This is a genomic window from Streptomyces sp. NPDC048182 (assembly GCF_043202555.1).
Lineage (GTDB): Bacteria > Actinomycetota > Actinomycetes > Streptomycetales > Streptomycetaceae > Streptomyces.
Map to the genome: position 1 here is coordinate 1 of NZ_JBIDAQ010000022.1, position 53,680 is coordinate 53,680.

Here is a 53,680-nt window from a genome sequence, read left to right on the forward strand (position 1 = left end):
ACGCCCGGCACGCTCCCCCAAGCTCTTCGAGCAGGGGGGACCCCCACTCGCCGCACCGGCCGAACACCCGCGTACAACCAGTACGCGGGCGTCCGTCCGGCACGCCGAGAGCACGCACCGGACGCCGCCAGGCCCGCCCTACGGGCGGACGACGCGACTTTGCGGACACGCCCTAGACCCCGAGGAGCGCTTCGACGTCCTGCTCTCCCGCCACCTGGTGTGGACCCTGCCCGACCCGCAGGCCGCCCTCGCCGACTGGGTGGGCCGGTTGCGCCCGGGCGGCCGGCTGATCCTCGTGGAGGGCCGCTGGCGCGAGGCCGGCGCGGCGCCGTACGTGACCGGCGCCGACGCCCTGCCCTGGCACGGCGGCGTCACGGCGACCGACCTGGCCGACGCGGTACGCCCGCTCGTCACCGACCTGCGCGTCGAACCCCTCGCCGCCGACCCGGCGTTGTGGGGCGGCCCGGTGACCGACGAGCGCTACGCCCTGCTCGCCCACCGCTGACCCGCCACCCTCGCGGGCTCCCCCGGGGCCTGGCATGCTGCGGCCCATGCGCGGACGGACGGGACACGAGCCGGGTGCGGACAGATCGGCGCGGTCGGACTGGTGGGGCGTCGTGCTCGACGCGGCCGACGGACCCGCTCTCGCGCGCTTCTACGCGGCCCTGCTGGGCTGGGAGACGGGCGGGGAGGACGCCGGATGGGCGACCCTGGTGCCGCCCGACGGGGTGGCCTACCTGGGCTTCCAGACCGCGGAGGACTACGCCCCGCCCGTCTGGCCAGCCCGGGAGGGCGCCCGGCGCATGACCCTGCACCTCGATTTCGAGGTGACCGACCTGTCGGCGGCGGTCGCCCACGCCCGGGAGTTGGGAGCGCGCGAGGCGGAGCACCAGCCGCAGGAGCACGTCCGGGTGCTAGTCGACCCCGCCGGACACCCCTTCTGCCTCTACACGGACGCCGACAACGACACGGCGTCGTAAAGTGGTTGCCCCGGTCCACCCCGTCGCGCAGCATGCCCCCGTGACCGAAGCGAAGAGCATCGCCGGCGACGGCACCCGCCCCCTGGCCCTGGTGACCGGCGTCGGCCGTGCCGTCGGGATCGGGGCCGGCGTGGCCCGCGCGCTCGCGGCGTCCGGCTGGGACGTCGCCTTCACCCACTGGGCGCCGTACGACCGGCGCATGGCCTGGGGCGAGGAGCCCGGTGCCGCCGACGCGATCGCCGGGGAGCTGGCCGCGCGCGGTGCGCGGAGCGCCGCCGTGGAGGCCGACCTCGCGGACCCCGAGGCGCCCGCCCGCGTCTTCGAGGAGGCCGGGCGGCGTCTGGGCAAGGACGTCACCGCACTGGTGATGTGCCACTGCGAGTCGGTCGACTCGGGCCTCCTCGACACCACCGTGGAGAGCTTCGACCGGCACTTCGCGGTCAACGCGCGCGCCACCTGGCTGCTGATCCGCGAGTACGGCCGCCGCTTCACCGGCGCCCACGGCACGGGCCGCGTCATCGCCCTGACCAGCGACCACACCGTGGGCAACCTCCCCTACGGCGCGAGCAAGGGCGCCCTGGACCGCATCACGCTGGCCGCCGCGCACGAGCTGGCCCACCTCGGGGTGACGGCCAATGTCGTCAACCCCGGTCCGGTGGACACCGGTTGGATGTCCGAGGAGCTGCGCGAGACCGTGCGGGAGCGGACCCCGCTCGGCCGGCTCGGCACCCCGCGGGACGCCGCGCGTCTGGTGGACTTCCTGTGCTCACCCCAAGGGCAGTGGGTCAACGGGCAGTTGCTGACCAGCAACGGCGGTCTCACGTGAGCGGAGACCGCAGCGGGCGGTAACGGGCGTCGGCGCCGTCCGCGTTCGTCCAGCGCAGGAGCAGGTTGGTCTTGGCGGGGAGGTGGGGGGCGCCGAGCAGGGCCGGGATCTCGGGGAGGTCGTGGCGGGCCAGGGCGGCGCGGACGGCGGGCCAGGGGTCGAAGCCGGGGTGCCGTTCGGCGAGGGTCGCGGCGATCTCCCGCAGGTGGTTGACGACCAGGCAGTACACCAGCCGCTCCCACCCGGCCGCCCGCGAGGTCTCCGGCAGCAGCTTGACGCCCTCGGCGTCCCGGAACAGCGCCTGCACCGGCATGCCCGCTCCGTCGACGGCGACCAGGGTGTTCTGGAGATGGGCCTCCAGGACCACGCCGGCGTCGGCGAAGGCGGTGAGGACGGGCGGGACGACCACGCGGAGGTACGCCGCCCACCAGGCCGCCGGGTCCGCCGCGCCGGCCGGGAGGCGGCCGTCCGGGCCCTCCACCAGGGCGGCGGCCAGCAGCGGGGTCGCGCCGGGCAGCAGGGCGCCGCGCAGGCCGTCGCGGACGACGACGGCGAGTTCCTCGTAGGCGAAGTCGGCGGTGCGGTGGCCGCGGTCCGCGAGCCAGGCCGCCGCCGGGTCGGCCATCGCGGCGAAGGCCGCCGTGACGGCCGTGTCGGTGCGGCGCAGCCGCAGCAGGTCGTGGCGCCAGAGCCGGCGGACGTCGTTGGTGATCCGCACGTCCAGGCTGAACTTGAGGAACAGGTCGCGCTCGGGGGCGTACACCGTGCGGACGGCGGCCGTCGGCAGGACGGGGAAGCCGGTGGTGCCGAGCCGCAGCAGCCGGCCGTCGGCGAAGGCGGGGGCGAGGGCGTCGGCCGCCAGCTCCAGCTGCCAGGGGTGGGCGGGCAGCAGCCGGTAGCCGGGCGGGGCGGCGCCGAGGGCGTCGAGGGCGGCGGTGTCGCCCTCGTCCACGACCGCGTCCGCGCGCACGGCGAGCAGCGCCAGCGGGAAGCGGGCGTACGCCTCGGGCGCGTAGGGCAGCCAGGCGGCGTGCGGGCCGCCGCCGCGCGCCTTGGGGGCGGGGTGGTGGAGGTGGCCGGTGAGCAGGCTCTGCTCGGAGCGCAGGTACGGGTCCTCGGGCGGGACGGCCCGGGCGCGGGCGGCGAGCAGGGCGGCGACCACCTCGCGGCTGTCGGTCATCTCGGCGGGCAGCTCGGCGTTGGGCAGGCCGGTGTGCCGGTGCAGCTCCTCGTCGACCAGGCGCACCAGGTCGGCGTGGCCGAGGCGCCGCCAGCCGTCCGGGGTGCGCAGCTCGGGTTCGGCCGGGCGCCGGCCCCCGCGGACGCGCAGCAGGCGTCCGCCGGGCAGCCGGTACACCGGGCGCCCGGCGGACCCGGCCGGCGGCAGCGGCTCGGCGACCTCGCGCAGCAGGCAGTTCAGCAGCGGGGCCGCCGCGCAGGCGTCGGCGTACGCGGCGAGGTCGTCCGGGCGGCCGGCATCGGCCTCGGCGCCGGCGCCGTCGGGCGGGGGCAGGAGATCCACGCGGTCCACTCGTCCAGTATGTGGGTGTCCGCCGCCGTCCCCGCACCGTGCCGTCCGACACGTACCGTCCATGTGTCGTCACGCACCCGAGGAGACCTTCCGTGCACCGTCCCCCCACCGCCGAGACCGAGGTGGCCGGCGAACTGGCCGCCCTGCGCCCGGGGCTGGTCGCCCGGTACGAGGCCGAACTGCCCGGCGCCCGGGCGGCCGTACTGACCCGGTTGTGGCGGGCGTTCGCCTTCGAACCCCTGCCGTGGGTGACGGGGCGGGAGGACGCCGGGGACGCGCTGGTGGTCCGCCTCGCCGACGGCCGCCGCCTGTCGGGCCCGGCCGCCGACCCGTACCGCACGGACGCGTACGTCGACGTCGTACGGCTCGACGGGAGCCCGTACCGCGATCCGGCGCGGCTGACCGCCGACCTCGCGGTGCCGCACGGCGCGGGCTTCGCGGGCGAGTTGGGGCACAGCGTGGCGTCGATGGCGCTGTCGCGGGCGGGGCAGCCGGAGAGTGGCGGGCAGGAGTGGCCGGAGACCGACTGGGGGTGGGAGCGGCGGGTGGTCGACGGGCACCCCTTCCATCCCAACTGCCGTTCGCGGCCCGGCTTCTCGGTGGCCGAGCAGTTCGCCTACGGCCCGGAGCACGGGCCGCGGGTGGAGCTGGTCCTGGTGCCGGTGCCGGCGGCCGGGTGCCTGGTCTCCGGGAGCTGGCCGGAGGGCCTGCGGGCGGCGGACCGGCTCCTCGTGCCGGTGCATCCGTGGCAGGCGGCGCACGTGCTGAAGCGGCGGGCGGAGGACGGCGAGCGGCTGGCGGCACACCCGCTGATGTCGCTGCGCACGCTCGCCGTGCCCGGCGGCCCGCACGTCAAGACGGCGCTGAGCGCCCGGCTGACGTCCTCGGTGCGGGACATCTCGGTGGGCTCGGTCGCCGCGTCGGACGCGCTGTCGGCGTTCGGGGAGGCGTTGGCGGCCCGCTGCGACGGGCTGCTGCACGTCACCCGGGCACTGGGCGCGGTCACCGCCCACTCCCCCGACCTGGCTGCCGTACTGCGGGAGTCGCCGGGCGCGTACGCGGGCCCCGGCGAGCGGGTCGTCCCGGTGGCGGCGCTGGCGACGACGCGGCCAGCGCGGTCTCCGGAGTGGCTGGCCGCGTTCGCCCGGCTGGCGCTCGCCGTGGGGCTGCGGGCGCTCGAGCTGGGGGTGGCGCTGGAGGCGCACGGCCAGAACCTGCTGGTGGTGCTGGCGCCGGACGGCGAGCCGCGGCGGCTGGTCTACCGCGACCTGGCCGACATCCGGGTGAGCCCCGCCCGGCTGGCGGGGCACGGGATCCCGGTCCCCGAACTGCCGCCCCGGGTGCTCACGGACGACGTGGGGGCCCTGCGCCGCAAGCTGTTCGGATCGCTGGTGGCGGGCGCGCTGGCGGGGACGGCGGGCTCGACGGCCCGACTGCGTACGGCACTTGTGGATGCCGTACGCGAACTCCCGCACAGCGAGGATGCGATGGCCCTGCGGGAGGAGCCGGTGCCGGTGAAGGCCCTGACGCTGATGCGGATGTCGCCCGGGAGCGGCGGCGATCTGTGGGCGGAGCTGCCCAACCCCCTGCGGTGAGCGGGGAGTACACCACGGCCCGGTTTGGAACGCGCCGCCGTGATCAATAGGATCCGGCGATGATCATAAGAACACGGCTGGCGGCGGGTGTCTGCGCCCTGCTCGCCGCGCTGGGCGCCGGGGTCGCCTTCCCGGCCGGCGCGACCGCCGGCGAACCCACCGGCGAGGACGCGCCGCAGGTCGACCTGGCCCTCGACGTCAGCGGTTCGATGCGGACGCGCGACATCGACGGCGGGACCCGGATGGCCGCGGCGAAGCAGGCGTTCAACGAGGTCCTGGACGCGACGCCCCAGGAGGTCCGGCTCGGCATCCGCACCCTCGGGGCCGACTACCCGGGCGACGACCGGAAGACCGGCTGCAAGGACACCGCGCAGCTCTACCCGGTCGGCCCGCTGGACCGGACCGAGGCGAAGACGGCGGTGGCGACGCTGGCGCCCACCGGCTGGACGCCGATCGGCCCGGCGCTGCTGAAGGCGGCGGACGACTTCACGGCGTCCGGCGCGGGCTCCAAGCGCATCGTGCTGATCAGCGACGGCGAGGACACCTGCGCCCCGCTGGACCCGTGCGAGGTGGCGCGCGAGATCGCCGCCAAGGGCATCGGGCTGACCATCGACACGCTGGGCCTGGTGCCCAACACCAAGATGCGGCAGCAGCTCAGCTGCATCGCCGAGGCCACCGGCGGCACGTACACCTCCGTCGAGCACGCCGACGAACTCACCGACCGGGTCAACCAGTTGGTGGACCGGGCGGCCGACCCGGTGGCGACGCCGGTGGCCGCCAGGGGCGCGGACGCCTGCGCGAAGGCGCCGGTGCTCGAGTCCGGTCTGTACACCGACCGCGAGGAGTTCGGGCGGCAGCGCTGGTACCGGGTGGACGTGGCGCCGGGCAAGGAGCTGCGCGCGTCCGTGAGCGTGGCCGCCGACCGGGCCGTGGGCCCGTCCTACGGGGTGCTGCTGCGGGCGGTCACGACGCACGGGCGGGAGATCGTGCGCGGTGAGGCCGCCGGCAACGGCCGCACCGACGTGCTCTCGACCGGGCTGCGCTACCCGAAGCCCGAGCTGGACGACGAGGACGCGCCGGCCGAGGCGGTCTGCCTCCAGGTCACCAACTCCTTCTCCGTCACGCCCGGGACGAAGACCAGCCCCGGTCTGCCGCTCGAGCTGACGGTCGACGTGGTGGACGGTCCCGGCGGCTCGCACGACGTGGCCGCCTTCGGCCTCGGGCGCGGCTGGTGGCTGCTCGGCGTGCTGGTCCTGGCCGGCTTCGTCGCCGGTCTGCTCTGGGGCTGGCTGTCCCGCTGGCGGTTCGCGGTCTGGAGGACCAACTGATGCGTCTGACACCCCCGTTCATACGCCCCCTGAGCGCCGCCCTGCTGCTGCTCGGCCTGGCCGCCGCCCCCGCGGTCCCCGCCGTCGCCGCCGAGCCGCCGACCCGGGCGGGCACGTCCTTCCGCACCGCCACCGAGCTCGACCAGGGCGGGAAGGCCACGGCGGACGCCTCCGCCGGCGACTACCTGTACTGGTCCTTCCCGGCCGACGCCGAGCAGCGGCCCACCGTCCGCGCCACGGTGAAGCTGCCCGGCACGCACGCCGCCGAGACCTGGCGGATCGACGTGTACGACGGCCTGCGCCGCCGCCAGTCCTGCCAGTGGGGCGCGCAGACCCGCACCGCCGGGGCGGGCGCCTCCTCGATCGAGCTGGCGTGCGTGCTGCGCACGGTCCGGGCCTGGTCGGAGCCGTGGGCGAACGACCCGCTGCCCGGCACGTACTACGTCCGGCTGACGGCCGTGGACCTGCCGACCGCCGACCTCGGCGCGAAGGTGGCCGCGGAGGTGCGCGTCGAGTCGAAGGACATGGGCGGCGCGGCGGCGGTGGACGGCTCGCTGGGCGAGCCGCTGGTGCCGGGCGTGGCGACGCGTGCCACGAAGGAGTCCGACGACGACACGGCGCTGTCGGCGGTCCGGCCGGGCGACGGCTGGTCCTCCGGCTGGTGGTCCGACCGCTGGGTCTGGACCGGCGTCGGCGCCGTCCTCGCCGCCCTGGCGGGCATCGCCGGCTACGTCCTGACCCGCAGCTCGGGCCGCCCGTCCCGGGTGCCGCCGGGCGCGTGACCGGCGGCGGGGCGGCTCCGAACGGGCCTCCCCGCCGCACCGGTTCGGCTCACGGCTCGCGCAGCGCCTTCGCCGCCGTCCCGTCCCCGGTCACCGTGACCCGCCCCGCGCGCACCGCGTCCCGCAGCGTCGACTCGCCGCGGCTGACGGCCGCGCAGGTGCCGGCGTCCAGCACGAGCCGGGCGTCGGGCTCGGCGGGCGCGGGGCCGTCCCCGTAGAGCGGGCCCTCCTGCGCACCGGGCAGGACATGGAACTCGCCCTCGTCGAGCCGGACTTCGACGACGCCCTCCCCGGCCCCCGCCTCCCGCAGCGCCCGCGCCAGGGGCAGCGCGAACCAGTGGGCGCGCACGGCGTCGGTCGGCCGCCGCTCCCCCAGCGCGTCCCCGCCCCAGGCGGCCAGGGCGTCGAGGACGGGGGTCAACCGGCGTCCTCGCGGGGTGAGTTCGTAGACGTACACCGTGCCGGGCGGCGGCAGCCGGCGGCGCACGGCCAGCTCCTCGCGCTCCATGTCCTTCAGCCGGGTGGCGAGCATGTCGGTGCTGACGCCCGGCAGATCGGCGTGCAGGTCGGTGTAGCGGCGCGGCCCGGCGAGCAGCTCGCGGACGATCAGCAGGGTCCAGCGATCGCCGACGGCGTCGAGCGCGCGGGCGGCGGGGCAGTACTGGTCGTAGCTTCGGCGAGGTGGCATGCGCCGCAGTCTAGCCAAGTCGTTGGACTTTCCAAGCCCTCACTTGGTAGAACCAAGCAACACCAGCCAGCGGAGGGGAAGCGGCACATGGAGTTCCGGCAGTCGAACAAGCTCAGCGAGGTCTGCTACGAGATCCGCGGCCCGGTGATCGAGCACGCGAACGCGCTGGAGGAGGCCGGCCACAGCGTGCTGCGCCTGAACACCGGCAACCCCGCGGCCTTCGGCTTCGAGGCGCCTCAGGAGATCCTCCAGGACATGATCCGCATGCTGCCGCAGGCGCACGGCTACACCGACTCCCGGGGCGTCCTCTCCGCCCGCCGCGCGGTCGCCCAGCGCTACCAGGCCCTCGGCCTCGCGGTCGACGTGGACGACGTCTTCCTCGGCAACGGCGTCTCCGAGCTGGTCTCGATGGCCGTGCAGGCGCTGGTGGAGGACGGCGACGAGGTCCTGATCCCGGCCCCCGACTTCCCCCTCTGGACGGCGGTGACCACCCTCGCGGGCGGCAAGGCGGTGCACTACCTCTGCGACGAGCAGTCCGACTGGAACCCGGACCTGGCCGACCTGGAGTCGAAGATCACCGACCGCACCAAGGCGGTCGTCATCATCAACCCCAACAACCCGACCGGCGCCGTCTACCCCAAGGAGATCGTCGAGGGCGTCCTCGACCTCGCCCGCCGCCACGGCCTGATGGTCTTCGCCGACGAGATCTACGACCAGATCCTCTACGACGACGCCGTCCACCACTCGGCCGCCTCGCTCGCCCCCGACCTGGTCGTCCTCACCTTCTGCGGCCTGTCCAAGACCTACCGGGTGGCGGGCTTCCGCTCCGGCTGGCTGGTGGTCACCGGACCCCGGCAGCACGCCAAGAACTACCTGGAGGGCCTGACCATGCTGGCCTCCATGCGCCTGTGCGCCAACGCGCCCGCCCAGTACGCCATCCAGGCCGCGCTCGGCGGACGCCAGTCCATCCACGAGCTGACCGCGCCCGGCGGCCGGCTCCGCGAGCAGCGGGACGTGGCCTGGGAGCGCCTGAACGACATCCCCGGCGTCTCCTGCGTCAAGCCCAAGGGCGCGCTGTACGCCTTCCCGCGCATCGACCCGTCCGTCCACAAGATCCACGACGACGAGCGCTTCGTCCTCGACCTCCTCCTGCGCGAGAAGATCCAGGTCGTCCAGGGCACCGGCTTCAACTGGCCGGCCCCCGACCACTTCCGCATCCTCACCCTCCCCCACGCGGACGACCTGGAGGCGGCGATCGGCCGGATCGGACGCTTCCTGGGCGGGTACCGGCAGTGAGGGGCGAGGCCGGCGGGCATAGCCTGTGGCCATGGGTGATCTCTTCCTGGTCCGGCACGGCGAGACCGAATGGTCGCGTTCCGGACGGCACACCGGCCTCACCGACGTCCCGCTGACCGAGCACGGCCGGGAGCAGGCGCGCTCCCTGGTGCCGCTGATCCGCTCGCACCGGATCGGTGCCGCCTTCGTCAGCCCCTTCCAGCGGGCCCGGGAGACGGCCGAGCTGATCGGCCTGCACGGCGTGCGCATCGAGCCGGACCTGCACGAGTGGGACTACGGCGGCTACGAGGGCGTCACCACGCACGAGATCCACCGCAGCCGGCCCGACTGGTTCCTGTTCACGGACGGCGTCGCGCCCGGGCCGCCCGAGCACCCCGGGGAGACCCCGGAGCAGGTCGGCGAGCGGGCCGACCGGGTCCTCGCCAAGGTGGAGGCGGCGTTCGCCGACACCGAGGGGTGCGTGGTGCTGGTCGCGCACGGGCACTTCCTGCGCGTGCTCACCGCCCGCCACCTGGGGCTGCCGCCGACGCACGGGGCGCTGTTCCAGCTGGCCACGGGGACGCTGTGCCGGCTGAGCACGGAGCACGCGCGGCCGGTGATCGCCGCGTGGAATGTCAGACCCCCGTCGTAGGGTCGTCGGCGCGGCGGGATTCCGTGCGCAGAGGGATTCCGTGCGGAGAGGGGGGCCGGGACCATGGCACCACGGCCGACCGCGGCGCAGCGCCGTGCCATCGACGCCGCCGACCCCGTGACCGGGCGGCTGACCGGCCAGGCGGCGCAGCTCACGGCGCTGGTGCGGCTGGGGCTCGCCTTCCGGCACCCGCGCCCGCCGCACGCGTACTTCCTGACGCCGGCGGGTCAGCGGATACGCGACGCGGAGCCTGCTCGGGCCGCCGAGCCGTCCGCTCCGGCCCCCGCCGGGGTCTTCGCGGCCCGGCTGGGCGGCGAGGAGGCCGCGGGGCCGGCGGACCCGGCCCGCCGCCGCGAGGTGCGCAGCGCCTGGCAGGGCCTCCTGGAGCTGCGCCGCATGACGACACCCGACGGCGCCACGGACCGCCCCTGCGGCTGGGAACGCTCGCACCTGGCCGAGGCGGCGGCACTGGCCCTGGAGGCGTCCGGACAGCCACCGGAGGGTCCCGCGGCCCCCGGCTACCGGGTACGGCCGACCCCGCAGCCGGAGGCGGTCGCCGTGCACGCCCGGGACGAGACCGCGCTGCGGGCCTGCGCGGCGGCCCTGACCGAGGCGGGCTGGCAGGTGAGCGAGCACACCGAGCCGCGCACCCGCGCCCGCTACCTCCTGGCCTCCCCCCGCAAGGTGTGAGGCGGGGCCATGCCAAGATCGACCGCGACAGCGTCTCTCACGGAAAGGCGGCCACGGTGACCGCACCGTTCTCCGTCCCGGTGACCGTCCGGGGCTACGAGACCGACACGCAGGGCCATCTCAACCAGGCCGTGTACCTGAACTACGCCGAGCACGCCCGCTGGTCCCTGCTCCAGGCCGCCGGCATCCGCCAGGCCGACCTCCTCGCCCGGGACGTCGGCCCGGTCGCGCTGGAGACGACCATCCGCTTCCGCCGCGAACTCCTCGCCGGCGAGGAGGTGGAGGTGACCTGCGCCTTCGAGTGGGGCGAGGGGAAGACGTTCCGCATCCACCAGCTGGTGCGGAAGGCGGACGGCACGGTCGCGGCGGAGGTCGAGGCGGTGGGCGGGATCATGGACCTCAAGGCCCGCCGCCTGATCGCGGACCCGCGCGAGCTGTTCAAGGACCTGGCGACGGACCCGGCCCTCTTCGGACTGTGAGCCGCCCGCCTACTGCGTGACGTGCCGCTCCCCGCCGTTGCGCTCCTGCCAGCGGCGGTAGACGTCGACGGCCGCCTGGCGCCCGTCGTGCCGCATGGGGAGCCGGCGCTCGCGCCAGTCCTTGCCGAACTCGTCGTAGAAGTTCGACAGCTCGAAGTACTTGCGGTCGTCGACGTAGTGCGGCTCGTACTCGTCGCGGGTGGTGAGGAAGACCACCTCGTCCGGCGAGCAGTAGTACAGGGCGCCCAGGCACATGGGGCACGGCTGGGCCAGCACGTAGATCGTGGTCCCGGTCAGGTGCTCGGTGCCGAGCCGCGTGCACGCCTCCCGGATGGCGAGGACCTCCGCGTGCGCGGTCGGGTCGTGCGTCTGGGCGACCCGGTTCGCGCTCTCGGCGACGACCTCCCCGTCCCGGACGATCACGGTCGCGAAGGGCCGGCCGCCCTCCTCGACGTTGCGCCGGGCGAGGTCGATGGTGCGCTGGGCGAAGTCCATGGTGGCGCCTCTCTTGGGATACCAAACGTTCCCCGTCCGACTGCCCCGTCCGCGCTGGTCGACACGGAGGCGGACGAAGAGGCCGGCGCCTCGCTGGGGAGGAGGCGCCGGCCTGCTTAAGGGGCGGGGGGCGTCGGGCGTCACGTCGTCGCCGGGGCCGTGCGGGATGCCTCGCTGATCTCCTCTCCCGCTTCCATCGGGTGCGTCACGTCCTCGTCGTCGCGGCCGGAGCCCAGGTGGTTGAAGACCAGGTTGAGCAGGACCGCCGCCACGCAGCCCGTGGAGATGCCGGAGTCCAGGATGATCTTCGCGTTCTCCGGGAACGCGTGGTAGAACTCCGGCGCCGCGATCGGGACGATGCCGACGGCCAGCGAGACGGCCACGATCAGGACGTTGTTGTCCTTGTCGAGGCTCGCGCGGACCAGGGTCTGGATGCCGCTCGCCGCGACCGAGCCGAAGAGGACGACGCCGGCGCCGCCGAGGACCGGGCGCGGGACGACCGCGATGAGCGAGGCGGCCATGGGACACAGGCCCATGAGGACCAGGAAGCCGCCGCCGACCGCCACCACGAAGCGGCTGCGGATCTTCGTCATCGCCACCAGGCCGATGTTCTGGGCGAAGGCGCTGCACATGAAGCCGTTGAAGATCGGGCTGAGTGCGGAGCCGAGGGTGTCGGCGCGCAGGCCGGCCGCGATGGTCTTCTCGTCGGCGGGGCGCTCGACGATCTCACCGAGGGCGAGCATGTCGGCGGTGGACTCGGTCATCGAGACCACCATCACGACGACCATGGAGATGATCGCGGCGACCTGGAACTGGGGCGCGCCGAAGTGGAACGGGGTCGGGAAGCCGACCACGTCCGCGTCCGCGACCGGGCCGAAGTCCGTGACGCCGAACGGGATGGCGACGAGTGTGCCCGCGACCAGGCCGAGCAGGACCGCGATCTGCTTGACGAAGCCCCGGGTGAAGCGGCGCAGCACCAGGACGATCAGCAGGGTGATGCCGGCCAGGCCGAGGTTGGTGGCGTTGCCGTAGTCCTTCGCCGCCGGGTTCGGGCCCTGGGCCCAGCCGAAGGCGACCGGCAGCAGGGAGATGCCGATCAGGGTGATGACCGTGCCCGTGACCACCGGCGGGAAGAAGCGGATCGCCCGGGAGAAGACGGGGGCGGCGAGGAAGCCGAGGAGGCCGGCCACGATGACCGCGCCGAAGATGATCGGCAGCGCGTCGTCCTTGTCGCCCGCCGAGGCCGCGATGGCGGTCATGGGGGCGACGCCGGCGAAGGTGACGCCGTTGACGAAGGGCAGCCGGGCGCCGATCTTCCAGAAGCCGAGGGTCTGGAGGAAGGTGGCGAGGCCGGCCGTGAAGAGGCAGGCGCCGGTGAGGAAGGTCAGCTCGGTGGCGGACAGGCCGATGGCCGCGCCGACGATCAGGGGTGGTGCGACGACTCCTGCGTACATGGCGGCCACGTGCTGGAGGCCGGTCGTCGCCATCTTGAGAGGCGGGAGTTTCTCGTCTACGGGGTGGTCGGCCACGGTGGCCCTCCGGTCGCTTTGCACGTCGTCTCCGACGTGATTTCAGGGAGGTGGAGCGGACGATCGTGCGGGATCTGACGGTGCTGCCGTCGGGGGAGGACGGGTGGCCGGCTCCGGGGCGTGCGGTCCTCGCACGCCCCGGAGTGACCGCCGCGGACCCCGCTCGGGTTCGCGGCCACCGGCCGGGAGCCGTCCCTCTCGGCCGGAGATCGAGGGGCGGTGCCCTACGGCACCGCCGGTTCGGTCACGTTCAGCCGCGCGCGGCGATCCGCGCGAGCCGCCGTGCCTCGTCGCGCGTGGCACGGGCGACGGCGTCCTCGTCCACCGTGGTCAGCCGGCCGTCCGCGACGATCTGGCGGCCGTTCACGAAGGAGGCCGTCACCGGCGCGGGCGCGCCGAGGACCAGGGCGGTGACCGGGTCGGCGATGGAGGAGTGGGCGAGCGTGTCCATCTTCCACAGGACGAGGTCGGCCAGCTTGCCGGGCTCCAGGGAGCCGGTGTCGGCGGCCCGGCCGAGGACCTTCGCGCCGCCGATCGTCCCCAGCCGCAGTGACTGTCGGGCGGTCAGGGCGGCCTCGCGGTGCGGGCCGAGGCGGTTGACCAGGACCGCGTTGCGCAGCTCGGTGTGGAGTTCGCCGGACTCGTTGGAGGCGGTGCCGTCCACGCCGAGGCCGACGGGGACGCCGGCGGCGATCAGGTCGGGGACGCGGGCGATGCCGGCGGCGAGGCGGGCGTTGGAGGACGGGCAGTGGGCGACGCCGGTGCCGGTGCGGGCGAAGGCGGCGATGTCGGCGTCGTTCATGTGGACGCAGTGCGCCATCCACACGTCCTCGCCGAGCCAGCCGGTGGACTCGAAGTAGTCGGTGGGGCCCATGCCGAACAGCTCGTGGCAGAACTTCTCCTCCTCCACCGTCTCCGAGCCGTGGGTGTGCAGCCGCACCCCGAGGGAGCGGGCGAGTTCGGCGCCCCGGCGCATCAGGTCGGTGGAGACGGAGAAGGGCGAGCAGGGCGCGACGGCGACCTGGGTCATGGCGTCGGGCGAGGCGTCGTGGTGCTCCTTGACGGTGGCCTCGGTGGCGGCGAGCGCCTCGTCCAGGCCCTCCACCGCGAAGTCCGGCGGCAGGCCGCCGTCGGACGCGCCGCGGTCCATGGAGCCGCGGGCGAGGGTGAAGCGGACGCCCATGTCGCGGGCGGCGCGGACGATCGCCCCGGACAGGTCGCCGGCGCCGCGCGGGAAGACGTAGTGGTGGTCCATGGCGGTGGTGACGCCGCCGCGGGCCATCATGGCGAGCGAGCCCTGGGCCGCGGCGTGCACCATCGGTTCGTCGATGCGCGCCCAGGTCGGGTAGAGCGCGGTCAGCCAGTCGAAGAGGTTGTGGTCGGTGGCCAGGCCCCGGGTGATCCACTGGTAGAAGTGGTGGTGGGTGTTGACCAGGCCCGGGGTGGCCAGGTGGCCGGTCGCGTCGATCCGGCGGACCACGCCCTGAAGGTCCTCGGGGGCCCGGCCGGCTCCGACGGACTCGATGCGGTTGCCGGCCAGGACGAGGTGCCCGGCGGCGAACTCCGTGCCGCCCTCGTCGACGGTGGCTATCGCGCAGTTCTCGATGACCACGCGCTCGGCTGCCGTTGCTGCCATGCTGCGTCCTTCTCTGCTCGGGTGGTGGGCACGGCAGGACCCTAGGAGGATTTGAGTGCCGGAACCGTGCGGCTCCGGGTGCCGAGATGATGGAAGAACAGGTTGAGCGTGACCGCGACGATCGCGCCGGCGCTGATGCCGGAGCCGAGGACGGTCTGCGCCCAGGCCGGGAAGTCGGCGTAGAAGGTCGGCGCGGCCAGCGGGATGATGCCGGCGCCGAGTGCCACGGCGACCAGGATGATGTTGGAGCTGTCGTCCAGGCCGGCCTCGGAGAGGGTGCGGATGCCGCTGACCGCGATCGACCCGAACAGCACGATGCCCGCGCCGCCGAGCACCGGCATCGGCACCAGCGAGACGACCGCGCCGAGCACCGGGAAGGCGCCGAGGACCAGCAGGGTCGCGCCGGCCACGGCGACGACGTAGCGGCTGCGGACCCGGGTCAGCGAGACGACGCCGACGTTCTGGGCGAAGGCGGAGGTCGGGAAGCCGCCGAAGACCGGCCCGATCAGGGTGGCCAGGCCGTCGGTGCGCAGGCCCCGGGTGATCACCTTGGCGTCGGCGCGCCGGTCGCAGATCTCACCGAGGGCCAGCATGCCGGCGGCCGACTCGGTCATCAGCACCAGCATCACGATGCACAGGGAGAGGATCGCGGCCGGCTGGAAGACGGGGGTGCCGAAGGCGAACGGGGTGGGCAGCGCGGCGACCGGCGCGGAGGTGAGGCCGCTGAAGTCGGCCATGCCGAAGGGCATGGCGGCCAGCGTGCCGATCAACAGCCCGAAGAGCAGGGCGACCTGCTTCAGGAAGCCCTTGCCGAAGCGCTGGAAGAGCAGGATGACGACCAGGGTGAACGCGGCGAGCGCGAGGTTGCGCATGGCGCCGAAGTCGGCGGCGGTCTTGTCGCCGCCCTGCGCCCAGCCGACCGGGACCGGCATCAAGGTGACGCCGATGAGGGTGATGACGACGCCGGTGACCAGCGGCGGGAAGAAGCGGAGCAGCCTGCCGAAGAACGGGCCCACGGCGAGGCAGAAAACGCCGGCGACCATCACCGCCCCGTAGATGGCGGGGAGTTGGCCGTTCTTGCCGTTGGTCTCGGCGATGGCGAGGATCGGCGCGATACCGGCCGAGGAGGCGGCGTTGACGAAGGGCAGCCGGTTGCCGACGAAGCCCTTGACGCCGAGGGTCTGGAGCAGCGTCGCGACGCCGGCGATGAGCAGGCCGGCGGCGATCAGCCTGGTGCGGGCCTCCAGGTCGAGGCCGACGGCCTGGCCGATGATGAGCGGGGGTGTGACGACTCCGGCGTACATCGCGGCGATGTGCTGGAGCGCGGCCGGGACGAGCCGCGAGGGGTGGAGCTTCTCGTCCACCGGGTGCACGGACGTGACGTCGTCCGCTGTGTGCACCGGCGGGGTGGAACAGGGGCCTTCGGCGGGCCCTTTCGCTGGCGTTGCCATGGTGTTCCCTCCGGTGTGGCGCGCCCCCGGACCGGATCCCCGGTCCGGGGGCGCGCGTCCCGCGTCAGAGGTTGGTCATGTCGAGCGGGATACGCGGCTCGACGCCGTCCCGCAGGATGGTGGCCTCGATGAGGCCGTAGGGGCGGTCGGCTGCGTAGTAGACCTCGTTGTCGTTCTTCAGGCCGAACGGCTCCAGGTCCACCAGGAAGTGGTGCTTGTTGGGCAGCGAGAAGCGGACCTCGTCGATCTCGCTCCGGTTGTTGATGATGCGCGAGCCCATCTGGTACAGCGTCTGCTGCAGGGAGAGCGAGTAGGTCTCGGCGAAGGCGTGCAGCATGTGCTTCTTCACCTGCTCGTACGACTTCTCCCAGTTGGGCATCTTCTGCTCGTCGTCGGTCCAGTTGAACCGCCAGCGGCTGGAGACCTGGGTGGCCAGGATGCGGTCGTACGCCTCCTGGAGCGTCGTGTACTTGTCCTTGATGTAGCCCCAGAACTCGGAGTTGGTCGAGTTCATCACGATCAGGTCCTTCAGACCGGAGATGACCTCCCACTTCTCCCCGTCGAAGGTGATCTGGGTGACCCGGGTCTCCTGGCCCTTGCGGACGAAGGAGTGCTTGACCTCGTCGGCGCCGATGAACTTGGAGTTGGCGTCGGAGGTGGCGATGCGCTCCCAGGCGTACTCCTCGATGCGGATCCGGGCCTGGTGGATCGGCTCCTGCGAGGTGACGAAGTGCCGGGCGAGGTGGATGCCGAACTGCTCGGCCGACTCGATGCCGTGCTCCTTGGCGAACGCGTACACCGTGTTCTTGGTGGTGTCGGTCGGCAGGCAGTTGGCGTTGGAGCCGGAGAGGTGGACCTCGTGCAGGTCGCCGGAGAGGGCGACGGAGACGTTGAGGTCCTTGATGTGGTGGGTGGCGCCGTCCCGCGTGATCTTGACGACTCGGTTCTCAGCCTTGCCGTACTGGTTCTGTCCCAGAATGGTGGGCATTGCCTGCTAGCTCCCTCGGTAAACGGAGTAGCCGAACGGGTTGAGCAGCAGCGGCACGTGGTAGTGCTCGCCCGGTACGACGGCGAACGTGATGGTCACCTCCGGGAAGAACACCCCCCGTCCGCTGTCCCGATTCGCGGGGGCGTCCTGCTGCGCATCGGCTTGCTTGTTGACGAAGTACGCCTCGACGGCGAAGTCGAGCCGTACGTGGGTGGTCCCCTCCGGCAGCGCCGGCAGGTCCTTGCACCGCCCGTCCGCGTCGGTCGCGGAGCCGCCGAGCGCCTGCCAGGCCGCCTGCGGGCCGCTTCTGGCGGACAGCTGGACGGCGACGTGCTCGGCGGGGCGGCCGACGCTGGTGTCCAGGATGTGCGTGGACACGGAAGCGGTGGTCTCGGTGCTCATGCGGTTCCCTCGTGCGACGGACGGGCTGGCGATGGTCGTGCGGGCGGCCGGTCAGGCCGCGTCGAGCAGCCGGGCCAGCCGGATGCGGTTGATCTTGCCCAGTTCCGCGCGGACGATCTCCAGCTCCTGCCCGGGCGCGTTGCCGATACGCTCCTTGACCGCGTCCCGCATCTGCTCGCCGGTCCGGCCGGTGGCGCAGATCAGGAAGACGTGGCCGAACTTCTCCTGGTAGGCCAGGTTCAGTTCGAGCAGCTCCGTCTTCAGGTCGTCGGAGGCGCCGGCCATGCCGGCCTGCTCGCGGGCGGAGGTCGGATCACCCGGCTTGGGGCGGCCGATCGGGGGGTGCCCGGCCATCGCCTCGGCGAGGTCGGCGGCGCTCAGCTCGGCCATGGCGGCGTCGCTGGCGGCGTACAGGTCCTCGGGCGTGGCCGCCGGGCGGGCGGCGAGCAGTCGCCGGGCCCACACCGTGGAGGCGCACGCCTCGTGGAGTTCGGCGAGGGCCGCCGGCTCCTCCAGGGCGTTGAAGCGGGCCAGGCCCGGCGTGGAAGTGGACGTCACGGGAGCCTCCGTGGCCTTGTGCTGGACGTGTGCTGCGACGTGTGCTGTCCGGGTGCCGGACGGGCGTGCCGATAGCTAACGCCTTCCGAAACAAAGCGTCAACAGTTTGTTGAGAATTCGTTCGAACAGAAGCCGCCGTCCGGTATCCGGACGGCGGCAGCGGGGGCGGGGCGGCCTGGAGGGCGTCGGCGCAGGTCAGGCGCCCTTCTCGCGGTTGAGGTAGTTGTAGACGGTGAAGCGGGACACGCCAAGGGCGCCGGCCACGGTCTCCACCCCGTGCCGGACGGAGAAGGCGCCGCGCGCCTCCAGGGTGCGCACCACCTCCTGCTTGGCCCGGCGGTCGAGGTCGGCCAGCGGCCGGCCCTGGCGGCGCTCCATCGCGGCCAGGATGTGGTCCAGGGAGTCGGCGAGCTGGGGCAGCCGCACGGCGACGAGGTCGGCGCCCTCCCAGGTGAGCACGACGTCGTCCCGGCCGGCCTCGCCGGGCGGGAGCAGCTCGCCGCCGATGGCGTCGATCAGCGGTTTGACGGCGGCGATGAAGGGCTGCTCCCCCTCGAAGGGCCGCTCTCCCCCTGCGACGGTCACCGCTCGCCCTCCCCGACCACGTTGACCTGGAGCGAGATCCGGGTGGCGCCCGCCTGGAGGGTCTCGCGCAGCAGCGCGTCCACGGCGGTCAGCACCGCGTCGGCGCCGCCCTCGGCGGTGTTGCCGAACGGGCCGACGTCGACCGCGTCCAGCTCGGCGGCCTCGACCACCCGGCGGGCCACCACCGCGTGCGGGGGTGCCTCGTCCAGGTCGAAGGGTTCGGTCGTGAACTCCACTCTCAGGCGCACCCGGTCAACCTAACGCGCGGTGACCGTTTCTGCCGACCCCTCTTGACAAGGGCGGCGACTCGGCGGCAATCTTCCGTTAAGCAGAAACGAACTTCCGTAATACGGAAACACGATGACACGGAAGGGAGCGCGGCACCCCGATGGGCTTCGCAGATCAGCGCTTCAACGTCAACCTGTCGATCCTCTTCACGGAACTCCCGCTCCTGGAGCGCCCCGCGGCCGCCGCCGCGGCGGGCTTCACGGCGGTCGAGCTGTGGTGGCCCTGGACCGACTCCCCCACCCCCGAGCAGTCCGAGCTCGACGCCCTGAAGGCGGCCATCGAGGACGCCGGGGTGCAGCTCACCGGGCTGAACTTCTACGCCGGGCAGCTCCCGGGCCCCGACCGCGGCGCCCTGTCGGTGCCGGGCGAGGAGTCCGAGCGGTTCCGCGCCAACATCGACGTGGCCGCGGACTTCGCCCTCTCCCTCGGCTGCACCGCCCTCAACGCCCTGTACGGCAACCGGGTCGAGGGGGTGGACCCGGCCGCGCAGGACGAACTGGCGCTGGAGAACCTGGTCCTCGCCGCCCGCGCGGCCGACCGGGTCGGCGCGGTCCTGCTGGTCGAGGCGCTCAACGCGCCCGAGTCGCCGAAGTACCCGCTGGTCTCGGCGCCGGCCGCGATCGCCGTGGTGGACAAGGTCAACGAGGCCACCGGGCTGGGCAACGCCAAGTTCCTCATGGACCTGTACCACCTGTCCATGAACGGCGAGGACCTGCCGCAGGTGATCGACGCCTACGCCGCCAAGACCGGCCACGTGCAGATCGCCGACAACCCCGGCCGCGGCGCCCCGGGCACCGGCTCGCTCCCGCTGGAGGACCTGCTCGACCGGCTGGCGAAGGCCGGCTACGACGGCTGGGTCGGCCTGGAGTACAAGCCCGGCGAGGCCGGCAGCGCCCAGTCCTTCGGCTGGCTGCCGCCCGGCGCCCGCGCGGCGCGCTGACCCGCCGCCCCCTCACGACCGCCACGCGCTCCACGAGCGTTCAGGGCTTCAAGAGCTTTCAGAGAGGCACCCCCGTTATGAGCACCCTCCCCAAGGTCGCCTGGATCGGTCTCGGCATCATGGGCTCCCCCATGTCGGAGAACCTGGTCAAGGCCGGTTACCAGGTCACCGGCTACACCCTGGAGCAGGACAAGCTGGACCGGCTGTCCGCCGCCGGCGGCACCGCGGCAGGATCGATCGCCGAGGCCGTGCGCGACGCCGATGTCATCGTCACCATGGTGCCCGCCTCGCCGCAGGTGGAGGCCATCGCCTACGGCCCCGACGGCATCCTGGAGAACGCCCGCTCCGGCGCGCTCCTGGTCGACATGTCCTCGATCACCCCGCAGACCTCGGTCGACCTGGCGAAGGCGGCGAAGGACAAGGGCGTGCGCGTCCTGGACGCCCCGGTGTCCGGCGGCGAGGCCGGCGCCATCGAGGCCGTGCTGTCCATCATGGTCGGCGGCGAGCAGGCCGACTTCGACGAGGCCAAGCCGCTCCTGGAGGCGCTGGGCAAGACCATCGTCCTGTGCGGGCCGCACGGCTCGGGCCAGACGGTGAAGGCCGCCAACCAGCTGATCGTCGCCGTGAACATCCAGGCGTGCGCCGAGGCCGTGGTCTTCCTGGAGAAGTCGGGCGTGGACCTGAAGGCCGCGCTCGACGTCCTCAACGGCGGTCTGGCCGGCTCGACCGTGCTGACCCGCAAGAAGGACAACTTCCTGGCCCGCGACTTCAAGCCGGGCTTCCGGATCGACCTGCACCACAAGGACATGGGCATCGTCACCGACGCCGCCCGCAACGTGGGTGCCGCGCTGCCGGTGGGCGCCGTGGTGACCCAGCTGGTCGCGTCGCTGCGCGCCCAGGGCGACGGCGGCCTGGACCACTCGGCGCTGCTGCGCGCCGTGGAGCGCCTCTCCGGCGCCCAGGTCTGACCCTGCCGGGTCCGGTCCGGGCCCCTGATCTCCGGGTGGCGCCGCCGCTGACACCTGTCCTGTCGCGCCCGAGCGGCGGCGCCGCCCGGAACTCTTCAACAAACTGTTGACGCCCTCTCGCCCCGAACCTAGGCTCCACAAAGCGGAAAGCAATTTCCGCTGACTTCTCGCATGGAAGGTCCACGATGTCGCAGCGCGTGCTCACGACAGAGTCCGGCGCCCCGGTCGCCGACAACCAGAACTCCGCCTCCGCCGGCATCGGCGGCCCCCTCCTGCTCCAGGACCAGCACCTCCTGGAGAAGCTGGCCCGCTTCAACCGGGAGCGCATCCCGGAGCGCGTCGTGCACGCCCGCGGTTCGGGTGCCTACGGCCACTTCGAGGTGACCGACGACGTCACCGGCTTCACCCACGCCGAGTTCCTGAGCAGCGTCGGCAAGCGCACCGAGGTCTTCGTGCGCTTCTCCACCGTGGCCGACTCGCTCGGCGGCGCGGACGCGGTGCGCGACCCGCGCGGCTTCGCGGTGAAGTTCTACACCGAGGAGGGCAACTACGACCTCGTCGGCAACAACACCCCGGTGTTCTTCGTCAAGGACCCGATCAAGTTCCCGGACTTCATCCACTCCCAGAAGCGCGACCCGTTCACGGGCAAGCAGGAGCCGGACAACGTCTGGGACTTCTGGGGCCACTCCCCCGAGGCCACCCACCAGGTGACCTTCCTGATGGGCGACCGCGGCATCCCGGCCTCCTACCGCCACATGGACGGCTTCGGCTCGCACACCTACCAGTGGACGAACGCCGCCGGCGAGGCCTTCTTCGTCAAGTACCACTTCAAGACGAACCAGGGCATCCGCTGCCTCTCCACCGAGCAGGCGCAGGAGACGGCCGGCCAGGACGCCAACTCCCACCAGACCGACCTGCTCCAGGCCATCGAGCGGGGCGTCCACCCCTCGTGGACGCTCTCCGTGCAGATCATGCCGGCGGCCGAGGCGGCGGAGTACCGCTTCAACCCGTTCGACCTGACCAAGGTCTGGCCGCACAAGGACTACCCGCTGCAGCGCGTGGGCCGCCTGGTCCTGGACCGCAACCCGGACAACGTCTTCGCCGAGGTCGAGCAGGCCGCGTTCTCCCCGAACAACTTCGTGCCGGGCATCGGCCCCTCGCCGGACAAGATGCTCCAGGGCCGCCTGTTCGCCTACGCGGACGCGCACCGCTACCGGCTGGGCGTCAACCACACCCTGCTGCCGGTCAACGCCCCCAAGGCGACGACCGCGCAGAACTACGGCCGCGACGGCCTGATGGCCCTCAACTCCCAGGCCCGCGGCGCGAAGAACTACGAGCCGAACTCCTACGACGGCCCGGCCGAGACCGGCCGCCCGCTGTCCGCCCCGTTCGCGGTCGCCGGCCACACCGGCACGCACGAGGCGCCGCAGCACACCAAGGACGACGACTTCTTCCAGGCCGGCGAGCTGTTCCGCCTCATGCCGGAGGACGCGAAGAAGCGCCTGGTCGCCAACATCGCCGGCGGCCTGTCCCAGGTCTCCCGGGACGACGTGGTCGAGCGCAACCTCGCGCACTTCCACGCCGCCGACCCGGACTACGGCAAGCGCGTCGAGGAGGCGGTCCGCGCCCTGCGCGAGGACTGACCCGACGCGGCGAGACCCGCGCACGGGATTCCGACGGGGAGGTCGGACCCGCGCGCGTGGCCCGCGGAGGCACCAGAGCGGCCCGGATGAGGGGTGGCCGTCCGTGTGCGCCGCGGGCATGGCGAGGACCGTGGCGGCTTGCGAGCCAGTGCGGTGGTGAACGGTGCGGGTGCTCCTCCTACGACCTGAGGGGAGGAACCGCCCGCACCCATCGCGACCGCCACGGTCCCAGCCACAACTCCCAGACTCCGTCCGGCGGCGCGAACGACCTGTCGCGCCCAGCCTCGCGCCGTCGGACGGACACCAACTGAACACGCTTCACCGGCCGACAGCGCCGGATGCGGACGGTCCCGCATCCGGCGCTGTTCCGCGTGGACTGGTGAACGTCCCTCCGATGTGCGATCAAGGCAGTCGGTATCAAGGAGCAGCGAGGGAACGGGAAGGGCCACGGCCGTCCGACGGCCGCCCGCCCGCGGCGACAAGGGGACGATCCGATGAGTGACGGCGCGGTGGTGCGCGAGATCCGGGTACGGACCGGCGAGGTGCGTTCGCTGGTGTGGGACGGGGACGATCTGCTGGACCCGGTGGGTGGCCGGCGCCGCTGGTCCGCGGACGGGACGGAACACCGGCGCGAGCGGCGGAGGTTCGGCCGGGGCTATGACCGAGCCGTCACGTCGCCGTCCGGCCGGTGGACCGTGGTGTACGGCGAGCGGGGCACGCGCGGCCTGTTGCTCGACGGACGGCGGGTGGTTCGTGAACTGCTTCGGGACGAGGGTCATGCCGGGGACTTCGACTACCCGGTGGGCCTGGGGACACTGTCCGACGGCAGAGAAGTGCTGGTGCACTGCCCCGAGCGGGACGATCGGCTCCGGGTCGAGGACGTCGCCACGGGGGAGAGTCTGGCGACGGGATCCGGGGAGGAGATGTCGAGCCTCTTCCACGCGCGCCCGGCGATCAGTCCGGGCGGGCGGTGGCTGATGTCGGCCGGCTGGGTGTGGCACCCGGACGGGGTCTGCCGCGTGTACGACCTGGAGCAGGCGCTGACGGACCCCTCCACACTGGACGGAGAGGGCGTCCTGGACCACCGGCCACTGAGCGGTGCCGAGGTGGACTCCGCCTGTTGGCTCGACGGCGACCGGCTGGCCGTGGTCGCCGGCGAGGTCGGCTGGGATCGCGACGTGGACGAGGAGCGGGAGCGGGCACCGCATCAGCTCGGTGTGTGGTCCGGCTCCGCGTCGACATGGCTCCACCGCCACGACATCCCCGGGCCGGTCGGCACGATCCTCGGCTGCGGCGAAGCAGTTCTCGCGCTGTACGGATATCCACGCCTGTTCGACGTCCGTACCGGCGAGCTGATCGCTCGGTGGCCGCGCCTCGCCATGCCCCGGCGGCAGGGTTCGTACGGGGCGACGCACATCCCGACACCGGTCGCGGCCGTCCACCCCGGCGGCGGGCGGGTGGCACTCGCGCTCGAATCCGGCATCGCCGTCATCAGCATCCCGTAGGCCGGGGTGAGGGCGTAGCGGCGCCCACGGGGCTGGCGACCGGCCGGGGCCGCACCAGCACAGGGCGCTGACAGCGCGAAGCGGCCCGCTCCCCCAGGGGGAACGGGCCGCTCGTGGTGCAGGTCGGTGTCAGACCTTCAGGGTGCGGATCGCCGTCGGGGCGTGGGCCGGCTCGGTGGCCAGTTCCTCGAACTCCACGACGTTGGAGATGTCGTTGGTGCCCGACATGGAGATGTTGGTGATGCGCTCCAGGATGGCCTCGACGATGACCGGCACCTGGTGCTCCGCGGCGAGCTTCTTGGCCTGCTCCAGGGCCGCGCCCAGCTCGCTGGGGTCGGTCACCCGGATCGCCTTGCAGCCCAGGCCCTCGGCGACCTTGACGTGGTCGACGCCGTAGACGCCCAGCTCGGGCGAGTTGATGTTCTCGAACTCCAGGTTGACCTGGAAGTCGATCTCGAACGCCCGCTGCGCCTGGCGGATCAGGCCCAGGTAGGAGTTGTTGACCAGGACGTGCACGTACGGGATCTTGTGCTGCGCGCCGACGGCCAGCTCCTCCAGCATGAACTGGAAGTCGTAGTCGCCGGAGAGCGCGACGACCTGCGCGTCGGGGTCGGCCTTGGCGACGCCGAGCGCGGCCGGGACGGTCCAGCCGAGCGGGCCGGCCTGGCCGCAGTTGATCCAGTGCCGCGGGCGGTAGACGTGCAGCATCTGGGCGCCGGCGATCTGCGAGAGGCCGATGGTGGAGACGTACCGGGTCTCCGGGCCGAAGGCCTTGTTCATCTCCTCGTAGACGCGCTGCGGCTTGATCGGGATGTCGTCGAAGTGCGTGCGGCGCTGGAGGGTGGCCTTGCGCTCCTGCGCCGAGGCGGCCCAGTCGGAGCGGTCGGGCAGCTTGCCGGCCGCCTTCAGCTCCCCCGCGACCTCGACGAACAGCTCCAGGGCGGCCTTGGCGTCGGAGGCGATGCCGTAGTCCGGGGCGAAGATCTTGCCGATCTGGGTCGGCTCGACGTCGACGTGGACGAACTTCCGGCCCTTGGTGTAGACGTCCAGCTTGCCGGTGTGGCGGTTGGCCCAGCGGTTGCCGATGCCGAGGACGAAGTCGGACTCCAGGAAGGTCGCGTTGCCGTAGCGGTGCGAGGTCTGCAGGCCGACCATGCCGGCGTTCAGCTCGTGGTCGTCGGGCAGCAGGCCCCAGCCCATCAGGGTGGGCACCACCGGGATGCCGGTCAGCTCGGCGAACTCGACCAGCAGGTCGCCGGCGTCGGCGTTGATGATGCCGCCGCCGGCCACGATCAGCGGGCGCTCGGCGGCGCCCAGCATGCCGAGCGCCTTCTCGATCTGGGCGCGGCTGGCGGCCGGCTTGTAGACCGGGAGCGGCTCGTACGTCTCCGGGTCGAACTCGATCTCGGTCAGCTGGACGTCGATCGGCAGGTCGATGAGGACCGGGCCCGGGCGGCCTGAGCGCATCAGGTGGAACGCCTGCTGGAAGACGCCGGGGACCTGCGCGGCCTCCAGGACGGTGACGGCCATCTTGGTGACCGGCTTGGCGATCGAGGCGATGTCGACGGCCTGGAAGTCCTCCTTGTGGATCACCGCGGTCGGCGCCTGGCCGGTGATGCAGAGGATCGGGATGGAGTCGCCGGTCGCCGAGTACAGGCCGGTGATCATGTCGGTGCCGGCCGGGCCCGAGGTGCCGATGCAGACGCCGATGTTGCCCGGGTGGGTGCGGGTGTAGCCCTCGGCCATGTGCGAGGCGCCCTCGACGTGCCGGGCGAGCGTGTGGTTGACGCCGCCGGACGCCTTGAGGGCCGCGTAGAACGGGTTGATCGCCGCCCCGGGCACACCGAACGCGTCCGTGACGCCTTCGCGCTTGAGGATCTCAACTGCCGCTCGGGCAGCGGTCATGCGAGCCATCGACTACTCCTGCTCAGGCATTCGACTTTCCGCATAGCGGAATATATTTTCTACGATCTGGAAGTAATGTAAGTGGAGGGCCGAAGACCGTCAAGAGACGGACAGACGGGGGGTGTCCGGAGGAAGACGGGGGCCATGACCGAGACGGAGAGCGTCACGGTGTGCGGCGCGTGTGGGACGAGGAGTGGGCACAGTCCTGTGCGTGCCGGCCGCCCCTGGGGCGCGCAGGTCGACCCCACGGCGGGCCCGACGGCCCGCCGGGACCTGGAGTGCCTGTGGCCGACCGCGATGACGGAGTCCGCGGACGCCCTCTACTTCTCCCTCACCGGCTACACGACGGACGCCCGCGCCGGCGCCGACCACCTGGCCGTCCCGCTCTTCGTCCTGGACGCGACGAGCCGGCGGCGCCGGCCGTTCGGGCGCGGGCCGGTCAGGCGCCGAACCTCTCGCGCAGGGCGATCTTGCGGACCTTCCCCGAGACCGTCATCGGGAAGGCGTCCAGGATCTCCAGGCGGCTGGGGATCTTGTAGTGGGCCAGCCGGCCCGCGCAGTAGGCACGCAGGTCGGCCAGGGTGGGCGGGGCGGCCGGGTCGCGGGGGACGACGCAGGCAAGGACCTCCTCGCCGTAGCGCTCGTGCGGGACGCCGACGACCTGGACGTCCGCGATGCCCGGGTGGCCGTACAGGAACTCCTCGATCTCGCGGGGGTAGATGTTCTCGCCGCCCCGGATGATCATGTCCTTGATGCGGCCGACGATCTCCACGTAGCCGTCCTCGCGCATCACCGCGAGGTCGCCGGTGTGCATCCAGCGGCCCGCGTCGACGGCCTCGGCGGTCCTCGTAGGCTCCTCCCAGTAGCCGAGCATCACGCTGTAGCCGCGGGTGCGCAGTTCGCCGGAGGTGCCGCGGGGCAGGGTGGCGCCGGTGACCGGGTCGGCCACCTTGACCTCCAGGTGCGGCAGGACGCGGCCGACGGTGCCGGTGCGGTGCTCGAGGTCGTCGTCCCGGCGGGTCTGGAGGGAGACCGGGGAGGTCTCGGTCATGCCGTAGCAGATGGAGACCTCGCGCATGTGCATCTCGGCGACAACCCGCTTCATCACCTCCACGGGGCAGGGCGAGCCCGCCATGATGCCGGTGCGCAGCGAGGAGAGGTCGTGGGCGGCGAAGCCGGGCAGGTTCAGCTCCGCGATGAACATCGTCGGGACGCCGTACAGCGAGGTGCACCGCTCGCGCTGGACCGCCTCCAGGGTGGCGCCGGGCTCGAAGGAGGGGGCGGGGACGACGATGCAGGCGCCGTGGGAGGTGGCCGCCAGGTTGCCCATCACCATGCCGAAGCAGTGGTAGAAGGGGACGGGGACGCAGATCCGGTCCTGCTCGGTGTAGCCGACCAACTCCCCGACGAAGTATCCGTTGTTGAGGATGTTGTGGTGGGAGAGGGTCGCGCCCTTCGGGAAGCCGGTCGTGCCCGAGGTGTACTGGATGTTGATCGGGTCGTCGCAGGACAGCTCGGGGAACGGGGCCGTAGCGGTGCTCTCGTGTGCGAGCAGTGCTTCCCAGTCCGGGTCGCCGAAGTGGATCGTCCGCCGCAACTCCGGGCAGTCGTCGCTGACTTCCGCGGCCATCGCCCGGTAGTCGCTCGTCTTGTGTCCCTGGGAGGCGAAGAGGAGGGAGACGCCGGCCTGGCGCAGCACGTAGGCGACCTCGTGCGTGCGGTAGGCCGGGTTGATGTTCACCATGATCGCGCCGATGCGGGCGGTGGCGTACTGGACCAGCACCCACTCGGGGCAGTTGACCGCCCAGATGCCGACCCGGTCGCCCTTGGCGACGCCGTCCGCGAGCAGCGCGTGCGCCAGCCGATCGACGTCGGCGGCGAAGGCGGCGTAGGTCCAGCGGCGGCCCGAGGGGACGTCGACCAGCACCTCGCGGTCCGGCCAGGCGGCGACGGCCCGGTCCAGGTTGGCGCCGATGGTGTCGCCGAGCAGCGCGGTGCTCCCCGTGCCGTGGCTGTACGACGGCTGCGCGGCCGAGGGCTGGGGGGCCGAGGGCTGCGCGGTCATCGGAAGTCCTCCTCGCGGTACTCGTGCGCCGAGCCCGCCGCCGTGGCCTCGCGGAGCTCGATGCGGCGGATCTTGCCGGAGACCGTCTTGGGCAGGTCCGCGAACTCCAGGCGGCGGATGCGCTTGTAGGGGGCGAGCACCTCCCGGGCGTGGGCGAAGAGGGCCTTCGCGGTCTCGGGTCCCGGCTCCCAGCCCTCGGCGAGGACGACGTACGCCTTCGGGACGGCGAGGCGCAGGGGGTCAGGGGCCGGCACGACGGCGGCCTCGGCGACCGCCTCGTGCTCCAGGAGCGCGCTCTCCAGCTCGAAGGGACTCACCTTGTAGTCGCTGGACTTGAAGACGTCGTCCCGCCGGCCCACGTAGAAGAGGTATCCGTCGGCGTCCCGGCGTGCGATGTCGCCGGTGCGGTAGTGGCCGTCGGCCATGGACTCCGCCGTGCGGTCCGGGTCGCCGTGGTAGCCGGTCATCAGGCCGACCGGGCGTGCGGCGAGGTCGAGGGCGACCTCGCCCTCCGTGGCGTCGGGGGCGCCGGTGACCGGGTCGAGGAGGGTGACGCGGTAGCCGGGGCTGGGGCGGCCCATGGCGCCCGGCTTGAGGGGCTGACCCGGGGTGTTGGCGATCTGCACCGCGGTCTCGGTCTGTCCGAAGCCGTCCCGGACACTCACGCCCCAGGCGTCCCGCACCCGCTCGATGACCTCGGGGTTGAGCGGCTCGCCGGCGGCGGCGACCTCGCGGGGCGGGAGCTGGAGTCGGCCCAGGTCGGCCTGGATGAGCATGCGCCACACGGTCGGCGGGGCGCAGAAGGTGGTGACCCGGTTGCGGTCCATCTCGGCCATCAGGCGGGTCGCGTCGAAGCGGGTGTAGTTGAGGAGGAAGACGGTCGCCTCCGCGTTCCACGGGGCGAAGAGGTTGGACCAGGCGTGCTTGGCCCAGCCGGGCGAGGAGATGTTCAGGTGCACGTCGCCGGGTTTCAGGCCGATCCAGTACATGGTGGCCAGGTGCCCGATCGGGTACGAGGTGTGAGTGTGCTCGACCAGTTTGGGGCGGGCGGTGGTGCCCGAGGTGAAGTAGAGCATCAGCGGGTCGTCGGCGAGGGTGGGGCCGTCGACGACGAGGTCGGCGGGGGCCGTGTAGGCGTCCTCGTACGGTTCCCAGCCCTCCTCCGGCAGGCCGCCGACGGAGATCCTGGTGTACGTGCCGGGCACGGCGGCGAACTTGGCGGTGTCCTCGGCCCGGGCGATGACGTGCTTCACCTCGCCCCGGTCCACCCGGTCGGTCAGGTCGGCCGGGCCGAGCAGCGGGGTGGCCGGGATGACGACCGCGCGCAGCTTCATCGCGGCCAGCGCGGTCTCCCACAGCTCGGCCTGGTTGCCGAGCATGACGAGGACGCGGTCCCCCGCGGCGACCCCGCGCTCGCGCAGCCAGCGGGCCACGCGGTCGGAGCGCTCGGCCATCTCCGCGAAGGAGAGCCGGGTCTCGGTGCCGTCCTCCTCGACGATGTGCAGGGCGGTGCGGTCGTTGCCGGCGGCGATGACGTCGAACCAGTCCAGGGCCCAGTTGAAGTGCTCGGGACGGGGCCAGCGGAAGCCCTCGTAGGCGGTGGCGTAGTCCTCGCGGTGGGCCAGCAGGAAGTCACGGGCGTCGCGGAACGCCTCGGTCGCCGTCATCCACGTCCTCCTCGGTGCCGCCGTCGCCGGCCGGGTCGGGCTGCTCGCTGCCATCCTGCTGCTTCGGAGACGGGTCCCACCACCCCGGCGTTGCCTACCATTGGCCGGGACACGACATGGGGAGGAGCGGCCACCGTGCGACGGGACGTCACAGAGCCTGCCGGGGGCCGGGGGGAGTCGGGCGGAGGCGGCCGGGAGGAGTCGGCTCCGGACCGCGAAGAGGCAGCCGGGGGCGGCGGCGGGTCCGCTCGGAGCGGCACGGAGACGGCCGGGAACGCAGGCAGGGCCGCTCCGGGCGGCACGGAGACGGCCGGGAACGCCGGCAGAGCCGCTTCGGGCGGCGCGGAGGCGGCCGGGAATACCGGCAGAGCCGCTTCGGGCGGCGTGGAGGCGGTCTGGGATCGTTCGGGGCCGGCGGCCGGGCGGCACCCGGGTGGCCCCGGCCTGGCCGGAGAGCTGGGGCGGTTGGCCGCGGACCGCCCGGACGTCTTCCCGGGGCACCCCGGTCCGGTGCCGGACCAGCGGGTGCACCGGCGGGCCGAGTCGGTCGTGGGGCGGGAGGAGGTGCTCGGGGCGGCGCGGGCGCAGCTCGGGGCGGGCGGCAGCGCGCTGGTGTACGGGCCCGCCGGGATCGGGAAGTCCACCGTGCTGCGGGCGCTGGCCGGTGAGTACGGGCAAGGCGCCACCGTGCTGCGGTGCTCGGCCACCGAGTCGGAGTCGCACCTGCCGTTCCTGGCCCTGGCCGATCTGCTCGGGCCCGTGCTCGACCGGGTGGCCGACGCGCTGCCCGTCGCGCAGCGCACCGCGCTGGAGTCCGCGCTCACCGGGCGCGGCGAGTCCACGCTCCGGCGCGACGGGCTTGCGCTGCGCCTCGCGGTGCTCTCCGCGCTGCGCGCGCTGGCCGGCGCCGGTCCCGTCCTCGTCGTGGCCGACGACCTCCAGTGGCTGGACGCCGCCAGCACCGAGCTGCTCGGCTTCGCCGCGCGGCGCCTCGGCGACACCCCCGTACGCCTGCTGTGCGCGGCCCGCACGGAGGCGGACGGGGCCGAGGGGGCGGCCGGGTACGACCGGCACCTGCGCGCCGCTCCCCCGGACACCCTGGCGCTCCGGCTCGGCCCGCTCACCCGCGACCAGGTCTCCGCGCTCCTGGACCGCCGCGGCTACCCGGCGCCGACCCGCTCCGTCGCCCGCGACATCCACCGCACCAGCGGCGGCAACCCGCTGTTCGCCCTGGAGCTGGCCCGCGCGCTCGCCGAGCGCCCGACCCCGCCACGGCCGGGCGAGCCGCTGCCGGTGCCGACCTCGCTGCGGGCGCTGGTGCTCGACCGCCTGGACCTGCTCTCCGACGAGGCCCGGCACACCCTGCTGGTGGCCGGCGCCGCCGCCCGGCCGACCCCGGCGCTGCTGCGCGCGGCGGGCCGGGAGCACGCCGGGGCGGAGACGGCGCGGGCGACCGAACTGGGCCTGCTGGCGCCCGATCCGGAGGGCCCGGCACTGCGCTTCGCGCACCCGCTGATCTCGGCCGCGCTGTATGCCGAGGCCCCGGCGGCCGAGCGGCGGGCCGCGCACGCGGCGCTGTCCACGGCGGCCTCCGACCCGATCGAGCGGGCCCGTCACCTGGCCCTGGCCACCGAGGGCACCGATCCGGAGGTGGCCGCCCGGCTCGCCGGGGCCGCCGCCCTCGCCCGGGACCGCGGGGCGCCCTCGACGGCCGCCGCCCTCGGGCTGCTGGCCGCCCGGCACACCCCGGCGGACGGCAGCCCGGCCCCCGACGAGCGCCGGCTCCAAGCGGCCGAGGACGCGATCACCGCCGGCGAGGCGGACCTGGCCCGGGAGGTCGCCCGCGAGGTGCTGGCCCGCTCCGGGGTGCCCGGGGAGCGGGTGCGGGCCTGGATGGTGGTGATCGAGGCGGCCGGGCAGGCGATCGGCGACGTCGACGCCGTCTTCCCGCAGGCTCTCGCCGACGCCGGGGACGACCCGCGCCTGCTCGCCCTGGTCCACTACCAGTTGGCCTGGCGCGGCCTGGTGGTGCAGGGCGACTTCGCGCAGGGCCGCGAGGAGGCCGCGCACGCCGCCGGGCTGGCGGCGCGGGCCGGTGACCGGCGCACCGAGGTGCTGGCGCTGGCCTTCCAGGCGCAGTCCGAGACGCTGATGGGCCACGCGGACGCCCCGGCGACCATCCGCCGGGCCCTCCAGGAGCCGCAGGATCCGCAGGTGGCGTGCCATCACAACGGGGCGGGCTCCACCCGCTTCCGCTGGCTGGTGATGGGCGACCGCCTCGCCGAGGCGCGCACCGCCGCGACCGGGCTGCTCCGCGAGGCGCGCCGGCGCGGCATGGCCGAGAGCGAGGTGCACTACCTGCGCTTCCTGGCCGAGACCGAGTTGCACTCCGGGCACTGCGGGCGCGCCCTGGAACTGGCCCGGGAGAGCCTGACGCTGGCGCGTGACGCCGGCCTCGGCGAGGGGGCGGGCGCGATGCAGACCTCGCTCGCGGAGGCGGCCGGCGGGGACGTGGAGCGGGCCCTGGCGCTGGCCCGGGAGGCGGTGCGCCGCACGGAGGAGGACGGCGACGCGGTCTACCTCTCGCGCGCCCTGGCCGCCCTCGGCCACGCCCATCTGCGGGCGGGCGACGCCCGGGCGGCGGTCCACGCGCTGCGCCGGGTGCGGGAGTTGGAGGCCGGCTGCGGCATCACCGACCCGGCGCGGGGCCGCTGGCAGGGCGACCTCGCCGAGGCGCTGGTGCGCACCGGGGAGCCGGCCGAGGCGCTGGAGCTGGTGGAGGCCACCCGGGTGGACGCGCGGCGGCTCGGCCGGGAGGGCGTGCTCGCGGTCCTGGACCGGGCCGAGGCGCTGGTGCGGGCGGCCCGGGGCGAACACCGCCCGGCCGTCGCCCGGTTGACGGCGGCCCGCGACCGGCTGCGGCTGCTCGGCTACGGCCTGGAGGAGGCGCGCTGCGCCTTCGCGCTGGCGCTGCTGCGGGCGGAGCGCCCGGGCCCGGTCTCCTTCGACGAGGCGGCCCGGCTGTTCCGGCGCTGCCGGGCGCTGCCCTGGCTGCGCCAGGTGGAGGCGGTCGCGGCGGCGCAGACGGAGCCGGCATCCGCGCCCGCCCTGGCCGTCGCCCCGCAGGGAGCGGCGGAGGGCCTGGACCGGCTGGCCGCCATGGAGCGCCGGGTGGCGGCGCTGGTCACCGAGGGCGCCACCAACCGGGAGATCGCCACCCGGCTGTTCGTCAGCGTCAAGACCGTCGAGGCGACGCTCACCCGGGTCTACCGCAAGCTCGGGATCCGTTCGCGGGTCGACATCGTCCGACTCGCGGCGGGCCGGCACGGCGACTGACCCGTCCTCCCACTCCGGACCCAGGGAGACCGAGGGTTTTCCCTGCCCGGCGCCGCTAGGGGGTTCCCTCATTGGGCACCGGGTGCCACCGGTCCTACCTTGAGGGCGTGCCGCTCGCCCGGGCACACGGGGGCCTGTCCCGAGGCCCCCGTGTCACCCCCACGCCCGGGCGATCCCCCACCGGCAGTCCAGAGGAGACCCCATGTCCGGGTTCACCCGCGCCAGATCCGCCGCACTCGTCCTCGCGTCCGCCGCCGCTGCCGCCGTGCTGGCCGCGCCCTCCGCCGTCGCCGCGCCCGAGCCCATCGTCGGCGGCACGACCACCACGACGAGCGCGTACCCCTTCGTCATGCAGATCACCGACGCCTCGCAGAACCAGTTCTGCGGCGGCACGCTGGTGGCTCCCACCAAGGTCGTCACCGCCGCGCACTGCATGGTGGGCGAGACCACCCGCAGCGTCCGCGTGGTCGGTGGGCGCACCAATCTGAACGGCACCAACGGCACGGTCGCCAAGGTCAGCAGGATCTGGGTGAACCCGGGCTACACGGACGCCACCAACGGCGACGACGTGGCCGTCCTGACCCTCGCCGGCTCGATGCCGTACGCGCCGGTGAAGTACGTCTCCGCGTCCGACACCGGCGTCTACGCCACCGGGGCGAGCGCCCGCATCCTCGGCTGGGGCACCACCCGGGAGAACGGCTCCTCCTCCAACCAGCTGCGGACCGCGACCGTCCCGCTCGTGTCCGACTCCAGCTGCCGCACCTCCTACGGCTCCGACTTCGTCGCGAGCGACATGGTGTGCGCCGGACTGCCCTCCGGCGGCGTGGACACCTGCCAGGGCGACAGCGGCGGTCCCCTGCTCCTCGGGGGCGTCCTGGCAGGGATCACCTCCTGGGGCGAGGGCTGCGCCCGCGCCGGCTACCCGGGCGTCTACACCCGCCTGACCACGTTCTCCGGCCTGGTGAGCGCGCAGGTCAACTCGTAGCCGACGGGCCCCAGTAGACCAGGGGGCGTTGCGGGCCTCCACGAGCGGCCCGCAGCGCCCCCTCTCCATGCCCTCAGCCGCGTACGGTCCCGAACCGGATGTCGTACGCGGCGTCCGGGTGCATCGCCGCCAGCATCCGCTCCCCCTCGGCGACGACCTCCGCCCGGCGGGCCGCGGTGAGGGCGTCGAACGCCTCGACGACCAGGGCGTCGTCGGTCAGCCGCCACAGCCCGGCCACGAAGCCGTCGACGAGCAGCACGCGGTAGGCCACGTTGCCCCGCCAGGTGCGGCCCTTGTGCCGCGGGGGGAAGAAGCGGGTGCGGTCGGCGTGCGAGAGCAGCAGGTTGTCGTACTCCGGCAGGAAGCGCGCCGGTGCCGTGGTGCCGGCGTCGGGCCGGGGCGCGTCGGGCAGGTCGAACAGTTCGGTGCCGTCGGGTCCCCGGAAGGTGACGAGGTCGGGGCGCAGCCGCTCGAAGGCGTCGCGGAGCCGGGTGAGTCCGGCCCAGGTCTGCATGTCCTTGACGGAGGCGGGGCCGAAGGCGGCCAGGTAGCGCCGCACGACGGCGTCCGGCGCGGGGGCCGGCTCGGCGGGGCGGCCGAACCAGTGCTCGGCGGTGGTGAGGGTGACCTGGGCGCTGCGGCCCCACAGTCCGCGCGGGGTGACCTGCACGAGCGGCAGCCGGGCGCGGGCGGCCAGGATCAGGGCCTGCGGGTCGGCGTCCGGCCACCGGCCGGTCAGTTCCTCGCGGAGCCGGCCGACGGTGCGCGGCTCGTCCTCGACCAGTTCGCGGACGAACGCGGTCAGTTGGTCCGGGTCGACCCCGGCGAGGCCGTCGCGGAACCGGTCCAACTCGCGTTCCCGGGTGGCCTGGACCAGGGGTCGCAGGGTGAGGCAGTCGTCGGCGGTGTGGGTGTGGATGGTCGAGCGGAGGGTGACCAGCCGGGCGAGGCGGCGGTCGGCCATCGGCGCGGCCAGGTCGTCCGGGGTGAAGCCGTCCAGGCGGGCGGCGAGGGCGTAGTAGGGGGCCTTGACGCTCTGCGCCTGGAGGCCGGCCAGGTGGGCGACGGCGGCCTCGGCGGTCAGCGGGGCGCGCTCCAGGAGGAGTTGCCGGGCGAGGGTCGCGCGGTTGAGGGCGCGGGTGTCGAGGACGGGGGCTGAGGTGGGTGCCTTGGTCGCCATGTGCGGCACGGTAGCGGGGATCGCGGACAGGTTCTGACCTATACGGTCTGACCTCTATGTTCTGACTCATGCGTCGAGCGGGGGGCGCGGGACTGTCCGGGCCACGCTCGGGGCGTCCAGGGTGTGCAGGGCGTCGAGGACCTCGTCGGCGGTGATGCGCAGCAGGGCGGGGTCGGGGGCGCGGCCGTGCGGGTCGCCGTCCGGTCCCGGGTGCCACAGGGCGCGGTGCCGGGGGTGAGGGGGCGGGCCCCAGCGGCTGGGCGGCACGGGCCCGAACAGGGTGACGGAGGGGGTGCCCAGGGCGACGGCGAGGTGGGCGACGCCGGTGTCGCCGCTGACCACGGCGTGGGCGTCGGCGACGAGGGCGGCGAGCCGGGCGTAGGGCAGGCCGCCGGCGAGGGCGTCGGTGTCGGGCAGGCCGGCGAGCGCGGCGAGGCGGCCCACGAGGTCGCCCTCGTCGGCCCCGCCGGTCACCACGACACGCCGGCCCTCCTCGCGCAGCGCCCTCGCGACCGCCGCGTACCGCTCGACGGGCCACTGCCGCGAGGGTGCGCCGGCGCCGGGGTGCAGGACGACCGCGCCGGGGGCCGGGCTCGGCCCGTCCGGGCGGGGCAGCCGCAGGTCGGCGGGGTCGGCGGGGATGCCGTACGCCGTCAGCAGGCGGCACCAGCGGTCGCGTTCGTGCTCCTCGGCGTACCAGGGCGGCCCGGCGACCTCGGGCGTGCCGGGGTGCGCGAACGCCAGCAGCCTGCCCGGGCGGAGGTCCATGAGCAGGCGGTGGCTGGGCGGCCCGTTGCCGTGCAGGTCGACGGCGACGTCGGGGGGCGGCCCGGTCCAGTCGAGGTGGCGCGGGACGGCGCGGCCGGGTGCGGAGGCGGGCAGCACCCGGTCCACGGCACCGGTCGCGGCGGCGACGGGCGCCAGCTCGGCGGGGCCTGCCAGCACGATCTCGTACCCGGGGTGGGCCCGCCGCAGCGCCCTGAGCGCGGGCACCCCGGCGAGCAGGTCCCCGAGCCCGAGGGCCCGCAGGACGAGCAGGCGGGGACGGGTGCCCTGCGGGGGCGGCCCCGCGTCGGCGTGCGCCGGGTGCACGGGGTCTCCGGTGACGGGCCCCCCGGCACACGGCACGCCGGTCACGTGCTCCCGTCCGCCCGCCTCGTGTCCCCAGCCTTCACCGGGGCGCCCGGCACCGTGCACTGAGCCGGCCCGGGCCAGGGGGGAGTCGGGAAGGGGCGCGGCAGGGTTCGGGGGCGGCGCGTAGGCGATGAGCCCCCTTGCGGGCTCCGCCCGGCGGGACACGCCGGCACCGCCCCCTCCGGCTCGCGCCCACGGTCGCCCGCCAGGGCCCTCGGACGCGGTGCCGCCGGAAGCGGGGCCCGTGAACCCAGGCCCCCCAGATCCGCAGCCCCAGGGCGCGAAGGCACCCGACACGGCAAGCCCGGACGCCGGTCGGCCGGACGCGACGCCGCCGGACGCGGGGCCCGTGAACACCGAACCCGTGAACCCAGGCCCCCCGACTTCGCAGTCCCAGAGCGCGGAGCCGCCCGACACGGCAAGCCCGGACGCCGGTCGGCCGGGCGCGACGCCGCCGGACGCGGCGCCTCGGGACACGGCGTCGTCCGACGCACGGTCGGTGACGGCGGCGCCTTCCGGTACGGGGCCGCGCGGCACGCGGCCGGGCGCGGCGGGGTGGCCGGGTGCGGCGGCATCGCCCGCGAGGCGGCCGGGAGCCCGGCGGACGCTCACCGCGCCCCCTCCGCCGCCCGTGCCAGCAGCCCCGTCGAGGAGTGGCCGTCCAGGTACGGCAGGAGGACGGCCTGGCCGTTCCACTCCTGGAGCAGGGCGGCCTCCGGGAGGTCCGCGCCCGCGTAGTCGCCGCCCTTGACCCAGACGTCGGGGCGCAGGTCGGCCAGGAGGCGTTCCGGGGTGTCCTCGTCGAAGACGGCGACGGCGTCCACGCAGGCCAGGGCGCGCAGCACGCGGACCCGGTCGGCGAGGGGGTTGACCGGGCGGCCGTCGCCCTTGCGGCGGCGTACCGAGGTGTCGGAGTTGACGCACACCACCAGGCAGTCGCCGAGCCCGCGGGCGGCCTGGAGGAGGCCGACGTGTCCGGCGTGCAGCAGGTCGAAGCAGCCGCCCGCGGCGACGACGGTGCCGTGCCGGGCGCGGATCCGGGCGGCCAGGGCGTGCGGGTCGTCGGTGTCGGGGGCGGCCGGGGCCGGCTCCGCGCCGGCGGGCGGGAGGGCGCCGGCCCCGCCCGCGGCGACGAAGGCGCTCGCCGCGCCGACCGCGCCCTCGACGGCCTCGCCCACCAGCGCCCCGTCGGCGAGCAGCCCGGCGGCGCCGGCGGCGAACCGGTCGCCCGCGCCGCAGGAGTCGCCGGGGTGGGCGGCGGGGGCGGGGACGAGCAGCGGGTGCTCGCCGTAGGAGAGCAGGGCGCCGCGCGCGCCGAGGGTGACCGCCACGGCGGCGGCCCGCCAGTCGCGGACCAGCGCGGCGGCGTCCCGGGCGGCGGCGCGCAGGCCCGCGGCGGGCTCGCCGTCCGCCGGGGCGAAGGCGCGGGCCTCCTTCTCGGCCGGGGTGACCAGGCGGGTGCCCGGCACCGGCGGGCCGCCGCGCGGGTGCGGGTCCCAGACCAGCGGGGGGTGCGCGGCGAGCGCGTCGCGCAGGGCGTCGGCGGTGCCGCGCCCGTAGTCGGAGACGAGGACGGCCTTGGCGGAGCGCAGCGCGGAGCGGGCCTGCCGGGTGGCCTCGCGGGCCCGCCCGTCGCCCCGGTCGAGGCGGACGACGGGCCGGTCCCGGGCGAGGACGCGGGTCTTCTCGGGCAGGTCACCGGTGAGCGGCAGCGGGACCACCGTCAGCCAGGGGTCGAGGAGTTCGCGCAGGGTCCGGCTGGCCGGGTCGTCGCCGACGCCGGTGACCAGCGTGACCTCGCGGCCGTCGCGCGCGGCCAGCCAGGCGGCCAGCGCGGCGCCGCCCGGCCGGACCCGCTCGGCGCACTCGCCGACCACCGGCACCGGCGCGTCGGGGGCCAGCCGGTCGGCGGTGCCGGCGAGGTCGCGGTCGAGCAGCGCGTCCCCGACCACGACCAGCGGCGTCCGCTCGGTCCCGCGCCCGCTCACCGTCGCGCCCCCCGGCCCCGGGTGCCCCTGCCGTTCCGCGCGGCGCGCACGCCGCGGGCCACCGCGGCGTCGAAGGCGGCGCAGACCATGTGCACGGCGACGAGGTGGAGTTCCTGCACGGTCGCGGTGCTGGGCGCCTCCACGCACAGCGACTCGTCGCTGCCCGCCATCAGCGGATTCGGCGCGGGCCCGGTCAGCGCCCAGACCCGCATCCCTGCGGCGCGGGCGGCGCTCGCGGCGGAGAGCAGGTTGGCGCTGGCGCCGCTGGTGGACAGCAGCATCAGCACGTCCCCGGCGCGGCCGTGCGCGCGGACCTGGCGGGCGAACACCTCGTCCACGCCGTAGTCGTTGGCGATGGCGGTGGTGCTCGAGGTGTCGGCGTGCAGGGCGATCGCGGAGAACGGCGGCCGGTCCTCGCGGTAGCGGCCGACGAGTTCGGCGGTCAGGTGCTGGGCCTGCGCGGCGCTGCCCCCGTTGCCGGCGGCCAGCAGCCGGGCGCCGCCGGACAGCGCCGCGGCGAGGCCCTCGCCCCAGCGCTCGGTGACGTGCGCGGAGCCGCGGAAGGCGCCGAGCGCGTCCCGGAGGCGGTCGCAGTGACCGGTCGCGGGCGGGGTGATGGTCATCAGGCCACCTCTCCGGAGAGGGACAGCTCGTGGTCGGCGCGGGTGAGGCCGTAGACCTGCTCGACACCGTCGGCGACCCGCGCCCAGGTGTAGTGCTGGAGCACCCGGGCCCGCCCGGCGTCGCCGTAGCGGCGGCGCAGCGCCTCGTCGGCGAGGAGCTCGCGGGCGGCGTCCGCGATGGCGCCGGGGTCCTGCGGGGTGACCAGGCGGCCGGTGACCCGGTCGGCGACGGAGTCGCGGTGGCCGCCGACGTCGGTGGCGAGGACCGGCACGCCGCACGCCATCGCCTCCAGGGGCACGATGCCGAACGGCTCGTACACCGGCGTGCACAGCACCACGTCGGCGCTGCGCAGCAGGGCGGGCATGTCGTGCGGGTCGACCGCGCCGAGCAGCCGGACCCGTTCGGCGACTCCGACGCGGGCGGCGAGCTTGAGCAGCCGGCGGGCCTCGGGGTCGGCGGGGATGTCGTCGGCGGGCGGGCCGCCGGCGATGAGGAGTTCGGTGTCGGGGATCTGCTCCAGGGCGCGGACGGCCTGGTCGTAGCCCTTGCGCGGGACCAGCCGGCCGCAGGCGAGCAGCCGGTGCCGGTACTGCCGGGGCGGGGTGCGGCCGGTGTCGGCGGCCGGGGTGAAGCGCGCGGTGTCGACGCCGCAGGGGACGACCGAGACCTGGCTCGGCGGCACACCCAACTCGCCCAGCTCCACCACCTCGTCGGTGCAGGTGGCCAGGACGCGGGCGCAGGTGCGGCCGGTCTGCCGCTCGATGCCGACGCGTTCGGGCGGGCTGGTGTCCTTCTCGCCCTGGTGGCGCCGCTTGACCGTGCCCAGGGCGTGGAAGGTCTGCACGAGGGGGATGCCGAGCGGTCCGGCACCGATCTGGGCGGCCATGCCGGACATCCAGAAGTGCGCGTGCACCACGTCGGGCCGCTCCAGGCTCCAGGCCCGGGCGAGGTGGGCGCCGAAGGTCGGCATGTGCGGGAACAGGCCGTCCTTGGGGACGGTCTCGGCCGGTCCGGCCGGCACGTGCTCCACGTGGGCGCCGCCGGGCAGCGGCACCCGGTCGGGCAGGTCGAGGGAGTCGCGGCGGGTGTAGACCGTGACGTCGTGGCCGCGCCTGGCCAACTCCTCGGTGAGGCGGGCCACGTAGACGTTCTGTCCACCGGCGTCGACGCCGCCGGGCGCGGCCAGCGGGCTCGCGTGCTCGGACACCATGGCGATCCTCATCGGGCGACCTCCTTCAGCAGCCGCTCCCAGTCGTCCAGGAAGCGGGACAGCCCGTAGCGGGCGAGGGCCGCCGTGCGCGCCGCCTCGCCGGTGGCCCGCGCGTGCGCGGGGTCGGCGAGGAAGTCGCGTACGGCGTCGGTCAGTACGTCGACGCGGGTGGAGACCACTCCGGCCCCGGGCGGCACGGCCTCGGTGACCTCGGTGGTGGCGAGGGCGACCACGGGCATGCCCAGGTGCATGGCCTCCAGCAGGGACAGGCCCAGGGAGGTCCAGCGCACGGGGTGCACGTAGACGCGCCGGCGGGCCAGTTCGGTGTGCAGGGCGCTCTGCACGACGTCCCGGGTGCGGCAGCGCTCGGGGTCGACGCCGATGTGCTCGGCGAGGCCCTCGGTGCGCATGCCGAAGACGTCGAGCGGGGCGGCCCGCGCGAACTCGGGGAGCAGGTCCGTGCCGGTGGTACGGCCGCGCCTGACCGGCTCGTTGACGACGACGGCGGCCCGGTCCAGCTCGCCGGTCCAGCGGGGTCCCGGGTCGATGACGCCGTGCTCGATGACGGTCGCCGGGGTCGTTCCGGCGTCCCACATGAGCCGGTTGAAGTGGGTGACGTGGACGAGGGTGACGCCGGGGAGGTCCGCGGCGGGGTGCCGGGTGTCGGGCACGTCGCCGGCGGGGGCGTTGTGCTCCAGGTAGACGAGCGGCGGGCGGCGGCCCAGCCACTGGTCCACCAGGTGGATCTCGTGCGGGCGTTGCAGCACGACGAGGTCGATGTCCTCCTCGCGCAGCCGCTCGGGTGCGACCTCGACCACCGACTCGGGCCAGTCCCAGGTGCGGGCGCGGCCCAGGCCGTCGGGGCCCCGGTCGGGGGTGACCGGGACGAGGTAGGTGTGCGGGCCCTGCACGAAGGCGGTGGTCCACGAGCCGTGCACGTGCCAGATGAGGATCCTCAACGCTCCCCCAGGAGTTTGTCGACGGCGGCGACCACGTCGGTGGCGGTGACGGTGTCGAGGCAGGGATGGCCGGGGACGGGGCAGTCCCGGGCCCGGCTGCCGGCGCAGGGCGCGTACTGGTCGCCGAGCAGCACGTGGGGCACGCCGTGGGGCCCCCAGCGCTCCGCCGGTACGACCGGCGCGAACAGGGAGACGACCGGGGTGCCGACGGCGGCGGCGAGGTGGGCGGGCGCGGTGTTGCCGGTGACGACCGCATCGGCGCCGGCGAGGACGGCGGCGAGCTGCGGGGCCTCGGTGCGACCGCCGAGGTCGGTGCCGTGCGCGCCGGCCACGTGTGCGGTCAGCTCGCGCTCGCCGGGACCGCCGGTGACCAGCACGCGGTGCCCGGCGGCGGCGAGTTCGCGCACGGCCTCGGCGCACCGGGCGGGGCTCCAGGCGCGGGCGGGGACGCTGGCGCCGGGGTGCAGGACGACGTAGGGGCCTGCTCCGGTGAGGTCGCTCGCGGCGGGTGGGTCGGTCACCCGCAGCCGCCCGTCGTCGGGGGACGGGAAGCCGGCCGCCGCCGCCAACTCCAGCGCGGCCTCGGCCTCGTGGGCGTGCTCGGCCCGCTGGTGGCGCAGGTCGAGGAGCGAGCCGGGGTAGTCGGCGCAGTCCGCCGCGATGTACCCGACGCCGGCCAGGCGCAGTACGAGGGCGGTGGGCAGCGGGGACTGGTGGAAGGAGGTGAGGACCAGCGCGGTGTCGGCGTCGATCCGCTCCACCAGCGCGTCGAGGTCCGCGCGGTCGACGGGGGGCGGGTCGAAGCCGCCCCAGGGGGCGTCCCAGACCAGCACCTCGTCCACGCCGGGCAGCAGCCGGGCGGCGGGCGCGCCGCGCGGCGAGCAGAGCAGGGCGACGTGATCGGCCCGCGCGGCGACGGCCCGCACGGCGGGCCCGGCGAGCAGCACGTCGCCGAAGCTGTCGAGCCGGGTGACGAGGGCTCTCATCGGGGCCTCCCCGTGGTGTCCGGCGGGGTGGCGTACGCCGGCCGCGACGGCCGTTCGTCCGCCGGAGCCCGCCAGCGGGGCGGCCCGGCCAGGGCGGCGCGGACGGCGGTCAGGAGGTCCGGGGCCACCTGGGGTGCGGCGGCGGTCTCCTCGGGGCGGGTCTGCGGGTTCGGTACGAGGATGCCGTGCGCGCCGGCGCGGGCGGCGGCCTCGACGTCGGCGGCGATGTCGCCGATGACGACGCAGTCGGCGGGGTCGGCGCACAGCCTCTCCGCGGCGCGCCGGACCATGCCGGGGCGGGGCTTGCGGCAGGGGCAGCCGTCGTCGGGGCCGTGCGGGCAGATCTCCCAGACGTCGAAGGGGCCGATCAGCTCGTCCACCCGCGCGTCGACCCGGCGCACGTCGGCCTCGGTGAGCAGCCCGCGCGCGACACCGGACTGGTTGGTGACGACGCCGACGCGGACGCCGCGCTCGCGCACCAGCGCGACGGCCTCGCGGGCCCCGGCGACGGGGCGGACCAGGTCGGGGTCGCCGTTGTAGGGGACGTCGTGGACGAGGGTGCCGTCCCGGTCGAACAGCACGGCCCGCACCCGGCGCGCCGGATCTCCGTCGACGGGGCCGGGTAGGCCGCCCTCGACGGGGCCCGGTGCGCTGCCCGCGACGTGGCCCAGGGCGCCGCCCTCGACGGGGCCGGGTGCGCCGCCCGCGACGAGGCTCGGCCGGCCGGCTTCACCCCGGCGGCTCCCTCCGGCATCCCCGGCGCGGACGGCCCGGCCGTCCTCGACACGGCTCGCCCGGGGGTGGTCGACCCCGCTCGGCCGGCCGGCGCCGGTCGCCCGGTCGGTCCTCGTCCGGGTCGGCCGGACGTCCTCGGTGCCGCTCATGCCGCCACCTCCCGCCACGCCGGCGCCGCCCGGTGGCGCCACAGCCCGCTCAGCCGGTGCCAGGTGGCGGCCGGCGGGATGAGGGCGCTGGTGGCGAGCATGGTCGTCACCTCGTGCCGGCTGCGCGGTCCCGGGGCGATGCGGGTCCAGGCGAACTCCGCGGTGCCGGCGGCCCAGCCGAGGCCGGCGAGGGCGGCGGCACGGGGCCGGCCGGCGGCGGCCAGGGCCAGCGCGGCGGCGCCGGCGGCGGTGACGGCGACGTGGACGCGGATGCGGCCCCGGGGGGCCACCGCCTTCGCCCACCAGTCGGGTCCGTGCAGGCGCCGCATCAGGGCGTCGTCGGCGTTGCCGCGCTGCTGGCGCAGGGAGACCCAGCGGGAGGCGGGCCGCACCGGGTGCCGGGTGGTGCGCCGGCCCTGCCGGATCCGCCAGCCGCCGTCCAGGACGCGCAGCGCGAGGTCGGCGTCCTCGCGGAAGGCGCGGGTGAAGCGCTCGTCGAAGCCGGCGACCTGCTTGAGCGCCTCCGCGCGGTAGGCCATGTCGGCGGTGATCCAGCGGGCCTGCGCGAGCCCCGCGGTGCCGCGCTCCCAGTCGGTGGGGCGCCGCTCGCCGGGCAGCGGCACGGCGATGACGCCCTGCACGGCCCCGGTGTCGGGCGCCGCCTCGGCGAGGTCCTGCACCAGCTGGTCGCACCAGTGCGGGCCGACCTGCACGTCGTCGTCGAGGAAGGCGATCCACGGCGAGGCCACGGCGGCGGCGCCGGTGTTGCGGGCGGCGGCCGGACCGCGGCCCCCGCCGCGCAGCACGGTCGTGCGCTCGCGCAGGTCGCCCAGGACGCTCAGGGCGTGTTCGAGGGCGCCGGGGTCGGCCGCGGGGCCGGGACGGTCGTCCACGAGGACGATCTCCTCCGGCTTCGGGCCGGTGGCGGCGGCGAGCGCGGCCAGGCAGTCGGCCAGCGTGGCACGGGCGAGGGTGGGGACCACCACGGCGTAGCCGGTCATCCGCGGGCCTCCCGGAAGGCGTCGCCCCGGCGGATCGCGAAGGGGCCGAGGGCGAGCAGGTCCACCGGCGCGGAGCCGAAGCACTCCAGCGCGTCGCGCGGGTCGTCCACCATGGGCCGCCCGGCGGTGTTCAGGCTGGTGTTGACGACGACGGGCAGCCCGGTGCGCCGTTCGAAGGCGGCCAGCATCCGCGCGACCAGCGGCTCGCGCCGCTCCTCGACGGTCTGGACACGGGCGGTGCCGTCGACGTGCACGACGGCCGGGATCCGGTCCCGCCAGGCGGGCGCCACATCGTGCACGAACAGCATGTACGGGCTGGGCATCGGCCCGTCGAAGATGTCGGCGGCGCGCTCGGCGAGCACCATCGGGGCGACCGGGCGGAACTCCTCGCGGCCCTTGACCTGGTTGAGCCGCTCCAGGTTCGCCGCCCGGCCCGGGTGCGACATCAGGGAGCGGTGGCCGAGCGCGCGGGGCCCGAACTCGCTGCGCCCCTGGAACCAGGCCACGATCCCGTCCCGGGCCAGCTCCTCGGCGACCGTCTCGGCGATGTCGTCGGGCTCCTCGTAGGGGATCGCGGCCGTCTCCAGCCAGGCCCGCAGCTCCGCGTCGCTCCAGCCGCGCCCGAGGTCGGCGCCGGACATCGGCTCGGGCACGGCGTCCTGGCCGGCCACGTGCAGGGCGCCGCCGAGGGCGGTGCCGGCGTCGCCGGCGGCGGGCTGCACCCAGACGTGCCGGTACGGGCCGCGCGCGGCGATCTTCGAGTTGGCGACGCAGTTGAGGGCGACGCCGCCGGCCATGGTGAGGGCCTCGCCGCCGGCCTCGCGGTGCAGCCAGTGCACGAGGTCGAGGAGCAGTTCCTCCAGGGCGGCCTGGGCGCTGGCGGCGAGGTCGGCGTGGTCCCGCGTCCAGTCGGCGCCCTTGGCGCGGGCCGGGGCGAGCGCGGCCCAGTCGACGCCGTGGGCGCGGAAGCCGCCGTCGCCGGTGGCGTGCACCCGCTCGCGCAGCCGCTCCAGGTGGCGGGGCTCGCCGTAGGAGGCGAGCGCCATGACCTTGTACTCGTCGCTGCTGCGCAGGAAGCCGAGGTGCTCGGTCAGCTCCTCGAAGACCAGGCCGAGCGAGTGCGGCAGCGCCTGGGTGGCGAGGGTGTCGAGCTTGCCGTCGCGGTAGCGGCCGGCCAGGTGGGAGGCGCACTCGCCGCGCCCGTCCAGGACCAGCACGTCGTTGTCGGGGTGCGGGGAGGCCGGCCCGGCGGACGCGGCGTGCGCGACGTGGTGCGGCACGAAGACGACCTGCTCGGGGTCGAGCCCGGGCAGCGCCTCGGCGAGGAACTCCGGCGCGCGGCGGGCGTACTCCAGGCGCAGCGGGTCCCAGGGGTCGTCCAGGCCCATGTCCCGCGCGGGCCGGGCGAGCGCCGGGTCGAAGGAGTAGGCGACCGCGTCCAGTTCCTCGGGCCGCACCCCGGCCTGGTCCAGGCACCAGCGGGCGGACAGCTCCGGCAGCTCCCAGGCGGAGAAGGGCAGCGGCCGCTTGCCGTGCTTGCGGCGGCTGAAGCGCTCTTCCTCGGCAGCCGCGACGGTCCGGCCGTCGACCACGAGGGCGGCGGCCGGGTCGTGGAACAGGGCGTTGACGCCAAGGACGCGCATGGGTGCTCCTGTCGGTATCCGGAGGGCGGGCCTCCGGACGGCTTGGGTCCCGCGAGGCGGTTGGCTCAAACGCTTGAAGTCAGCTCAATTGCTGTGAATCACGGACAAATCACTCTGGGTGACGGCGCGCCCGGCGGTCAGGCGGCGACGGCCCGGTCCGTGAACCAGCCGATCGTCCGCTCCAGGCCCTCGCTCCATCCGGTGCGCGGCTGCCAGCCGAGCAGCTCGCGGGCGCGGGTGGTGTCGGGGCGGCGCCGGCCGGGGTCGTCCACCGGGCGCTCCACGAAGCGGATGCGGGAGCGGGACCCGGTGAGGTCCACGATGCGCCGGGCCAGCTCCAGCATGGTGATCTCGTCGCTGCCGCCGATGTTGACGGGGCCGCTCTCGCCGGACGCGGCGAGGGCGAGGACACCGGCGATCGTGTCGTCCACGTAGCACAGGGAGCGGGTCTGGCCGCCGTCGCCGGCGACGGTGAGCGGGTGGCCGTCGAGGGCCTGCGCGATGAAGGTGGGCACGGCGCGGCCGTCGCCGGCGCGCATGCGGGGGCCGTAGGTGTTGAAGATGCGGACGATGGCGGTGTCCGTGCCGTGCACCTGGCGGTGGGCGGTGACGAGGGCCTCGGCGAAGCGCTTGGACTCGTCGTAGACGCTGCGCGGGCCGATGGGGTTGACGTTGCCCCAGTACTCCTCGCGCTGCGGGTGCTCCAGCGGGTCGCCGTAGACCTCCGAGGTGGAGGCGAGCAGGAAGCGGGCGCCGTCGGCGCGGGCGCGCTCCAGGGCGTTGCGGGTGCCGGTGCTGCCGACGTCGAGGGTCTCCAGGGGGAGGCGCAGGTAGTCGGCGGGCGAGGCGGGGCAGGCGAAGTGCAGCACCAGGTCGAACCGGCCCGGCAGGCCGCGCGTCGCCGCCGGGTCGGTGGCGTCGGCCTGGACGAAGCGGAAGCCGGGGTGCGGCTCCAGGTCGGCGACGTTCGCGTGCGAGCCGGTGGCCAGGTTGTCGAGGCAGACCACCTCGGTGCCACCGTCGAGCAGGCGTCCGCACAGGTGGGATCCGACGAAGCCGGCTCCGCCGGTCACCAGGGCCCGGCGCCAGGGCCGGCCGCTCGGGGGGCGCTCGCTCATCGGGCTCTCCTGTCACTCGCCGTCATGTGCCGTGGCGGCTGAGTAACCGGAGGGAACCGTTCCTATCCCGAACAGGTATGCGCAATCGACTATACACCCCATATATACACGTTGTGTATAGTCCTCGCATGCCTTCGCTGACCATCAAGATGACGAACACCCGCTCGAGGTTCCGCGGCACCGCCGCCCTCGCCGCGGCGGGCGCGCTGACGCTGGCGCTGAGCGGCTGCGCGAAGCTCCATACGACCGCCCCCAGCTCCGCCCGCGGCGCCGCCGCGACCGCCCAGGCGCGGGCCGCCTTCGGCACGGCCGACTGCCGCCGCGCCAAGTGCGTGGCGCTGACCTTCGACGCCGGGCCGAGCGAGCACTCCGCGCGACTGCTCGACATCCTCAAGGAGAAGCAGGTCCCGGCGACCTTCTTCCTGCTCGGCAGACATCACATAGACACCTATCCGGAGCTGGTGAAGCGGATGGCCGCCGAGGGGCACGAGGTCGCCAGCCACACCTGGACGCACCGGATCCTCACCGAGAGCACGCCGGACCAGATACGCGAGGAGCTGGAGCACCCGAACCGGGAGATAGCGCGGCTGACCGGGCACCGGCCCACCCTGATGCGCCCGCCGCAGGGCCGCACGGACGACACGGTGCACGACATCTGCCGCGAGCTGGGGATGTCGGAGGTGCTGTGGAGCGTGACCGCGAAGGACTACAAGACCGACGACTCCGACCTGATCACGAAGCGGGTCCTGGACCAGGTCTCCCGGGACGGCATCATCCTGCTGCACGACCTCTACGACGGCACCGTGCCCGCCGTGCCGGGCATCATCGACGCGCTGAAGGAGCGGGGCTACGTCTTCGTGACCGTGCCGCAGCTCCTCGCGCCGGGGAAGGCCGTGCCGGGCGAGGTCTACCGGTAGCGGACCGGCACGCCGCGCACGGGGGGTCGCGACTGCCTACGATCGTCGGGTGGCCACCTTCTCGATCGACCGCACGGCCCCGCTTCCCCCCGAGGAGGCGTGGCGCCGGCTCACCGACTGGCCCCGCCACGGGGCGGTGGCGCCGCTGACCCGGGTCACCGTCACCACTCCCCCGCCGGCCGGCCTCGGCACGGTCTTCGTCGCCCGCTCGGGCGCGGGCCCGCTCGGCTTCGACGACGTCATGGAGGTCACCGTCTGGCGTCCGCCGCGGGACGGCGAGGCGGGGCTGTGCCGGCTGGAGAAGCGCGGCCGGGTGGTCAGGGGCTGGGCCGAGATCGAGGTCGGCCCGCGCCCCGGGGGTCGCGCCCATGTGCGCTGGCGGGAGGAGGTCGGCTCCCCGTACCTCCCCGCCCTCTTCGACGGCGCGCTGCGGACGGGGGCCCGGTTCATGTTCGGCCGCGCGGTGGACCGCCTGCTGCGCACCGCTTGAGAGGACCCTCAGGCCACCGATCCGATCCGGCGGGCCGGGGTGTCCTCGTGGTGGATGGGGGTGTGGGCGCCGGCCAGCGGGACGCCGGTGCCGCCGCCGCGGGCGGCGACGACCTCCGCGACGATGGACAGGGCCGTCTCCTCCGGGGTGCGGGCGCCGAGGTCGAGGCCGATCGGGGACCTGAGGCGGGCCAGCTCCAGCTCGGTGGCGCCGTCCGCGCGCAGGCGCTCGTTGCGGTCCAGGTGGGTGCGGCGGGAGCCCATCGCCCCGACGTAGGCGACCGGCAGGCGCAGGGCGAGCCGGAGCAGCGGGATGTCGAACTTGGCGTCGTGGGTCAGCACGCACAGCACGGTGCGGGAGTCGACCTCGGTGCGCGCGAGGTAGCGGTGCGGCCACTCGGCCACGACCTCGTCGGCCTCCGGGAAGCGGGCCCGGGTGGCGAAGACGGGGCGCGCGTCGCACACGGTCACCCGGTAGCCGAGGAAGGCGCCGGCGCGGACCAGGGCCGCGGCGAAGTCGATGGCACCGAAGACGATCATCCGGGGCGGCGGCACCGAGGACTCGATCAGCAGCGTGAGCGGTGCTCCGCACCGTGAGCCCTGCTCACCGATCTCCAGGGTGCCGGTGCGCCCCGCGTCCAGGAAGGCCCGGGTCTCGGCGGCCACCGTGCGGTCCAGCTCGGGGTGGGCGCCGAAGCCGCCCTGGTGGGAGCCGTCCGGGCGGACGACCAGCGCGCGGCCCGTCAGCTCCGCGGGACCGTCGGCGATCCGGGCCACCGCCGCCGCCTCGCCCCGCGCGGCGGCGGCGAGGACGCCGGCGAGCACCGGACGGGCGGGGTCGCCCACCCGTACCGGCATGATCAGGATGTCGATGACGCCACCGCAGGTCAGGCCCGCGGCGAAGGCGTCGTCGTCGCTGTAGCCGAAGCGCTCCAGGACGGTCTCCCCGTCCTCGAGCGCCTGCCGGCACAGCTCGTACACCGCCCCTTCCACACACCCGCCGGAGACCGAGCCGATCGCCGTGCCGTCGGCGTCCACCGCGAGGGCGGCGCCCGGCATGCGGGGCGCGCTGCCGCCGACGGCCACCACGGTGGCCACGGCGAAGTCCCGCCCCCGCTCGACCCACCGGTGCAGTTCTTCGGCGATGTCCAGCATCTCTCGGTCTCCTCGCGGCGATGTCAGGGGGCGGGTTCCCGCCCGGGCGCCTAGTGCACGCCCAGCCAGCTCTCGATCGGGTTGAGGGCGAAGTAGACGAGGAAGATCGCCGTCAGGACCCACATGAAGGCGCCGACCTCGCGCGCCTTGCCCTGCGCCGCCTTGATGACGGTGTAGGAGATGACGCCGGCCGCGACACCGGTGGTGATGGTGTACGTGAACGGCATCAGGACGACGGTGAGGAAGACCGGGATCGCGGTGGCGCGGTCCGCCCAGTCCACGTGCCGGGCGTTCATCATCATCATGGCGCCGATGACCACGAGGGCGGCCGAGGCCACCTCCTGGGGCACGATCGCGGTGAGCGGGGTGAAGAAGAGGCAGGCCGCGAAGAACGCGCCGGTGACGACGGCGGAGAGGCCGGTGCGGGCGCCCTCGCCGACACCCGTGGCCGACTCGATGAACACGGTCTGCCCGGAGCCGCCCGCGACACCGCCGATGGCGCCGCCGGCGCCGTCGATGAACAGCGCCTTGGACAGGCCCGGCATCCGGCCCTTGTCGTCGGCGAGCTTGGCCTCGGTGCCGACGCCGATGATGGTCGCCATCGCGTCGAAGAACCCGGCGAGCACCAGGGTGAAGACGATCATGCCGACGGTCATCGCGCCGACCTCGCCCCAGCCGCCGAACTCGACCTCGCCGAAGAGCGAGAAGTCGGGCATGGAGACCGCGCTGCCGTGCAGCTCCGGAGCGCCGTTGGCCCACTGCTTGGCGTCGATGACCCCGCCGGCGTTCAGCAGCGCGGCGATGACCGTGCCGGTGATGATGCCGATGAGGATGGCGCCGGGGATGTTGCGGGACTGCAGCGCGAAGATCAGCAGCAGGGTCGCGGCGAAGAGCAGCACCGGCCAGCCGGCCAGTTCGCCCGCCGGGCCCAGGCTGAGCGGGGTGGCCTTGCCCTGGTGGACGAAGCCGCCCTTGTAGAAGCCGATGATGGCGATGAACAGGCCGATGCCCATGGTGATGCCGTGCTTGAGGGCGAGCGGGATCGCGTTCATGATCATCTCGCGCAGCCCGGTGACCACGAGCAGCATGATGACCGCGCCGTACATCACGCACATGCCCATGGCCTGCGGCCAGGTCATCTGCGGCGCGACCTGCGAGGAGAGCACTCCGGAGACGGAGAGGCCGGCGGCGAGCGCGAGCGGCACCTTGCCGACGAAGCCCATGAGGAGCGTGGTGAAGGCAGCCGCGAAGGCGGTCGCCGTGATCACGGCCTTGGCGACGAGCGTGTCCCCCGCCGCGTCCTTGCCGGACAGGATCAGGGGGTTGAGCAGGAGGATGTACGCCATCGCCATGAAGGTGGTGATGCCGCCGCGCACCTCGCGCGAGACCGTGGAGCCACGGTGGGTGATGTGAAAGTAGCGGTCGAGCCACGATCTGCCGGCCGGGACGCGGGAACCCGCGCCCGCGTCGTCGGCAGTGCTCGTGGGCTCCAGTGACTGCTGGGTCATGGTGCCGTCTCCCAAGGTTCAAAGGGGCACCCGGCTCCGCGCTCTGGGCGGCGCCGGGATTTGGGATGGTCCTGACCCGGGGGACGGCCCGAGACGAACGCATATGGGGTGGAGCTGGTGGGACGGATGAGCGGGTGGGAAGTGCTCCGGGCGGCGCGGAGAATGTGACGTTCCATGCGCCGCCCGGAGGTCTTTCAAGCCAGATCCGTGTGTGGAGGTCCGGCTCGTTCATGTGCTGTTCACGCGGAGTGGGCTCAGTACACCGCCCCGCGCGACACCGGGGTCAGTCGCAGAAACCATGAAGGACTTGGCTGGCCAACCCGGGCATCTTGTAGATTCGTATGAACAACGGGCCCCGGTGTCCCCTTCGTCCTCCTCGGACGACGGGCGACCCGGCCGGGCGTTCGAGAACACTTCGAGACAAAGATCGGCGGCGACGAGAATGCGGCTGCGCGCATTGCTGGACACCGACGCGCTGGGCCTCAAGCTGCTCGGCGGCGAGGACGAACTGGACCGCTCGGTGCGGGGCGTGATGACCACCGACCTGCGCGACCCGAGCCGCTACCTCTCCGGGGGCGAGCTGGTCCTGACCGGCCTGGCCTGGCGCCGCGACGCCGCGGACTCCGAGCCCTTCGTCCGCCTCCTGGTGCAGGCCGGGGTGAGCGCCCTGGCGGCCGGCGAGGCGGAGCTGGGGCCGGTCCCCGAGGACCTGGTGGTGGCGTGCGCGCGGCACCGGCTGCCGCTGTTCGCCGTGCACGAGTCGGTGGCCTTCGCGACCGTCACCGAGCACGTCGTACGGCAGGTCTCGGGCGAGCGGGCCGGGGACCTGGCGGCCGTGGTGGACCGGCACCGCCGGATGATGACCTCGGGCCCGGCCGGCGGCGGCCCCGATGTGGTCCTTGACCTGCTCGGCTCCGACCTGGACCTGCGGGCCTGGGTGCTCTCCCCGACCGGGCGGCCGGTGGCCGGCTCCCGGGCCGCCGGCCCCGCTCTCCTGCCGCCGGAGACGTGCGCCGCGCTGGCCGCCGAGCACCTGTCCGCCACCCGGACGGGGCGCCGGGCGCCGCACCGGGTGACCCTGGACGCCACCACGTACAGCCTCTTCCCGGTGGGCGAGGGCGGGCGCGGACCGCGCTCCGGCCGGGACGTGCGCGAGACGGTGCTGTCCGACTGGCTGCTCGCGGTGGAGGCGGACGCCGGCGACTGGGCCGAGGAGCGGCTCGACCTGCTGTACGGCGTCACCCAGCTGATCGCGGTGGAGCGGGACCGGCGGGACGCGGCGCGCACGGTGCGGCGGCGCCTCGCGCAGGAGGTCCTGGAGCTGGTGCAGACCGGCGCCGCGCCCGCCGAGATCGCGGCCCGGCTGCGGGTGGCGGCGCCGGTGCTGCTGCCGGGGCTCGGCACGGCCCCGCACTGGCAGGTCGTGGTGGCCCGGGTGGAGTGGCAGGACGGCGAGGCGGAGACCGGGCCGGTCGCGCAGACCCTCCTGGAGGAGATCCTCGTCGACCGCCTGGCCGCCGGGCCCGACCACGCCGACCGCATCGCCGTGGCGCACACCGGGGACGAGGCCGTCGCCCTGGTGCCGCTGCCGGCGGTGGCCGGCGAGCACGACGGCGCGGAGTCGGGGGTCCTCGCCGACGCGCTGCTGGCCTCCGTACGCGACCCGCTCGCGGCCGGCCTGGACGGCGACGGCCGGGTGACCATCGGCGTCAGCGCGGCCGTGCACTCGGCGGAGGGGCTGCGCGGCGCGCTGGAGGAGGCGCGGCACGCGCGGCGGGTGGCGGCGGCGCGGCCGGGGCGGGTGTGCGCGGCGGGCCACCAGGAGCTGGCCTCGCACGTCCTGCTGCTGCCCTTCGTCCCGGACGACGTGCGCCGCGCCTTCACCGCGCGGCTCCTGGACCCGCTGCGGGACTACGACCGCCGGCACCGGGCCGAGCTGATCCCGACCCTGGAGGCGTTCCTCGACAGCGACGGCTCCTGGACGCGCTGCGCGACCCGGCTCCACCTGCACGTCAACACGCTGCGCTACCGGGTGGGGCGCATCGAGCAGTTGACGGGCCGTGACCTGTCGCGCCTGGAGGACAAGCTCGACTTCTTCCTGGCGCTGCGGATGAGCTGAGCCCCGGGCTCTGCCCCGACTTTGTGAATTCCTTCACTCACCCCCCTTGGCCCTGCCCCTGGATCCGTGCTGAGATCAGGCGACCGCTCGAGGCTCGATGGCGTGCTAGGGGAGGGCGAGGTGGCGTATTCCGCCATGGCTGGTTCCGGTGGGGGGACGACCGACGGCGACGATCCGCTCCAGACCGCGGTGTGGCGGCTGCGTTCGCGCGCCTGCTGGGCCGACGCGGCGGCCCTCCTGGAGCCGGTCAGCGCGGCCACCGCGCTGCAGCGGGCCGCGCTGCTCGTGGAGCGGTGCCTGTACACCGAACGGGGCTGGCCCGAGGCGGAGGACGCGCTGCGCACCGCGGAGGCGCTGGCCGAGGGCGACGACCAGCGCGGGGCCGCCGCCTGCGAGCGGGGGCAGCTCGCCTACGCCGCCACCGTGCACGGGGTGCGCGACCGGGCCGACGAGGCGCGGGCGGCGCTCGGCCGGGCGGCGGCGCTGATCGCGCCGGGGGCGCGGGGGCGGGCGCTGCTCGACTTCCGGCGCGGGCTCGTCGCGGAGAACCTGACGCGTTCCCCGCAGGGCGCCCGCGCGGCGTACCGGCGGGCGCACGCGGGCGCCACGGCGCACGCCGACGCGCTGCTCCAGTCCTTCACGTGGCGCCACCTGGCCGGACTCGCGCTGCGCGAGGGCGAACTGGCGGAGGCGCGGCACGGGTTCGCCGAGTCGCTGCGGATCAGGGAGGAGCTGGGCTACCTGGTCGGCACGGCTCCCGCCCTCGCCTCCCTCGCCGACGCGGAGTCCGAACCGGAGGCGACCCGCCTCCGCGACGAGGCCCGCCGCCTGTTCCGCTTGCTCGGCGGCGTCCCGACCTGGCTGGCGGCCCAACTGAGCCCACCGGGGGTGGCAACGGCCTAGTACTGCAACGGTCTTTTTCGTGATGGTTTATCGGCTTCTGGTGGTGTGTGGCCGCGTCGTTTGTAGTGGCTGATCCGGGCTTGGTGCTGT

46 protein-coding genes and 2 pseudogenes are annotated in these 53,680 nt (G+C 74.5%); 21 read left to right on the forward strand and 27 right to left on the reverse strand.

Going from position 1 to position 53,680, the window contains the following annotated elements:
• Positions 1 to 181 precede the first annotated feature (181 nt).
• The 3 genes and pseudogenes from ACGFZL_RS30225 to ACGFZL_RS30235 all read left to right on the forward strand — a co-directional run.
• Positions 182 to 505 (forward strand): annotated as a pseudogene (locus tag ACGFZL_RS30225) (methyltransferase domain-containing protein); the annotation flags it as partial.
• Between the two features lie 46 nt (positions 506 to 551).
• Positions 552 to 980: a VOC family protein gene (locus ACGFZL_RS30230; protein ID WP_393696514.1), complete on the forward strand. Its 429-nt coding sequence runs from the start codon at positions 552 to 554 to the stop codon at positions 978 to 980.
• A 40-nt stretch (positions 981 to 1,020) separates the two neighbouring features.
• On the forward strand, positions 1,021 to 1,806 hold the full coding sequence (locus ACGFZL_RS30235) for an SDR family oxidoreductase (protein ID WP_393696516.1): 786 nt from the start codon (positions 1,021 to 1,023) through the stop codon (positions 1,804 to 1,806).
• Here ACGFZL_RS30235 and ACGFZL_RS30240 read toward each other — a convergent pair.
• Positions 1,799 to 3,337 (reverse strand): IucA/IucC family protein, encoded by a 1,539-nt coding sequence (locus ACGFZL_RS30240; protein WP_393696518.1) that lies wholly within the window; start codon positions 3,335 to 3,337, stop codon positions 1,799 to 1,801. The two genes, ACGFZL_RS30235 and ACGFZL_RS30240, sit on opposite strands and share 8 nt — an antisense overlap.
• A 92-nt stretch (positions 3,338 to 3,429) precedes the next feature.
• Here ACGFZL_RS30240 and ACGFZL_RS30245 point away from each other — a divergent pair, with 92 nt between their 5' ends.
• The 3 genes from ACGFZL_RS30245 to ACGFZL_RS30255 are packed head-to-tail and all read left to right on the forward strand — an operon-like array spanning position 3,430 to position 7,042.
• A complete protein-coding gene (locus ACGFZL_RS30245) occupies positions 3,430 to 4,932 on the forward strand; it encodes an IucA/IucC family protein (RefSeq protein WP_393696520.1) in 1,503 nt (500 codons plus the stop codon).
• A gap of 59 nt (positions 4,933 to 4,991) precedes the next feature.
• Entirely contained in the window at positions 4,992 to 6,260 is a 1,269-nt protein-coding gene (locus ACGFZL_RS30250; RefSeq protein ID WP_393696522.1) for a VWA domain-containing protein, read from the forward strand.
• Complete coding sequence (locus tag ACGFZL_RS30255; RefSeq protein ID WP_393696524.1) at positions 6,260 to 7,042, forward strand: hypothetical protein; 783 nt, start codon at positions 6,260 to 6,262, stop codon at positions 7,040 to 7,042. The genes ACGFZL_RS30250 and ACGFZL_RS30255 overlap by 1 nt, the downstream gene beginning before the upstream one ends.
• Before the next feature lie 49 nt (positions 7,043 to 7,091).
• On the opposite strand, the gene ACGFZL_RS30260 is transcribed toward ACGFZL_RS30255, so the two are convergent.
• Positions 7,092 to 7,730, reverse strand: coding sequence for a winged helix-turn-helix transcriptional regulator (locus tag ACGFZL_RS30260; RefSeq protein ID WP_393696526.1), 639 nt, complete (start codon positions 7,728 to 7,730; stop codon positions 7,092 to 7,094).
• An 87-nt stretch (positions 7,731 to 7,817) separates the two neighbouring features.
• Here ACGFZL_RS30260 and ACGFZL_RS30265 point away from each other — a divergent pair, with 87 nt between their 5' ends.
• The 4 genes from ACGFZL_RS30265 (at position 7,818) to ACGFZL_RS30280 (ending at position 10,826) form a co-directional block, all read left to right on the forward strand.
• A complete protein-coding gene (locus ACGFZL_RS30265; protein ID WP_393696528.1) occupies positions 7,818 to 9,026 on the forward strand; it encodes a pyridoxal phosphate-dependent aminotransferase in 1,209 nt (402 codons plus the stop codon).
• 31 nt (positions 9,027 to 9,057) lie between these two features.
• Entirely contained in the window at positions 9,058 to 9,657 is a 600-nt protein-coding gene (locus ACGFZL_RS30270) for a histidine phosphatase family protein (RefSeq protein ID WP_355175584.1), read from the forward strand.
• A 63-nt stretch (positions 9,658 to 9,720) separates the two neighbouring features.
• Positions 9,721 to 10,347 (forward strand): hypothetical protein, encoded by a 627-nt coding sequence (locus ACGFZL_RS30275; RefSeq protein ID WP_393696530.1) that lies wholly within the window; start codon positions 9,721 to 9,723, stop codon positions 10,345 to 10,347.
• A gap of 56 nt (positions 10,348 to 10,403) precedes the next feature.
• Positions 10,404 to 10,826 (forward strand): acyl-CoA thioesterase, encoded by a 423-nt coding sequence (locus ACGFZL_RS30280; protein WP_393696532.1) that lies wholly within the window; start codon positions 10,404 to 10,406, stop codon positions 10,824 to 10,826.
• A 9-nt stretch (positions 10,827 to 10,835) separates the two neighbouring features.
• Here ACGFZL_RS30280 and ACGFZL_RS30285 read toward each other — a convergent pair whose 3' ends face one another.
• The 9 genes from ACGFZL_RS30285 to ACGFZL_RS30325 form a co-directional block, all read right to left on the reverse strand.
• Entirely contained in the window at positions 10,836 to 11,321 is a 486-nt protein-coding gene (locus tag ACGFZL_RS30285; RefSeq protein ID WP_355175587.1) for a nucleoside deaminase, read from the reverse strand.
• A gap of 140 nt (positions 11,322 to 11,461) precedes the next feature.
• The gene (locus tag ACGFZL_RS30290; protein ID WP_355175588.1) at positions 11,462 to 12,850 is read right to left on the reverse strand and encodes a nucleobase:cation symporter-2 family protein; all 1,389 of its coding nucleotides are present in this window, start codon (positions 12,848 to 12,850) and stop codon (positions 11,462 to 11,464) included.
• Between the two features lie 250 nt (positions 12,851 to 13,100).
• Positions 13,101 to 14,486: an 8-oxoguanine deaminase gene (locus ACGFZL_RS30295; protein WP_393696535.1), complete on the reverse strand. Its 1,386-nt coding sequence runs from the start codon at positions 14,484 to 14,486 to the stop codon at positions 13,101 to 13,103.
• Positions 14,487 to 14,527: 41 nt separating this feature from the next.
• The gene (locus ACGFZL_RS30300) at positions 14,528 to 15,937 is read right to left on the reverse strand and encodes a nucleobase:cation symporter-2 family protein (protein WP_393696537.1); all 1,410 of its coding nucleotides are present in this window, start codon (positions 15,935 to 15,937) and stop codon (positions 14,528 to 14,530) included.
• A gap of 64 nt (positions 15,938 to 16,001) precedes the next feature.
• Positions 16,002 to 16,925 carry a factor-independent urate hydroxylase gene (gene pucL / locus ACGFZL_RS30305; protein ID WP_355175591.1) on the reverse strand — a complete coding sequence of 308 codons (924 nt, stop codon included), beginning with the start codon at positions 16,923 to 16,925 and terminating at the stop codon, positions 16,002 to 16,004.
• A 6-nt stretch (positions 16,926 to 16,931) separates the two neighbouring features.
• A complete protein-coding gene (gene uraH, locus ACGFZL_RS30310) occupies positions 16,932 to 17,327 on the reverse strand; it encodes a hydroxyisourate hydrolase (RefSeq protein WP_355175592.1) in 396 nt (131 codons plus the stop codon).
• Between the two features lie 51 nt (positions 17,328 to 17,378).
• Positions 17,379 to 17,885, reverse strand: a complete 507-nt coding sequence (uraD, locus tag ACGFZL_RS30315) for a 2-oxo-4-hydroxy-4-carboxy-5-ureidoimidazoline decarboxylase (protein ID WP_393696540.1) — start codon at positions 17,883 to 17,885, stop codon at positions 17,379 to 17,381.
• A 195-nt stretch (positions 17,886 to 18,080) separates the two neighbouring features.
• A complete protein-coding gene (locus ACGFZL_RS30320; RefSeq protein ID WP_355175594.1) occupies positions 18,081 to 18,470 on the reverse strand; it encodes a helix-turn-helix domain-containing protein in 390 nt (129 codons plus the stop codon).
• Positions 18,467 to 18,718, reverse strand: coding sequence for a hypothetical protein (locus tag ACGFZL_RS30325; RefSeq protein ID WP_355175595.1), 252 nt, complete (start codon positions 18,716 to 18,718; stop codon positions 18,467 to 18,469). The genes ACGFZL_RS30320 and ACGFZL_RS30325 overlap by 4 nt, the downstream gene beginning before the upstream one ends.
• A gap of 140 nt (positions 18,719 to 18,858) precedes the next feature.
• Between ACGFZL_RS30325 and ACGFZL_RS30330 the strand changes: the two genes are divergently transcribed.
• The 4 genes from ACGFZL_RS30330 (at position 18,859) to ACGFZL_RS30345 (ending at position 23,814) form a co-directional block, all read left to right on the forward strand.
• Positions 18,859 to 19,698 (forward strand): TIM barrel protein, encoded by an 840-nt coding sequence (locus ACGFZL_RS30330; RefSeq protein WP_355175596.1) that lies wholly within the window; start codon positions 18,859 to 18,861, stop codon positions 19,696 to 19,698.
• A gap of 77 nt (positions 19,699 to 19,775) precedes the next feature.
• Positions 19,776 to 20,666: a 2-hydroxy-3-oxopropionate reductase gene (locus ACGFZL_RS30335; protein WP_393696543.1), complete on the forward strand. Its 891-nt coding sequence runs from the start codon at positions 19,776 to 19,778 to the stop codon at positions 20,664 to 20,666.
• Between the two features lie 185 nt (positions 20,667 to 20,851).
• On the forward strand, positions 20,852 to 22,309 hold the full coding sequence (locus ACGFZL_RS30340) for a catalase (RefSeq protein ID WP_393696545.1): 1,458 nt from the start codon (positions 20,852 to 20,854) through the stop codon (positions 22,307 to 22,309).
• A gap of 494 nt (positions 22,310 to 22,803) precedes the next feature.
• The gene (locus ACGFZL_RS30345) at positions 22,804 to 23,814 is read left to right on the forward strand and encodes a hypothetical protein (protein ID WP_393696547.1); all 1,011 of its coding nucleotides are present in this window, start codon (positions 22,804 to 22,806) and stop codon (positions 23,812 to 23,814) included.
• 129 nt (positions 23,815 to 23,943) lie between these two features.
• Here the strand turns inward: ACGFZL_RS30345 and gcl are convergent, their stop codons facing one another.
• A complete protein-coding gene (gene gcl, locus ACGFZL_RS30350; RefSeq protein WP_355175599.1) occupies positions 23,944 to 25,728 on the reverse strand; it encodes a glyoxylate carboligase in 1,785 nt (594 codons plus the stop codon).
• Positions 25,729 to 25,932: 204 nt separating this feature from the next.
• Here gcl and ACGFZL_RS30355 point away from each other — a divergent pair.
• Positions 25,933 to 26,124: pseudogene (locus tag ACGFZL_RS30355) on the forward strand (hypothetical protein); the annotation flags it as partial.
• 34 nt (positions 26,125 to 26,158) lie between these two features.
• On the opposite strand, the gene ACGFZL_RS30360 reads toward ACGFZL_RS30355, so the two are convergent.
• On the reverse strand, positions 26,159 to 27,784 hold the full coding sequence (locus ACGFZL_RS30360) for an AMP-binding protein (RefSeq protein WP_393696549.1): 1,626 nt from the start codon (positions 27,782 to 27,784) through the stop codon (positions 26,159 to 26,161).
• Entirely contained in the window at positions 27,781 to 29,451 is a 1,671-nt protein-coding gene (locus ACGFZL_RS30365) for an AMP-binding protein (RefSeq protein WP_393696551.1), read from the reverse strand. Before ACGFZL_RS30365 ends, ACGFZL_RS30360 begins: the two co-directional genes overlap by 4 nt.
• A gap of 510 nt (positions 29,452 to 29,961) precedes the next feature.
• Here ACGFZL_RS30365 and ACGFZL_RS30370 point away from each other — a divergent pair.
• Both ACGFZL_RS30370 and ACGFZL_RS30375 read left to right on the forward strand, forming a co-directional pair.
• Positions 29,962 to 32,787 (forward strand): AAA family ATPase, encoded by a 2,826-nt coding sequence (locus ACGFZL_RS30370; protein ID WP_393696586.1) that lies wholly within the window; start codon positions 29,962 to 29,964, stop codon positions 32,785 to 32,787.
• A gap of 202 nt (positions 32,788 to 32,989) precedes the next feature.
• Complete coding sequence (locus ACGFZL_RS30375) at positions 32,990 to 33,772, forward strand: S1 family peptidase (protein ID WP_393696553.1); 783 nt, start codon at positions 32,990 to 32,992, stop codon at positions 33,770 to 33,772.
• Between the two features lie 73 nt (positions 33,773 to 33,845).
• Here ACGFZL_RS30375 and ACGFZL_RS30380 read toward each other — a convergent pair whose 3' ends face one another.
• From ACGFZL_RS30380 to ACGFZL_RS30430, 11 genes are all read right to left on the reverse strand, one after another.
• Complete coding sequence (locus ACGFZL_RS30380; protein WP_393696555.1) at positions 33,846 to 34,952, reverse strand: winged helix DNA-binding domain-containing protein; 1,107 nt, start codon at positions 34,950 to 34,952, stop codon at positions 33,846 to 33,848.
• A 66-nt stretch (positions 34,953 to 35,018) separates the two neighbouring features.
• The gene (locus tag ACGFZL_RS30385) at positions 35,019 to 36,044 is read right to left on the reverse strand and encodes a glycosyltransferase family 9 protein (protein WP_393696557.1); all 1,026 of its coding nucleotides are present in this window, start codon (positions 36,042 to 36,044) and stop codon (positions 35,019 to 35,021) included.
• 650 nt (positions 36,045 to 36,694) lie between these two features.
• A complete protein-coding gene (gene rfaE2 / locus ACGFZL_RS30390; RefSeq protein WP_393696559.1) occupies positions 36,695 to 38,074 on the reverse strand; it encodes a D-glycero-beta-D-manno-heptose 1-phosphate adenylyltransferase in 1,380 nt (459 codons plus the stop codon).
• Positions 38,071 to 38,697 carry an SIS domain-containing protein gene (locus ACGFZL_RS30395; protein ID WP_393696561.1) on the reverse strand — a complete coding sequence of 209 codons (627 nt, stop codon included), beginning with the start codon at positions 38,695 to 38,697 and terminating at the stop codon, positions 38,071 to 38,073. Before ACGFZL_RS30395 ends, rfaE2 begins: the two co-directional genes overlap by 4 nt.
• A complete protein-coding gene (locus ACGFZL_RS30400) occupies positions 38,697 to 39,920 on the reverse strand; it encodes a glycosyltransferase (protein WP_393696563.1) in 1,224 nt (407 codons plus the stop codon). The genes ACGFZL_RS30395 and ACGFZL_RS30400 overlap by 1 nt, the downstream gene beginning before the upstream one ends.
• Positions 39,917 to 40,867, reverse strand: coding sequence for a glycosyltransferase (locus tag ACGFZL_RS30405; protein ID WP_393696565.1), 951 nt, complete (start codon positions 40,865 to 40,867; stop codon positions 39,917 to 39,919). The genes ACGFZL_RS30400 and ACGFZL_RS30405 overlap by 4 nt, the downstream gene beginning before the upstream one ends.
• Complete coding sequence (locus tag ACGFZL_RS30410; protein WP_393696567.1) at positions 40,864 to 41,853, reverse strand: glycosyltransferase family 9 protein; 990 nt, start codon at positions 41,851 to 41,853, stop codon at positions 40,864 to 40,866. Before ACGFZL_RS30410 ends, ACGFZL_RS30405 begins: the two co-directional genes overlap by 4 nt.
• On the reverse strand, positions 41,850 to 42,443 hold the full coding sequence (locus ACGFZL_RS30415; RefSeq protein WP_393696588.1) for a D-glycero-alpha-D-manno-heptose-1,7-bisphosphate 7-phosphatase: 594 nt from the start codon (positions 42,441 to 42,443) through the stop codon (positions 41,850 to 41,852). The genes ACGFZL_RS30410 and ACGFZL_RS30415 overlap by 4 nt, the downstream gene beginning before the upstream one ends.
• A 290-nt stretch (positions 42,444 to 42,733) precedes the next feature.
• Positions 42,734 to 43,738 carry a glycosyltransferase family 2 protein gene (locus tag ACGFZL_RS30420; RefSeq protein WP_393696569.1) on the reverse strand — a complete coding sequence of 335 codons (1,005 nt, stop codon included), beginning with the start codon at positions 43,736 to 43,738 and terminating at the stop codon, positions 42,734 to 42,736.
• Positions 43,735 to 45,381 (reverse strand): carbamoyltransferase, encoded by a 1,647-nt coding sequence (locus tag ACGFZL_RS30425; protein WP_393696571.1) that lies wholly within the window; start codon positions 45,379 to 45,381, stop codon positions 43,735 to 43,737. Before ACGFZL_RS30425 ends, ACGFZL_RS30420 begins: the two co-directional genes overlap by 4 nt.
• A 137-nt stretch (positions 45,382 to 45,518) precedes the next feature.
• A complete protein-coding gene (locus tag ACGFZL_RS30430) occupies positions 45,519 to 46,499 on the reverse strand; it encodes a UDP-glucuronic acid decarboxylase family protein (RefSeq protein WP_393696573.1) in 981 nt (326 codons plus the stop codon).
• Positions 46,500 to 46,627: 128 nt separating this feature from the next.
• Between ACGFZL_RS30430 and ACGFZL_RS30435 the strand changes: the two genes are divergently transcribed.
• Positions 46,628 to 47,416 carry a polysaccharide deacetylase family protein gene (locus ACGFZL_RS30435; protein ID WP_393696575.1) on the forward strand — a complete coding sequence of 263 codons (789 nt, stop codon included), beginning with the start codon at positions 46,628 to 46,630 and terminating at the stop codon, positions 47,414 to 47,416.
• Between the two features lie 49 nt (positions 47,417 to 47,465).
• The gene (locus ACGFZL_RS30440; RefSeq protein WP_355175615.1) at positions 47,466 to 47,906 is read left to right on the forward strand and encodes an SRPBCC family protein; all 441 of its coding nucleotides are present in this window, start codon (positions 47,466 to 47,468) and stop codon (positions 47,904 to 47,906) included.
• An 8-nt stretch (positions 47,907 to 47,914) separates the two neighbouring features.
• Here the strand turns inward: ACGFZL_RS30440 and ACGFZL_RS30445 are convergent, their stop codons facing one another.
• Both ACGFZL_RS30445 and ACGFZL_RS30450 read right to left on the reverse strand, forming a co-directional pair.
• A complete protein-coding gene (locus ACGFZL_RS30445) occupies positions 47,915 to 49,060 on the reverse strand; it encodes an XdhC family protein (protein WP_393696578.1) in 1,146 nt (381 codons plus the stop codon).
• Positions 49,061 to 49,110: 50 nt separating this feature from the next.
• Entirely contained in the window at positions 49,111 to 50,568 is a 1,458-nt protein-coding gene (locus tag ACGFZL_RS30450) for an NCS2 family permease (RefSeq protein ID WP_393696580.1), read from the reverse strand.
• A 442-nt stretch (positions 50,569 to 51,010) separates the two neighbouring features.
• Between ACGFZL_RS30450 and ACGFZL_RS30455 the strand changes: the two genes are divergently transcribed.
• Together ACGFZL_RS30455 and ACGFZL_RS30460 are read left to right on the forward strand one after the other, a co-directional pair.
• Positions 51,011 to 52,687, forward strand: a complete 1,677-nt coding sequence (locus ACGFZL_RS30455) for a PucR family transcriptional regulator (protein WP_393696582.1) — start codon at positions 51,011 to 51,013, stop codon at positions 52,685 to 52,687.
• A gap of 120 nt (positions 52,688 to 52,807) precedes the next feature.
• Positions 52,808 to 53,590 (forward strand): hypothetical protein, encoded by a 783-nt coding sequence (locus ACGFZL_RS30460; RefSeq protein WP_393696584.1) that lies wholly within the window; start codon positions 52,808 to 52,810, stop codon positions 53,588 to 53,590.
• The last annotated feature ends 90 nt before the right edge of the window (positions 53,591 to 53,680 follow it).

Excerpts from the sequence above, each read along its gene's own strand:
- uraH (WP_355175592.1), bottom strand. The coding sequence starts at position 17,327 with ATGAGCACCGAGACCACCGCTTCCGTGTCCACGCACATCCTGGACACC.
- ACGFZL_RS30375 (WP_393696553.1), top strand. The coding sequence starts at position 32,990 with ATGTCCGGGTTCACCCGCGCCAGATCCGCCGCACTCGTCCTCGCGTCC.
- ACGFZL_RS30340 (WP_393696545.1), top strand. The coding sequence starts at position 20,852 with ATGTCGCAGCGCGTGCTCACGACAGAGTCCGGCGCCCCGGTCGCCGAC.
- ACGFZL_RS30265 (WP_393696528.1), top strand. The coding sequence starts at position 7,818 with ATGGAGTTCCGGCAGTCGAACAAGCTCAGCGAGGTCTGCTACGAGATC.
- ACGFZL_RS30455 (WP_393696582.1), top strand. The coding sequence starts at position 51,011 with ATGCGGCTGCGCGCATTGCTGGACACCGACGCGCTGGGCCTCAAGCTG.
- ACGFZL_RS30365 (WP_393696551.1), bottom strand. The coding sequence starts at position 29,451 with ATGACGGCGACCGAGGCGTTCCGCGACGCCCGTGACTTCCTGCTGGCC.
- ACGFZL_RS30430 (WP_393696573.1), bottom strand. The coding sequence starts at position 46,499 with ATGAGCGAGCGCCCCCCGAGCGGCCGGCCCTGGCGCCGGGCCCTGGTG.
- ACGFZL_RS30330 (WP_355175596.1), top strand. The coding sequence starts at position 18,859 with ATGGGCTTCGCAGATCAGCGCTTCAACGTCAACCTGTCGATCCTCTTC.
- ACGFZL_RS30395 (WP_393696561.1), bottom strand. The coding sequence starts at position 38,697 with ATGACCATCACCCCGCCCGCGACCGGTCACTGCGACCGCCTCCGGGAC.
- pucL (WP_355175591.1), bottom strand. The coding sequence starts at position 16,925 with ATGCCCACCATTCTGGGACAGAACCAGTACGGCAAGGCTGAGAACCGA.
- ACGFZL_RS30250 (WP_393696522.1), top strand. The coding sequence starts at position 4,992 with ATGATCATAAGAACACGGCTGGCGGCGGGTGTCTGCGCCCTGCTCGCC.
- ACGFZL_RS30380 (WP_393696555.1), bottom strand. The coding sequence starts at position 34,952 with ATGGCGACCAAGGCACCCACCTCAGCCCCCGTCCTCGACACCCGCGCC.
- ACGFZL_RS30360 (WP_393696549.1), bottom strand. The coding sequence starts at position 27,784 with ATGACCGCGCAGCCCTCGGCCCCCCAGCCCTCGGCCGCGCAGCCGTCG.
- ACGFZL_RS30255 (WP_393696524.1), top strand. The coding sequence starts at position 6,260 with ATGCGTCTGACACCCCCGTTCATACGCCCCCTGAGCGCCGCCCTGCTG.
- ACGFZL_RS30285 (WP_355175587.1), bottom strand. The coding sequence starts at position 11,321 with ATGGACTTCGCCCAGCGCACCATCGACCTCGCCCGGCGCAACGTCGAG.
- ACGFZL_RS30270 (WP_355175584.1), top strand. The coding sequence starts at position 9,058 with ATGGGTGATCTCTTCCTGGTCCGGCACGGCGAGACCGAATGGTCGCGT.
- ACGFZL_RS30425 (WP_393696571.1), bottom strand. The coding sequence starts at position 45,381 with ATGCGCGTCCTTGGCGTCAACGCCCTGTTCCACGACCCGGCCGCCGCC.
- ACGFZL_RS30410 (WP_393696567.1), bottom strand. The coding sequence starts at position 41,853 with ATGAGAGCCCTCGTCACCCGGCTCGACAGCTTCGGCGACGTGCTGCTC.
- ACGFZL_RS30445 (WP_393696578.1), bottom strand. The coding sequence starts at position 49,060 with ATGCTGGACATCGCCGAAGAACTGCACCGGTGGGTCGAGCGGGGGCGG.
- ACGFZL_RS30345 (WP_393696547.1), top strand. The coding sequence starts at position 22,804 with ATGAGTGACGGCGCGGTGGTGCGCGAGATCCGGGTACGGACCGGCGAG.
- ACGFZL_RS30230 (WP_393696514.1), top strand. The coding sequence starts at position 552 with ATGCGCGGACGGACGGGACACGAGCCGGGTGCGGACAGATCGGCGCGG.
- ACGFZL_RS30335 (WP_393696543.1), top strand. The coding sequence starts at position 19,776 with ATGAGCACCCTCCCCAAGGTCGCCTGGATCGGTCTCGGCATCATGGGC.
- ACGFZL_RS30450 (WP_393696580.1), bottom strand. The coding sequence starts at position 50,568 with ATGACCCAGCAGTCACTGGAGCCCACGAGCACTGCCGACGACGCGGGC.
- ACGFZL_RS30435 (WP_393696575.1), top strand. The coding sequence starts at position 46,628 with ATGCCTTCGCTGACCATCAAGATGACGAACACCCGCTCGAGGTTCCGC.
- gcl (WP_355175599.1), bottom strand. The coding sequence starts at position 25,728 with ATGGCTCGCATGACCGCTGCCCGAGCGGCAGTTGAGATCCTCAAGCGC.
- ACGFZL_RS30275 (WP_393696530.1), top strand. The coding sequence starts at position 9,721 with ATGGCACCACGGCCGACCGCGGCGCAGCGCCGTGCCATCGACGCCGCC.
- ACGFZL_RS30400 (WP_393696563.1), bottom strand. The coding sequence starts at position 39,920 with ATGAGGATCGCCATGGTGTCCGAGCACGCGAGCCCGCTGGCCGCGCCC.
- ACGFZL_RS30260 (WP_393696526.1), bottom strand. The coding sequence starts at position 7,730 with ATGCCACCTCGCCGAAGCTACGACCAGTACTGCCCCGCCGCCCGCGCG.
- ACGFZL_RS30295 (WP_393696535.1), bottom strand. The coding sequence starts at position 14,486 with ATGGCAGCAACGGCAGCCGAGCGCGTGGTCATCGAGAACTGCGCGATA.
- ACGFZL_RS30300 (WP_393696537.1), bottom strand. The coding sequence starts at position 15,937 with ATGGCAACGCCAGCGAAAGGGCCCGCCGAAGGCCCCTGTTCCACCCCG.
- ACGFZL_RS30420 (WP_393696569.1), bottom strand. The coding sequence starts at position 43,738 with ATGACCGGCTACGCCGTGGTGGTCCCCACCCTCGCCCGTGCCACGCTG.